At 65.7% G+C, this 55,801-nt stretch carries 57 protein-coding genes (2 of these 57 running past the window's edge); 26 read left to right on the forward strand and 31 right to left on the reverse strand.

Annotation, left to right across the window (positions count from 1 at the left end):
- The 5 genes from queA to secF form a co-directional block, all read left to right on the forward strand.
- On the forward strand, positions 1–785 hold the 3' portion of the coding sequence (gene queA, locus OTERR_RS10770; RefSeq protein WP_149425747.1) for a tRNA preQ1(34) S-adenosylmethionine ribosyltransferase-isomerase QueA. 286 nt of this gene lie to the left of the window's left edge; 785 of the gene's 1,071 nt are visible here — the last part of the coding sequence; its start codon lies beyond the left edge, outside the window; it ends in the stop codon at positions 783–785.
- A 61-nt stretch (positions 786–846) separates the two neighbouring features.
- Positions 847–1,968, forward strand: a complete 1,122-nt coding sequence (gene tgt, locus OTERR_RS10775; RefSeq protein WP_149425748.1) for a tRNA guanosine(34) transglycosylase Tgt — start codon at positions 847–849, stop codon at positions 1,966–1,968.
- Positions 1,969–2,143: 175 nt separating this feature from the next.
- Complete coding sequence (gene yajC / locus OTERR_RS10780) at positions 2,144–2,482, forward strand: preprotein translocase subunit YajC (RefSeq protein WP_054620358.1); 339 nt, start codon at positions 2,144–2,146, stop codon at positions 2,480–2,482.
- Positions 2,483–2,608: 126 nt separating this feature from the next.
- The gene (secD, locus tag OTERR_RS10785; protein ID WP_054620357.1) at positions 2,609–4,483 is read left to right on the forward strand and encodes a protein translocase subunit SecD; all 1,875 of its coding nucleotides are present in this window, start codon (positions 2,609–2,611) and stop codon (positions 4,481–4,483) included.
- 18 nt (positions 4,484–4,501) lie between these two features.
- Positions 4,502–5,449 (forward strand): protein translocase subunit SecF, encoded by a 948-nt coding sequence (gene secF, locus OTERR_RS10790; RefSeq protein WP_149425749.1) that lies wholly within the window; start codon positions 4,502–4,504, stop codon positions 5,447–5,449.
- 248 nt (positions 5,450–5,697) lie between these two features.
- On the opposite strand, the gene OTERR_RS10795 is transcribed toward secF, so the two are convergent.
- Positions 5,698–8,031 (reverse strand): tetratricopeptide repeat protein, encoded by a 2,334-nt coding sequence (locus tag OTERR_RS10795; RefSeq protein WP_187775222.1) that lies wholly within the window; start codon positions 8,029–8,031, stop codon positions 5,698–5,700.
- A gap of 169 nt (positions 8,032–8,200) precedes the next feature.
- Positions 8,201–8,593 carry a COG4315 family predicted lipoprotein gene (locus OTERR_RS10800; protein WP_149425751.1) on the reverse strand — a complete coding sequence of 131 codons (393 nt, stop codon included), beginning with the start codon at positions 8,591–8,593 and terminating at the stop codon, positions 8,201–8,203.
- A 197-nt stretch (positions 8,594–8,790) separates the two neighbouring features.
- On the opposite strand from OTERR_RS10800, the gene OTERR_RS10805 reads away from it, so the two are divergent.
- On the forward strand, positions 8,791–9,501 hold the full coding sequence (locus tag OTERR_RS10805; protein ID WP_054620353.1) for a cytochrome b/b6 domain-containing protein: 711 nt from the start codon (positions 8,791–8,793) through the stop codon (positions 9,499–9,501).
- A gap of 138 nt (positions 9,502–9,639) precedes the next feature.
- On the opposite strand, the gene OTERR_RS10810 is transcribed toward OTERR_RS10805, so the two are convergent.
- From OTERR_RS10810 to purB, 4 genes are all read right to left on the reverse strand, one after another.
- Positions 9,640–10,098, reverse strand: coding sequence for a c-type cytochrome (locus OTERR_RS10810; protein ID WP_054620352.1), 459 nt, complete (start codon positions 10,096–10,098; stop codon positions 9,640–9,642).
- Between the two features lie 235 nt (positions 10,099–10,333).
- Positions 10,334–10,648: a DUF2322 family protein gene (locus OTERR_RS10815; protein ID WP_054620351.1), complete on the reverse strand. Its 315-nt coding sequence runs from the start codon at positions 10,646–10,648 to the stop codon at positions 10,334–10,336.
- A 33-nt stretch (positions 10,649–10,681) separates the two neighbouring features.
- Positions 10,682–10,951, reverse strand: coding sequence for a zinc ribbon domain-containing protein (locus OTERR_RS10820; protein ID WP_149425752.1), 270 nt, complete (start codon positions 10,949–10,951; stop codon positions 10,682–10,684).
- Between the two features lie 33 nt (positions 10,952–10,984).
- Positions 10,985–12,361, reverse strand: a complete 1,377-nt coding sequence (purB, locus tag OTERR_RS10825; RefSeq protein ID WP_223115934.1) for an adenylosuccinate lyase — start codon at positions 12,359–12,361, stop codon at positions 10,985–10,987.
- A 240-nt stretch (positions 12,362–12,601) separates the two neighbouring features.
- Between purB and OTERR_RS10830 the strand changes: the two genes are divergently transcribed.
- Entirely contained in the window at positions 12,602–13,213 is a 612-nt protein-coding gene (locus OTERR_RS10830; protein WP_149425754.1) for a glutathione S-transferase family protein, read from the forward strand.
- 183 nt (positions 13,214–13,396) lie between these two features.
- Here the strand turns inward: OTERR_RS10830 and OTERR_RS10835 are convergent, their stop codons facing one another.
- From OTERR_RS10835 to OTERR_RS10865, 7 genes are all read right to left on the reverse strand, one after another.
- On the reverse strand, positions 13,397–13,891 hold the full coding sequence (locus OTERR_RS10835; RefSeq protein ID WP_054622112.1) for a YajQ family cyclic di-GMP-binding protein: 495 nt from the start codon (positions 13,889–13,891) through the stop codon (positions 13,397–13,399).
- Positions 13,892–13,903: 12 nt separating this feature from the next.
- Positions 13,904–14,224 (reverse strand): pyrimidine/purine nucleoside phosphorylase, encoded by a 321-nt coding sequence (gene ppnP, locus OTERR_RS10840; RefSeq protein ID WP_054622111.1) that lies wholly within the window; start codon positions 14,222–14,224, stop codon positions 13,904–13,906.
- Positions 14,225–14,227: 3 nt separating this feature from the next.
- Positions 14,228–14,449, reverse strand: coding sequence for a DUF2788 domain-containing protein (locus tag OTERR_RS10845; protein WP_223115935.1), 222 nt, complete (start codon positions 14,447–14,449; stop codon positions 14,228–14,230).
- Between the two features lie 22 nt (positions 14,450–14,471).
- Positions 14,472–15,701 carry an argininosuccinate synthase gene (locus OTERR_RS10850; RefSeq protein WP_054622110.1) on the reverse strand — a complete coding sequence of 410 codons (1,230 nt, stop codon included), beginning with the start codon at positions 15,699–15,701 and terminating at the stop codon, positions 14,472–14,474.
- 63 nt (positions 15,702–15,764) lie between these two features.
- Positions 15,765–16,688: an ornithine carbamoyltransferase gene (argF, locus tag OTERR_RS10855; RefSeq protein ID WP_054622109.1), complete on the reverse strand. Its 924-nt coding sequence runs from the start codon at positions 16,686–16,688 to the stop codon at positions 15,765–15,767.
- Positions 16,689–16,733: 45 nt separating this feature from the next.
- The gene (locus tag OTERR_RS10860) at positions 16,734–17,906 is read right to left on the reverse strand and encodes an aspartate aminotransferase family protein (RefSeq protein WP_149425755.1); all 1,173 of its coding nucleotides are present in this window, start codon (positions 17,904–17,906) and stop codon (positions 16,734–16,736) included.
- A 580-nt stretch (positions 17,907–18,486) separates the two neighbouring features.
- Positions 18,487–18,729 carry a hypothetical protein gene (locus OTERR_RS10865; protein WP_149425756.1) on the reverse strand — a complete coding sequence of 81 codons (243 nt, stop codon included), beginning with the start codon at positions 18,727–18,729 and terminating at the stop codon, positions 18,487–18,489.
- A 237-nt stretch (positions 18,730–18,966) separates the two neighbouring features.
- On the opposite strand from OTERR_RS10865, the gene OTERR_RS10870 reads away from it, so the two are divergent.
- Positions 18,967–19,272: a DUF3579 domain-containing protein gene (locus tag OTERR_RS10870; protein ID WP_054622107.1), complete on the forward strand. Its 306-nt coding sequence runs from the start codon at positions 18,967–18,969 to the stop codon at positions 19,270–19,272.
- Between the two features lie 143 nt (positions 19,273–19,415).
- On the opposite strand, the gene rpsT is transcribed toward OTERR_RS10870, so the two are convergent.
- Both rpsT and OTERR_RS10880 read right to left on the reverse strand, forming a co-directional pair.
- Positions 19,416–19,682 carry a 30S ribosomal protein S20 gene (gene rpsT, locus OTERR_RS10875; RefSeq protein ID WP_054622106.1) on the reverse strand — a complete coding sequence of 89 codons (267 nt, stop codon included), beginning with the start codon at positions 19,680–19,682 and terminating at the stop codon, positions 19,416–19,418.
- 128 nt (positions 19,683–19,810) lie between these two features.
- The gene (locus tag OTERR_RS10880; RefSeq protein WP_054622105.1) at positions 19,811–20,494 is read right to left on the reverse strand and encodes a GntR family transcriptional regulator; all 684 of its coding nucleotides are present in this window, start codon (positions 20,492–20,494) and stop codon (positions 19,811–19,813) included.
- A gap of 372 nt (positions 20,495–20,866) precedes the next feature.
- On the opposite strand from OTERR_RS10880, the gene OTERR_RS10885 reads away from it, so the two are divergent.
- From OTERR_RS10885 to OTERR_RS10920, 8 genes are all read left to right on the forward strand, one after another.
- Positions 20,867–22,015 (forward strand): carboxyl transferase domain-containing protein, encoded by a 1,149-nt coding sequence (locus OTERR_RS10885; RefSeq protein WP_187775223.1) that lies wholly within the window; start codon positions 20,867–20,869, stop codon positions 22,013–22,015.
- Between the two features lie 13 nt (positions 22,016–22,028).
- Positions 22,029–23,546 carry a malonate--CoA ligase gene (locus tag OTERR_RS10890; RefSeq protein WP_149425758.1) on the forward strand — a complete coding sequence of 506 codons (1,518 nt, stop codon included), beginning with the start codon at positions 22,029–22,031 and terminating at the stop codon, positions 23,544–23,546.
- Between the two features lie 61 nt (positions 23,547–23,607).
- Positions 23,608–24,654 carry a TRAP transporter substrate-binding protein DctP gene (gene dctP / locus OTERR_RS10895; protein ID WP_149425759.1) on the forward strand — a complete coding sequence of 349 codons (1,047 nt, stop codon included), beginning with the start codon at positions 23,608–23,610 and terminating at the stop codon, positions 24,652–24,654.
- Entirely contained in the window at positions 24,651–25,208 is a 558-nt protein-coding gene (locus OTERR_RS10900; protein WP_054622101.1) for a TRAP transporter small permease, read from the forward strand. The genes dctP and OTERR_RS10900 overlap by 4 nt, the downstream gene beginning before the upstream one ends.
- Entirely contained in the window at positions 25,205–26,575 is a 1,371-nt protein-coding gene (locus tag OTERR_RS10905) for a TRAP transporter large permease (RefSeq protein WP_149425760.1), read from the forward strand. The genes OTERR_RS10900 and OTERR_RS10905 overlap by 4 nt, the downstream gene beginning before the upstream one ends.
- A gap of 86 nt (positions 26,576–26,661) precedes the next feature.
- The gene (locus OTERR_RS10910) at positions 26,662–27,540 is read left to right on the forward strand and encodes an ATP-binding protein (protein WP_223115936.1); all 879 of its coding nucleotides are present in this window, start codon (positions 26,662–26,664) and stop codon (positions 27,538–27,540) included.
- A gap of 163 nt (positions 27,541–27,703) precedes the next feature.
- Positions 27,704–29,254, forward strand: coding sequence for a murein biosynthesis integral membrane protein MurJ (gene murJ, locus OTERR_RS10915; RefSeq protein WP_054622099.1), 1,551 nt, complete (start codon positions 27,704–27,706; stop codon positions 29,252–29,254).
- A 41-nt stretch (positions 29,255–29,295) separates the two neighbouring features.
- Positions 29,296–29,925: a YbhB/YbcL family Raf kinase inhibitor-like protein gene (locus tag OTERR_RS10920; protein ID WP_149425761.1), complete on the forward strand. Its 630-nt coding sequence runs from the start codon at positions 29,296–29,298 to the stop codon at positions 29,923–29,925.
- An 80-nt stretch (positions 29,926–30,005) separates the two neighbouring features.
- Here OTERR_RS10920 and OTERR_RS10925 read toward each other — a convergent pair whose 3' ends face one another.
- The 7 genes from OTERR_RS10925 to OTERR_RS10955 form a co-directional block, all read right to left on the reverse strand.
- Positions 30,006–31,292, reverse strand: a complete 1,287-nt coding sequence (locus OTERR_RS10925) for a 6-phosphofructokinase (protein ID WP_187775224.1) — start codon at positions 31,290–31,292, stop codon at positions 30,006–30,008.
- Positions 31,293–31,322: 30 nt separating this feature from the next.
- The gene (gene adk / locus OTERR_RS10930; RefSeq protein ID WP_054622096.1) at positions 31,323–31,976 is read right to left on the reverse strand and encodes an adenylate kinase; all 654 of its coding nucleotides are present in this window, start codon (positions 31,974–31,976) and stop codon (positions 31,323–31,325) included.
- A 200-nt stretch (positions 31,977–32,176) separates the two neighbouring features.
- Positions 32,177–32,944 carry a 3-deoxy-manno-octulosonate cytidylyltransferase gene (gene kdsB, locus OTERR_RS10935; protein ID WP_149425763.1) on the reverse strand — a complete coding sequence of 256 codons (768 nt, stop codon included), beginning with the start codon at positions 32,942–32,944 and terminating at the stop codon, positions 32,177–32,179.
- Between the two features lie 107 nt (positions 32,945–33,051).
- On the reverse strand, positions 33,052–33,228 hold the full coding sequence (locus OTERR_RS10940) for a Trm112 family protein (protein WP_149425764.1): 177 nt from the start codon (positions 33,226–33,228) through the stop codon (positions 33,052–33,054).
- Positions 33,158–34,303 (reverse strand): tetraacyldisaccharide 4'-kinase, encoded by a 1,146-nt coding sequence (gene lpxK / locus OTERR_RS10945; RefSeq protein ID WP_246154135.1) that lies wholly within the window; start codon positions 34,301–34,303, stop codon positions 33,158–33,160. Before lpxK ends, OTERR_RS10940 begins: the two co-directional genes overlap by 71 nt.
- A 78-nt stretch (positions 34,304–34,381) precedes the next feature.
- Complete coding sequence (locus tag OTERR_RS10950; RefSeq protein WP_149425765.1) at positions 34,382–34,801, reverse strand: ExbD/TolR family protein; 420 nt, start codon at positions 34,799–34,801, stop codon at positions 34,382–34,384.
- Between the two features lie 10 nt (positions 34,802–34,811).
- Positions 34,812–35,417, reverse strand: coding sequence for a MotA/TolQ/ExbB proton channel family protein (locus tag OTERR_RS10955; RefSeq protein ID WP_054622092.1), 606 nt, complete (start codon positions 35,415–35,417; stop codon positions 34,812–34,814).
- 401 nt (positions 35,418–35,818) lie between these two features.
- Here OTERR_RS10955 and xseA point away from each other — a divergent pair, with 401 nt between their 5' ends.
- The 4 genes from xseA (at position 35,819) to OTERR_RS10975 (ending at position 39,105) form a co-directional block, all read left to right on the forward strand.
- Positions 35,819–37,207, forward strand: a complete 1,389-nt coding sequence (xseA, locus tag OTERR_RS10960) for an exodeoxyribonuclease VII large subunit (protein WP_149425766.1) — start codon at positions 35,819–35,821, stop codon at positions 37,205–37,207.
- A gap of 122 nt (positions 37,208–37,329) precedes the next feature.
- Complete coding sequence (locus tag OTERR_RS10965; protein ID WP_149425767.1) at positions 37,330–37,917, forward strand: superoxide dismutase; 588 nt, start codon at positions 37,330–37,332, stop codon at positions 37,915–37,917.
- A gap of 278 nt (positions 37,918–38,195) precedes the next feature.
- The gene (locus OTERR_RS10970; RefSeq protein WP_149425768.1) at positions 38,196–38,804 is read left to right on the forward strand and encodes a cytochrome c oxidase subunit 3 family protein; all 609 of its coding nucleotides are present in this window, start codon (positions 38,196–38,198) and stop codon (positions 38,802–38,804) included.
- A 10-nt stretch (positions 38,805–38,814) separates the two neighbouring features.
- A complete protein-coding gene (locus OTERR_RS10975) occupies positions 38,815–39,105 on the forward strand; it encodes a cytochrome C oxidase subunit IV family protein (RefSeq protein WP_149425769.1) in 291 nt (96 codons plus the stop codon).
- A 37-nt stretch (positions 39,106–39,142) separates the two neighbouring features.
- Here OTERR_RS10975 and OTERR_RS10980 read toward each other — a convergent pair whose 3' ends face one another.
- The 5 genes from OTERR_RS10980 to OTERR_RS11000 all read right to left on the reverse strand — a co-directional run bounded on the left by OTERR_RS10980 (position 39,143) and on the right by OTERR_RS11000 (position 44,208).
- Positions 39,143–39,931, reverse strand: a complete 789-nt coding sequence (locus OTERR_RS10980; protein WP_149425770.1) for a glycosyltransferase family 2 protein — start codon at positions 39,929–39,931, stop codon at positions 39,143–39,145.
- Positions 39,932–39,969: 38 nt separating this feature from the next.
- Positions 39,970–40,794 (reverse strand): lysophospholipid acyltransferase family protein, encoded by an 825-nt coding sequence (locus OTERR_RS10985; protein ID WP_246154136.1) that lies wholly within the window; start codon positions 40,792–40,794, stop codon positions 39,970–39,972.
- A 116-nt stretch (positions 40,795–40,910) separates the two neighbouring features.
- Positions 40,911–41,714 carry a MipA/OmpV family protein gene (locus tag OTERR_RS10990; RefSeq protein ID WP_246154137.1) on the reverse strand — a complete coding sequence of 268 codons (804 nt, stop codon included), beginning with the start codon at positions 41,712–41,714 and terminating at the stop codon, positions 40,911–40,913.
- A gap of 59 nt (positions 41,715–41,773) precedes the next feature.
- Entirely contained in the window at positions 41,774–42,721 is a 948-nt protein-coding gene (locus OTERR_RS10995) for a chorismate transformation FkbO/Hyg5 family protein (protein WP_149425772.1), read from the reverse strand.
- A gap of 131 nt (positions 42,722–42,852) precedes the next feature.
- Positions 42,853–44,208, reverse strand: coding sequence for an NAD(P)/FAD-dependent oxidoreductase (locus OTERR_RS11000; RefSeq protein WP_149425773.1), 1,356 nt, complete (start codon positions 44,206–44,208; stop codon positions 42,853–42,855).
- 360 nt (positions 44,209–44,568) lie between these two features.
- Here OTERR_RS11000 and OTERR_RS11005 point away from each other — a divergent pair, with 360 nt between their 5' ends.
- A complete protein-coding gene (locus OTERR_RS11005) occupies positions 44,569–46,197 on the forward strand; it encodes a methyl-accepting chemotaxis protein (protein WP_149425774.1) in 1,629 nt (542 codons plus the stop codon).
- Between the two features lie 127 nt (positions 46,198–46,324).
- Here OTERR_RS11005 and bamC read toward each other — a convergent pair whose 3' ends face one another.
- The 3 genes from bamC to OTERR_RS11020 all read right to left on the reverse strand — a co-directional run bounded on the left by bamC (position 46,325) and on the right by OTERR_RS11020 (position 49,471).
- Positions 46,325–47,425, reverse strand: coding sequence for an outer membrane protein assembly factor BamC (gene bamC / locus OTERR_RS11010; protein ID WP_246154138.1), 1,101 nt, complete (start codon positions 47,423–47,425; stop codon positions 46,325–46,327).
- Positions 47,426–47,551: 126 nt separating this feature from the next.
- Entirely contained in the window at positions 47,552–48,430 is an 879-nt protein-coding gene (gene dapA / locus OTERR_RS11015; RefSeq protein ID WP_054622083.1) for a 4-hydroxy-tetrahydrodipicolinate synthase, read from the reverse strand.
- A gap of 114 nt (positions 48,431–48,544) precedes the next feature.
- Positions 48,545–49,471 (reverse strand): histone deacetylase family protein, encoded by a 927-nt coding sequence (locus OTERR_RS11020; RefSeq protein WP_054622082.1) that lies wholly within the window; start codon positions 49,469–49,471, stop codon positions 48,545–48,547.
- On the opposite strand from OTERR_RS11020, the gene OTERR_RS16045 reads away from it, so the two are divergent.
- The 5 genes from OTERR_RS16045 to mltB all read left to right on the forward strand — a co-directional run bounded on the left by OTERR_RS16045 (position 49,427) and on the right by mltB (position 55,239).
- Entirely contained in the window at positions 49,427–49,798 is a 372-nt protein-coding gene (locus tag OTERR_RS16045; RefSeq protein WP_187775362.1) for a hypothetical protein, read from the forward strand. The two genes, OTERR_RS11020 and OTERR_RS16045, sit on opposite strands and share 45 nt — an antisense overlap.
- 77 nt (positions 49,799–49,875) lie before the next feature.
- Positions 49,876–50,811 (forward strand): AAA family ATPase, encoded by a 936-nt coding sequence (locus OTERR_RS11025; RefSeq protein WP_149425775.1) that lies wholly within the window; start codon positions 49,876–49,878, stop codon positions 50,809–50,811.
- Positions 50,808–51,938, forward strand: a complete 1,131-nt coding sequence (locus OTERR_RS11030) for a DUF58 domain-containing protein (protein ID WP_149425776.1) — start codon at positions 50,808–50,810, stop codon at positions 51,936–51,938. The genes OTERR_RS11025 and OTERR_RS11030 overlap by 4 nt, the downstream gene beginning before the upstream one ends.
- A complete protein-coding gene (locus tag OTERR_RS11035) occupies positions 51,935–54,034 on the forward strand; it encodes a transglutaminase TgpA family protein (RefSeq protein WP_149425777.1) in 2,100 nt (699 codons plus the stop codon). The genes OTERR_RS11030 and OTERR_RS11035 overlap by 4 nt, the downstream gene beginning before the upstream one ends.
- Positions 54,031–55,239, forward strand: a complete 1,209-nt coding sequence (mltB, locus tag OTERR_RS11040) for a lytic murein transglycosylase B (protein WP_246154139.1) — start codon at positions 54,031–54,033, stop codon at positions 55,237–55,239. The genes OTERR_RS11035 and mltB overlap by 4 nt, the downstream gene beginning before the upstream one ends.
- Here the strand turns inward: mltB and rpoS are convergent.
- Positions 55,199–55,801, reverse strand: the 3' portion of a protein-coding gene (gene rpoS / locus OTERR_RS11045; RefSeq protein ID WP_054622078.1) for an RNA polymerase sigma factor RpoS. Its footprint extends 384 nt past the window's final position; the window shows 603 of its 987 coding nt (coding positions 385–987); its start codon lies beyond the right edge, outside the window; its stop codon occupies positions 55,199–55,201. The two genes, mltB and rpoS, sit on opposite strands and share 41 nt — an antisense overlap.

A 55,801-nucleotide genomic window follows, 5' to 3' on the forward strand; every position in this document is an offset into this window, starting at 1 on the left:
GCGCCTCCAAGTCGCCCAAGCCAGGCACCCGGCTGTTGCTGGAAAACAGTTTCGGCGTCACCGTCACCGGCCGGGAAGGGGAGTTCTTCGTTCTTGAACTGCCCGGCGCTGCCAGCGGCAGCGGCCCGGATTTCTGGCAGCTGACTGAAGCCCACGGCCGCCTGCCCCTGCCCCCCTACATCAGCCACGGCGCCGAGGCCGAGGATGAATCGCGCTACCAGACGGTCTATGCCCGCGCCCCGGGCGCAGTGGCCGCGCCCACCGCCGGTTTGCACTTCGATGAGCCGCTACTGGAACGCCTCAAGGAAATGGGCGTGGAACAGGCTTTCCTCACCCTGCACGTGGGGGCCGGCACCTTCCAGCCGGTGCGGGTGACCAACATCGCCGACCACCACATGCACAGCGAACGCTTCGAGATCCCCGAGGCGACTGCCGCGGCCATCGCCGCGACCCGGGCCCGGGGCGGCCGGGTGGTGGCGGTGGGCACCACCAGCCTGCGCGCCCTGGAATCCGCGGCCCTGCAAGGCGGCCGGGAGGACGGCACGGTGCCGGCCGGGGGCGCCGAAACCGACATCTTCATCACCCCGGGCTACCAGTTCCGGGTAGTGGACCGACTGGTCACCAACTTCCACCTGCCCAAGTCCACCCTGCTGATGCTGGTGGCGGCCCTGGCCGGGTTCGATACCATCCGCGCCGCCTACGCCCACGCCGTGGAACAACGCTACCGCTTCTTCAGCTACGGCGACGCCATGCTGCTGGAGCGGGCTGCGCCGCCCCAGGCGTAAGCCGCCCTCGCCCGCGCAGACCGCGCCTTCGCCCGACACTTTTCCCCGTCTTTCCGCTCCCATGTCCGACAAGAAATTCGAACTCCTCGCCACCGACGGCCGCGCCCGCCGGGGCCGCCTGACCCTGCCCCACGGGGTGGTGGAAACCCCGGTATTCATGCCGGTGGGCACCTACGGCACGGTCAAGGCCATGACGCCCCAGGCCCTGCGCGACATCGAAGCCCAGATCTGCCTGGGCAACACCTTTCACCTGTGGCTGCGCCCGGGGCTGGACGTGATCCGCGCCCACGGCGGCCTGCACGGCTTCATGGGCTGGGAGAAGCCGATCCTGACGGACTCCGGCGGCTTCCAGGTGTTTTCCCTAGGCGCCCTGCGCAAGATCACCGAGGAGGGGGTGAAGTTCGCCTCGCCCATCGACGGGGCCAAGTTGTTCCTCACCCCGGAGGAGTCGATGCGCATCCAGACAGTGCTCAACTCCGACGTCGTCATGATCTTCGACGAATGCACGCCCTACCCGGCCAGCCACGACGAGGCGGCCAAATCGATGCGCCTGTCGCTGCGCTGGGCCAAGCGTTCCCGGGAAGAATTCGACCGCCAGGAGAACCCCAATACCCTGTTCGCCATCGTCCAGGGCGGCATGTACGAGGATCTGCGCGACGAATCCCTGGCGGCCCTGGAAGAGATCGGCTTCTTCGGCTTCGCCATCGGCGGCCTGTCGGTGGGCGAACCCAAGGAGGACATGGAGCGCATCCTGGCTCACACGGCACCCAAGTTGCCGGCGGACAAGCCCCACTACCTGATGGGCGTGGGCACTCCCGAGGACATCGTCAATGCGGTGGCCCAGGGCATCGACATGTTCGATTGCGTGATGCCCACCCGCAACGCCCGCAACGGCCACCTGTTTACCCGCTACGGCGACGTCAAGATCAAGAACGCCCGCTACCGGGAGGACACCCGGCCCCTGGACGAGTCCTGCGACTGCTACGCCTGCCGCAACTTCTCCCGGGCCTACCTGCACCACCTGTTCCGCACCGGCGAGATCCTCGGCAGCATGCTCAACACCATTCACAACCTGCGCTATTACCAGGTGCTGACCGGGGAAATCCGCGCCGCCATCGCCGCCGGCGAGTACGAGGACTTCCGCCGCCGCTTCGCCGCCGAACGCGGTCGCGGTCCGGCCTGACCGATTGAACGCGGCGGCCCCTTGCAATCCGGCCCGCCGCCCCCAATTACACTTGGTTAATCAAGGCCTGGCGCTGCCAGTGATACACTCCCCGACTTAGGTTTTTGACGGCCTGTGCCCGGTTTTCATGGCGCGGCCCTACTTTTCACCCAATTATTAGAACCGGAGAAACCCTGTGCTGATTTCCCTCGCCCATGCCCAGACCGCCGCCCCGGCCGGTCCCGCCGACAGCTTCATGCAACTGCTGCCGATCATTCTCATGTTCGTGGTGTTGTGGTTCCTGATGATCCGCCCGCAGATGAAGCGCGCCAAGGAACAGAAGGCCATGGTCGAAGCCCTGCAAAAGGGCGACGAAGTGGTGACCCAGGGCGGCATCGTCGGCCGCATCGCCAAGGTGGGCGACAACTACATCCATCTGGAAGTGGCCGAAGGCAAGGACGGTACTGTGGAAATGGTGGTGCAAAAAGCCGCCGTGCAGGTACTGCTGCCCAAGGGCACGCTGAAGTCCCTGTAAGCGGGACGGAACCGGGGGCGCCGCAAGCGCCCCTTTCGCTTTTTTACCGCCCCCGTCTCCGCTCCCCCGCGTGGCGCCTCGGCGTCTCGGCGTTTATCTGCCGGCTCTCTGTCTCGCATTGAAACCATGAACCGCTACCCGCTCTGGAAATACATCACGGTGGCTGTGGCCCTGCTGCTGGGCCTCATTTACACCCTGCCCAACTTCTTCGGTGAATCCCCCGCCGTGCAGGTGTCCTCCGCCAAGGCCACCATCAAGGCCGATGCGCGCCTGCAGGCCCAGGTCGAAGACATCCTCAAGACCGGCGGCTTCAACGCCACCGGTGTTCAGCTCGACGCCAACAGCATCAAGGTGCGCCTGGCCGACACCGACACCCAGCTGAAGGTCAAGGACGCCATCGAGAAGGCGCTCAACACCGACCCCCAGGACCCCCAGTACGTGGTGGCCCTGAACCTGCTGTCGGCCTCGCCCCAATGGCTCACCAGCCTGCACGCCCTGCCCATGTACCTGGGCCTGGACCTGCGCGGCGGCGTGCACTTCCTGCTCCAGGTGGACATGAAGGGCGCCGTGACCAAGCGCCAGGATTCCCTGGCCGCCGATCTGCGCACCCAGCTGCGCGACAAGAACGTGCGCCACGCCGGCATCAACCGGGAAGGCGAACGGGTGGTGATCAAGTTCCGCGACGAGGAAACCCGCAACGCCGGCCGCCGCGCCATCGAGGACGCCCAGCAGGATCTGTCCCTGAGCGACGGCACCAGCGGTTCCGACCTGACCCTCTCCGCCACCCTCAAGCCCGAGGCGGTCAAGCGCCTGCAGGAATTCGCCCTGAAGCAGAACATCACCACCCTGCACAACCGGATCAACGAGCTGGGCGTGGCCGAGCCGGTGATCCAGCAGCAGGGTGTGGACCGCATCGTCGTGCAACTGCCCGGCGTGCAGGACACGGCCAAGGCCAAGGACATCCTGGGCCGCACCGCCACCCTGGAAATCCGCATGGTGGACGACACCCCGGGCGCCCTGGACGCCGCCATGGCCGGCCAGGTGCCCTTCGGCACCGAGCTGTACAAGGAACGTGGCGGCCTGCCGCTGCTGGTGAAGAAGCAGGTGGTACTCACCGGTGACCGTCTCACCGACGCCCAGCCGGGCTTCGACGGTCAGACCCACGAACCCGCCGTACACCTCACCCTGGACGCTGCCGGCGCCCGCATCTTCCGCGACATCACCCGGGAGAGCGTGGGCAAGCGCATGGCCATCCTGCTCATCGAGAAGGGCAAGGGCGAGGTCATCACCGCTCCGGTGATCCGCACCGAAATCGGCGGCGGCCGGGTGCAGATTTCCGGCCGCATGAGCACCGAGGAAGCCAACGACACCGCCCTGCTGCTGCGCGCCGGCTCCCTGGCGGCGCCGATGGACATCATCGAGGAACGGACCATCGGCCCGTCCCTGGGCGCCGAGAACATCAGCAAGGGCTTCCACTCCACCCTGTGGGGATTCGCCGCCATCGCCCTGTTCATGATCGTGTACTACCAGGTGTTCGGCCTGATCTCGGTGACCGCCCTGGCCTCCAACCTGCTACTGCTGGTGGCCCTGTTGTCGCTGCTGCAAGCCACCCTGACCCTGCCCGGCATCGCCGCCATCGCCCTGACCCTGGGTATGGCCATCGACGCCAACGTGCTGATCAACGAGCGCATCCGCGAGGAACTGCGCGCCGGGCTGCCGCCCCAGTCGGCCATCGCCGCCGGCTACGAGCGCGCCTGGGCGACCATTCTCGACTCCAACGTCACCACCCTGATCGCCGGCGGCGCCCTGCTCGCCTTCGGTTCCGGCCCGGTGCGCGGTTTCGCCGTGGTGCACTGCCTGGGCATCCTCACCTCCATCTTCAGTTCCGTGGTCGTCTCCCGCGCCATCACCAACCTGGTGTACGGCCGTCAGAAGAAGCTGGAGAAGGTGCATATCGGCCAGGTGTGGAAGCCGGGTACCTCCACCGCCGTCGCCAAGTAAGCCCGGGAGACTGATCTCATGGAATTTTTCCGCATCAAGAAAGACATTCCCTTCATGCGCCATGCGCTGGTGTTCAACGTCATTTCGTTGCTCACCTTCGTCCTGGCCGTGTTCTTCCTCCTCCACCGCGGGCTGCACCTGTCGGTGGAATTCACCGGCGGCACCCTGGTGGAGGTGAAGTACGAGCAATCCGCCGACCTGGAAGGCATCCGCGGCGCCCTGAGCAAGGCCGGCTATTCGGACGTGGCCGTGCAGAACTTCGGTTCCAGCCAGGACGTGCTGATCCGCCTGCCGCTCAAATCCGACCAGCAGAGCGCCCAGATCGGCCAGCAGGTGATGGACGTGCTCAACGCCGGCGTGCCCGGCGCCAGCCTGTCCCGGGTCGAATTCGTCGGTCCCCAGGTGGGCCGCGAACTGGCCGAGAACGGCGCCCTGGCCCTCTTGGTGGTGATCGTCGGCATCGTCGTGTACCTGGCCTTCCGCTTCGAATGGCGCTTCGCCGTCTCGGCGATCATCGCCAACCTGCACGACGTGGTGATCATCCTGGGCTTCTTCGCCTTCTTCCAGTGGGAATTCTCCCTCTCGGTGCTGGCGGCGGTACTGGCGGTGCTGGGTTACTCGGTGAACGAATCGGTGGTGGTGTTCGACCGGGTGCGCGAAACCTTCAAGAAGGTGCGCGGCCTGAGCACCCCGCAGGTGCTCGACCACGCCATCACCAGCACCATCTCGCGGACCATCATCACCCACGGTTCGACCCAGATGATGGTGCTGTCGATGCTGGTGTTCGGCGGCGAGACCCTGCACTACTTCGCCATGGCCCTGACCATCGGCATCTGCTTCGGCATCTATTCCTCGGTGCTGGTGGCCAGCCCCCTGGTGATGTGGCTGGGCGTGTCCCGGGAGCAGTTCATCAAGGCCCCCAAGGCCAAAGACCCCAACGTGTCCGAGGACGGCGCCTGCGTCTGACCCCTCCCCTGGGCCACAAAAAAGAGCCGCGGCATCGCCAGATGCCGCGGCTTTTTTCTTGGCCGGCCGGAAAGTTCGTTTTGCCGCCCCTTGGAAAGGCACGCCAGTAGCCGATCTTCACGGTATACCCTTGGAACACCGCGCCAATAAAGGCGATCCAGCCCTACCCTCTGGAGATCGGCCAGGGACGCGGGGTTCCAAGGCCCCTACGTTGACTGACGCAAGCGGAGCGCCCGCATAGGATAGGTTCAGACCGCCAGATGGGCGGGCGGCAGCCCCTGCCGGTAGCGCTCCCAGGCCAGTTCCAGCCCCCGGGCCAGGTCGGCGGCGAAGGCGGCGCTGTCGAACAGGGGGCAGACGAGGCGCTGCTGCGCCAGGCGCTGACGCAGGTCGGCCAGCCGTGCCCGGTCCCGGGCCAGATCGAGCACCAGGGCTTCGTAGCCGGCCGCGCTGTCCGCCACCAGTTCGCCCAGCCCGGCGGCGCGCACGACGCTGGCCGAGACCCGGGCGACGAAGGTATCGCCGCACCAGGCCACCTGGGGCACCCCGGCCCACAGGGCGTCGCTGGCGGTGGTGTGGGCATTGACCGGGAAGGTATCCAGGGCCAGATCGGCGCAGGCCAGGCGCCCCAGGTGCTCGGCCACCGGGACGTGGGGCGCCCACACCAGGCGGGACGCTTCCACTCCGGCCTCTTCGGCCGCCTGGCAGAAGTGGGCCATGGCCGTGGCATCGCCTTCGAGCAGCCACAGCAGTGCATCGGGAACCTGGCGCAGCACCCGCATCCACAGCATGAAGGTGGGCCGGGTGATCTTGTAGGGCTGGTGAAAGGCCGCCAGCACCCAGGCGGATTCCGGCAGGCCCAGGGCGGCGCGGTCGGGGCGGGGAGCGACGGCACGGCGGCGGTCGTTGGGCTGGTAGCACTGGGGCAGGCGCAACACCTGCTCGCTGTAACCGGCCTCGGCGCCGGGCGGGATCACCACCGGATCGGCGATGATGTAATCGATCCAGGGCGCCCCCATGGTGCCGGGAAATCCCAGCCACTGCATTTGCAGCGGGGCGGGACGGTGGGCCAGGATGCCGCCGCGGAAGCCCTGGGTCCAGCCCTTGAGGTCGATGGCGATGTCGATGCGGTCGGCCCGCATGCGTTCCGCCGCCTGGCGGTCGGAAAGCTCCCGGACATCCACCCAGGTCGGAATCGCACCGCGCAGCCGTTGCCGGTAGGCGTCGTCGCGAACCGGACCGTAATCGTAGGCGACCAGGTGGAAGCGCTGGCGATCCAGGAACTCCAGCGCCCCGGCGAGCAGATGGGCGGTGGCATGGTCGCGGAAATCCGCCGACAACAGGCCGATGCGCAGCGGCGCTCCAGGGAGTGGTGCCATGCCCGCATCCCGGGGGGGCAGCGGTGCGTAGGCGGAAAAGCGGGCGGCAAAGTGACGGGCCACGCGCAACTGCTCGGCGGCGGTGGTGCCCGGGGTGGTGAGGTAGGCGAACGGGGCTACCTGATGGGCCCGCTGGACTTCCAAGCCGGCGGGATCGGCCAGTTGCTCCTGGAGGGCGGCTTCGAGCAGTTCCGCTCCGTCCCAATCCCCCACCTGGCGGCAGGCATGGGCGCCGGAGAGCAGCCAGTCGGCCCGGGGCGTGCGCTGCACCGCTTCGATGAAGGCGCCCCGGGCCATAGCCTGGTCCCCCAGGTCGGCGCAGGCGCAGCCCAGGTTGTAGTAGGCCTGGGCATAGTCGGGATCGACCTCCAGGGCGCGCAGAAAGGAGGCCTTGGCCTCCGCCAGGGCGCCGGCGTCGCGCAGGGCGGTGCCCAGGTTGTTGTGGGCGAGGGCCCAGTCTGGCGCCAGCTCGGCGGCCCGCCGGCCGGCGGCCACCGCCTCACCCAAGGCCGCCCGGTTTTGCAGGGCGACGCACAGGTTGGACCAGGCCACCGGGCTACCGGGAGCAACCGCAACCGCCTGCTGCAACCAGGCCTCGGCTTCGCCGCTTTCACCCGCTTCGAGCAACAACCCGCCGAGCATCGCCAACGCCGCCGCATCGTCGGGCAGGAGGCGCACGTTCGCGCGACAGAAGGCCAGTTGCAGGGCCGGATCGCCCAGTTCCACCAAGACCTCGCGGCACAGCTGGGCCAGCGCCCGATCCTGGGGCGAGCGTTCGAACGCCTGCCAGAACTGCTCCAGGGCTTCGGCTTTGCGCTGCTGGGCCAGGTAGGCGCAGCCCAGGTTGTAGCGCGGCGTGGCGGCCTCGGGCTGCAAGCGGATGGCGCCCTGATGGGCTGCCACCGCTTCGTCGAGGCGTCCGGCGCCGGCCAGGGCGTTGCCCAGGTTGCTGAGGGTCTGCGCATCCCCGGGGAGCAGGCGGGCCGCGGTCTGCAAGGGGGCCACCGCCGCTTCCGATTGCCCCAGGGCATGCAAGGCGCTACCCAGCAGCTTGTGGGCCAAGCCGTCGTTGGGCGCACGGTGGGTCAACGCCCGGGCCCCAGTCACCACCTCATCGTAGCGGCCGGCGGCGAAGGTCTGGGCCAGATGGGCGATCACGTCGGTGTTGGCAGGCGAAGCGGGACGGGGAGGATGGGCGGACATGGCCGGCATGGGGAAGCGGAAAGGTTGGGGGTGAAATCCTGACAAGCCGTGCAGTCTAGCAGGGCCCTGGGCGGTGCCCTCTCCTGCCCCGTGAAAACACAGCATCCCTGCGGCACAACGCAACGCGCCGCGCGGTTGCGCGGCGCATTGCGGACTACAGAAGAAGGGCTCAGCGGGCGACGTGCCAGACGCTGTTGAAGCCATCGCCGTTGGCATCGCCGGGCTTTTGATCCTTGCTCCAGAAATACAGGGGTTTGCCTTTGTAGGCCCACTGCTGCCGACCGTCGTCCCGGGTGACGATGGACCAGTCACCCATCGGCTTGTCCCCCGCCATGGCGTAGAGCGGCGGCCAATTGGCGGCGCAGGGGCCATTGCAGGTGCTCTTCATGCCCCCCGCAGGGTCCCGGTCGGAGGTGTACAGGGTCATGCCGTTGGCCCCGACCAGCATGCCACCTTGCATGCGGGCCGGGGCCATGGCCTGGCCGGACGAGGTAGCGCAGGCGGTCACTAGCAATAGCCCGGCCAGGGCCAGGGACGGGGTGCGCAAAAAAAACAGGTTCATGGTCGTTCTCCTCGTTGTTGTAAACGCTGCGCTCAGCGCCGGCATCGGGCACGCTCGCAAACCCGGCAAGGCGAAAGCCGTGCAGGTTTGGCATCGGACGGAGTCGGGCGTTCCGCAGCCCACCCAATGGGGGAACCATGTTGTTCGCGTTAAAATCGGCGATTGCCCTGCCCTCCCCTTGCCCAAGGAGCCTGACCGTGGCCACCCAACGCATTTACCTGTGGGATCTGCCCACCCGCTTGTTTCACTGGCTGCTGCTGGCAGCCTTCGTCGCCGCCTTCATCACCGGCCAGGTCGGTGGCAACCTGATCGTCTGGCACGGGCGTCTCGGCGTGCTGATCCTGGCCCTGGTGGTATTTCGCCTGGTGTGGGGGCTGATCGGCTCCACCTACGCCCGCTTCAGCCAGTTCGTCGCCGGTCCCGGTGCCATCGCCCGCTACCTGCGCGGGCAATGGCAGGGAATCGGCCACAATCCCCTGGGCGCCCTGTCGGTCATGGCCCTGCTCGCCCTGATCGCTACCCAGGTCGGCACTGGCCTGTTCGCCAACGATGACATTGCCTTTACCGGTCCGCTTTACGCCCTGGTGGATGCGGAGCTGTCGAACCGGCTGACCGGGGTGCACAAGTTCCTCTCCGACGTTCTCCTCGGCCTGGTGGGGCTGCACGTGCTGGCCGTGGCCTACTACCGGCGGATCAAGAAGCACGATCTGCTGACGCCGATGGTCACCGGCTGGAAGAACGACGCACCGGCCCACAGCCGCTCGGCCCAGGGTGGCGGCATCGTCGCCTTCGCCACCGCCGCCCTGGTTGCCGGTGCCGTGGCCTGGGCGGTAGGCAGCGGCTGGCTTGGCCATACCTTCGCCCCCCCGCCGCCCCCCCCGGCGGCAACCGAGACACCTAGCTGGTAAGGCTCACGCCGCCCCGCTCGGCTGGAGCGCGACGGAGCCATCACCCTAGCCCCTCCCCCCAGCACGCTCTGCCAAGAAAAAAGCCGCCGGGCAACCCCGGCGGCTTTTTTCTTGGCAATACAGCTGGGCAGGCCGCGCTTAGTCCTTGCGGAACTTGTCGTGGCAGCTCTTGCAGGTTTCGCCGGTCTTGCCGAACTGGGCCTTGATGGCGGCCACGTCGCCGGTGGCGGCCACCTTGTCGAGTTCGTTGGCAGCGGCGCCAAAGGCGCGGGCCAGCTTGCCAGCCTCTTCCTGCTGGGCGAAGAACTCCGACTTGAGGCGGGTTTCCTTCCAGCCGGCACCCTTGTCGGTACCCGGCAGGTACAGCGCCCCCATGCCGGAGTTGGCCACGGCAGCAATGGCGTGGGCGGCGTTGGCCACCTGTTCCTTGTTGAAATTGCCATCCAGGTTGGCCTTGATCTTGCCCATGTTCCAGGCCAGGAAGCCGTAGGCGGACTGACGGAACTTGATCGCGTCCTCATGCTTCATCTGGGCGTGGGCAACGGCGGTGCAGGACAGGCAGACGGCAACGCAGGCGATACGGGAGAGCAGCTTCATTGTTCTATGACTCCTGTTGTGCCCCGAAAGGGGTCGATGGACACGCCGCTCACCCGGCCCTCGGGGCCCGGGCGGCAGCCTGCCGATTATTCCATGATCCTAGCGGCTGGCATGTAACCGAGGTTACACAAGGTACGTGGAGCGGGCACGTCGAGCACTCGGGACGGTCGATCCCAGGGCACGGGTGGCCAAGCCAGGCCCGACGCCACGGGCGCGCCGGCCCGAGGCCAGCGCCTTACTCGGCGAAGACGTGCTTGATGCGCAGGGTGATGCCGGTTTCGATGATCTGCAGCAGCCGGTCGATATTGGGGTGCTTGCCAGGATGGGCGCGGGCATCGTCGGTGTGCTCGGCGTAGATCTCCAGGCCCTTTTGCGCGGCCTGGGGGGTGATGGCGCCGTAGGTCTGGGCCAGGTGGTTGTACACCGCCACCGAACCGGCGCTGCCCGGCTTGTTTTCGAGGAGGGCCACGGCGTTGCCGTCGGCGTCGAGCAGGTTGATGGCGGCCAGGTGGGAAATGCCCGGGAGTTTCTTCAGGTTGTCGGCGAACATGGGAGCAAAGCGGAATAAGGCAAAAAACGAGGATTAACGGCTGCGGGCGAGGCCCAGGACTAGCCCGGTGGCCACGCCGGCAAAAACGAGGGACAGGGCGATACCGGGTACGCCGCGCTGGGGGCCCATCAGCCACCACACCAGGGCGCCGCCGAAGGCTCCCAGGACGCCACCGAACACGCCGCCGCGCAGCCCCGCCGCCCGCAGGCGGCGGGTGCGCTCCGCCGGCGCCTCGTCGCCCACGCAATGCGGGCAGTAGAGGGCATCGGCCGGAACGTCGTTACCGCACTTGGGACAGCGCATGACGTAGAACGATGGACAGCGGCGGTCAGGCGCTCAGATGCGCTTGGCCAGCTCGGCCGCCTTGCCGGTGTAGTCCCAGGGGGTGAGCTTGAGCAGCTCGGCCTTGGCGGTCTCCGGGATATCCAGGGTGGCGACGAAGGCTTGCATGCCTTCGCGGGAGACGCGGGTGCCCCGGGTCAGCTCCTTGAGCTTCTCGTAAGGGTTGGCAATGCCGTAGCGACGCATCACGGTCTGGATCGGCTCGGCGAGCAGTTCCCAGTTGGCGTTGAGGTCGTCGTGCATGGCCTGGGCGTTGGCTTCCAGCTTGTTCAGGCCGCGCAGCAGGGAATCGTAGCCGAGCAGGGCGTAGCCGAGGCCGACGCCCATGTTGCGCAGCACGGTGGAGTCGGTCAGGTCGCGCTGCCAGCGGGAGATGGGCAGCTTCTCGGAGAGGTGCTTGAGCACGGCGTTGGCCAGGCCCAGGTTGCCCTCGGAGTTCTCGAAGTCGATCGGGTTGACCTTATGCGGCATGGTGGAGGAGCCCACTTCGCCGGCCTTGACCTTCTGCTTGAAGAAGCCCAGGGAGATGTAGCCCCACACGTCCCGGTCCAGGTCGATCAGGATGGTGTTGGCCCGGGCGAAGGCGTCGAACAGCTCGGCCATGGCGTCGTGGGGCTCGATCTGGATGGTGTAGGGGTTGAATTCCAGCCCCAGGCTCTCGACGAAGCGCTTGGCAAAACCTTCCCAATCGTAGCCGGGATAGGCAGCCAGGTGGGCGTTGTAATTGCCCACGGCGCCGTTGATCTTGCCGAGCAGGCCGACCTGCTCGATCCGGCTGCGGGCACGGGTCAGGCGGTACACCGTGTTGGCCAGTTCCTTGCCCATGGTGGACGGCGTAGCCGGCTGACCGTGGGTGCGGCTCATCATCGGCACGTCGGCCAGTTGGTGGGCCAGTTCGCGCAAGCGGGCGATGACCTTGTCCAGGGACGGCAGCAGGGCCTCTTCCCGGGCCAGCTTGAGCATCAGGGCGTGGGACAGGTTGTTGATGTCTTCCGAGGTGCAGGCGAAGTGGATGAACTCGCTGACCTTGGTGACTTCGGCGTTGGCCTTGGTCTTGTCCTTGATCCAGTACTCCAGGGCCTTCACGTCGTGGTTGGTGGTGGCTTCGATGTCCTTCACCGCCTGGGCGTCGGCTTCGGAGAAGTTGTTCACCAGGGCGTCCAGCTCGGCCACGGTGGCGGCGGAGAAGGCCGGGATCTCGGCGAAGTGGGGTTCGGCCGCCAGGGCCTTGAGCCACTCGATCTCGACCCTGAGACGGTGACGGATCAGGCCGTATTCGGAGAAGGCGGAGCGCAGAGCGTCAACCTTGGCGGCATAGCGACCATCGAGGGGCGAGAGGGCCGTGAGGAAACTGGCGGGCATAACGGACATCCAAGAAGTCAGGAGGATCGTGACGACAATCGACGGCATTCAGCCACAAGTCAGGTAAGCTAGCACCAATTTGGTGCATGACACCGATCATCAGAGCCGGGCATTTTATCACGCGCCCTCCGCAATCCCCTTGCCCTCAGGCGCGCCCCGCCGATTCGGTCGGGGGCCGATGCTATACTTTGCCCCGACTTCGCCCATCCGGCGTTACTTCTCTCCCGAGAAAGCGACAAGAAAAGAACCATGAAGCTGTTCGGTACCCATACCAGCCCCTACGCCCGTAAAGTGCGTATCGTCCTGGCCGAAAAAAAGATCGATTACGACCTGGTGATCGACGCCCCCCGCTCCCCCGACAGCGCTGTGCCCCTGCACAACCCGCTCGGCCGCATTCCCGTGCTGGTGCTCGATGACCAGACCCCGGTATTCGATTCGCCGGTGATCGTCGAATATCTGGACAATGTCACCCCCAACAACAAGCTGATGCCGCAACCCAACCGGGAGCGCATGGAGGTCAAACGTTGGGAGGCCCTGGCCGACGGCCTGCTCGATTCCGCCGTGGCGATCCGCAACGAATCCCTGCGCAAGGCCAAGGAACAGAACGCCGAGTGGATCGCCCTGCACCGCAGCGCCATCGACCGCACCCTGGCCTTCATGGCCGAGGAGTTGGGCGAGAAGGCGTATTGCATGGGCACCCACTTCGGCCTGGCCGACATCGCCGTGGGCTGTGCCCTGGGCTACCTGGATTTCCGCTTCGCCGAACTCGACTGGCGCCAGACCCACCCGAACCTGGCCCGGCTCTACGAAAAGCTCGAACAACGCCCCTCCTTCCAGGAGACCATGCCCCGGGACGCTTGATCTGGCGGTCATTTCCAGAGCCCCTGCCCGGAGCGCCTTTATCCACGCGGTGTTCCAGGCATACCCTCTGAAGATCCGCACCCTGCTTGGCCTCACGGCCAGGCCCATGAAAAAAGCCCGTCGCAATGACGGGCTTTTTTCATGGGCGAAGAGAAAGGGCGGCGCCGTAGCGCCCCCCCCGACTCAGTCGCGGAAGTTGCCGTACTTGATGGGGAAGTCCTCGATGGACTTCTTCACCAGAGCAATGGTCTCCTGCAGCACATCGCGCTTGGCACCGGTGACGCGCACGGTGTCGCCCTGGATGGCGGCCTGGACCTTGAGCTTGGAGTCCTTGATCAGCTTGACGATCTTCTTGGCCAGCTCGCTTTCGATGCCGATCTTGATCTTCAGCTCCTGCTTGACCTTGTCGCCGGACACCTTCTGCACGCTCTGGGCATCCAGGCGCTTGGTGCAATCCGGCTCCTTCTTCTCCATTTCGGGGAAGAGGATGACCTTGATCTGGTCGAGCTGGAAGTCGGAATCGGCAAAGATGGTGACGAGCTTGTCCTTCTCGTTCAGCTCAACCTTGGCACTGGTGCCCTTGAAGTCGTGGCGCCCGACGATCTTCTTGCCGGTCGAATCGATGGCGTTCTTCAACGCCACCATATCCACTTCTGAGGAAAAATCGAAAGACGGCATGCGATCCTCCGCTCAGCCGAAGTAGCAGACGTAGTGGTAGGGCTCGGTCACTTCGATGTCGAAGCTGGAGTCGCCCGGCACGTTGAAGGCCTGGCCCGGACCGGAGGTCTTCCATTCGGTCTCGCCCTTGAGGCGGTAGCGGCAGGAGCCGGCCACGGTTTCCATGACTTCCGGAGCACCGGTGTTGAAGGTCAGGGCGGCAGGCAGGATCACGCCCACGGTCTTCTTCGAGCCGTCGGCGAACAGCACGGTGTGGGAGACGCACTTGCCGTCGAAGTAGACGTTGGCCTGCTTGACGACGGAAACGTTATCGAATTGGGTCGCTTGGGACATGGGTCAAATTCCCCAGATTTTCTGAATGATGGTTTTGGCGATGAAGCCGAGCATGCCGAAGGCCAGGACGAAGAAGAGCACGAAGGTGCCCGTCTTGCCGGCCTTCGACTTCCAGGCGATCTCGGCGATGATGAAGAGCATGAAGAGGATGAACAGCCCGATCCCGAAGGTCGAGCCGAAATCCGAAATCTGCTCTTCGGAAAAGCCGAACAGGGTTCCTTCCACCGGGCTACCTCAGCTCTGACCGTTAGCCGCGCTTGGCCCGGGCGTTGGCGGCGATGCGCAGACGCAGGGCGTTGAGGCGGATGAAGCCGTGGGCGTCCTTCTGGTCGTAGGCGCCGGCATCGTCCTCGAAGGTGGCGATGGTCGGGTCGAACAGGGAATCGGTCTTGGAATCCCGGCTGACGACGATCACGTTGCCCTTGTACAGCTTGACGCGCACCCAGCCGTTCACCGTTTCCTGGGTGGTGTCGATCAGGGCCTGCAGGGCGCGGCGCTCCGGGCTCCACCAGTAGCCGGTGTACACCAGGCTGGCGTAGCGCGGCATCAGGTCGTCCTTGAGGTGGGCGACTTCCCGGTCCAGGGTGATGGATTCGATGGCGCGGTGGGCCTTGAGCAGGATGGTGCCCCCCGGGGTTTCATAGCAGCCGCGGGACTTCATGCCGACGTAGCGGTTTTCCACCAGGTCGAGGCGGCCGATGCCGTGCTTGCCGCCCAGCTCGTTGAGCTTGGCGAGCAGTTCGTGGGCCTTCATGCGGGTACCGTTGATGGCCACCAGGTCACCCTTCTCGAACTCCAGGTCCACGTACTCAGCGGCATCCGGGGCCTTCTCCGGGGAAACGGTCCAGCGCCACATGTCTTCCTCGGCCTCGGCGGCAGGGTTTTCCAGGTGGCGGCCTTCGAAGGAGATGTGCAGCAGGTTGGCGTCCATGGAGTACGGCGAACCGCCCTGCTTGTGCTTCATCTCGATGGGGATGCCGGCCTTCTCGGCGTAGGCGAGCAGCTTCTCGCGGGAGAGCAGGTCCCACTCGCGCCACGGAGCGATCACCTTCACGTTCGGCATCAGGGCGTAGTAGCCGAGCTCGAAGCGCACCTGGTCGTTACCCTTGCCGGTGGCGCCGTGGGAGACGGCATCGGCGCCGGTCTGGCGGGCGATCTCGATCTGGCGCTTGGCGATGAGCGGACGGGCGATGGAGGTGCCGAGCAGGTACTCGCCCTCATACAGCGCGTTGGCGCGGAACATGGGGAAGACGAAGTCGCGCACGAACTCTTCGCGCAGGTCGTCGATGAAGATGTTCTCGGGCTTGATGCCGAACTTGAGCGCCTTCTGGCGGGCCGGCTCCAGCTCTTCGCCCTGGCCCAGGTCGGCGGTGAAGGTCACCACTTCGCACTGGTAGGTGTCTTGCAGCCATTTCAGGATGACCGAGGTGTCCAGGCCGCCGGAGTAGGCGAGGACCGCTTTTTTCACGTCGCTCATGATGTGTGCCTTACAACAGAAAATTGAAAACGGGGAATTCGGAAATGCGTGATGTCAGCCGCTTCAGCTGGCGTCCACACGGCCCAGCAACAGGTATTCCATGAGGGCCTTCTGGGCGTGCAGGCGGTTTTCCGCCTCGTCCCAGACCACCGACTGGGGCCCGTCGATGACCTCGGCGGAAACTTCCTCGCCGCGGTGGGCGGGCAGGCAGTGCATGAACACGGCGGAGGGATCGGCCACCCGCATCATGTCGCCGTCGACCTGGAAGTCGGCAAAATCCTTGAGACGCTCTTCGTTCTCGGCCTCGAAGCCCATGGAGGTCCACACATCGGTGGTCACCAGGTGGGCGCCGCGGGCAGCATCCATCGGGTCGGCAAAGGCCTCGAAGTGGGTACCGGCGACACCGGCCCGCTCCGGCTCGACCTCATAGCCTTCCGGAGTGGAGACGTTGACCTTGAAGTCGAAAATTTCGGCAGCCTGCAGCCAGGTGTTGCAGACGTTGTTGGAATCGCCGATCCAGGCCACGGTCTTGCCCTTGATATCGCCGCGGTGCTCGATCCAGGTAAAGATGTCGGCCAGGATCTGGCAGGGGTGGTATTCGTTGGTCAGACCGTTGATCACCGGCACCCGGGAATTGGCGGCAAAGCGTTCGATGATGTCCTGCTCGAAGGTGCGGATCATCACCAGGTCGCTCATGCGCGAGATCACCTGGGCTGCGTCTTCCACCGGCTCGCCCCGGCCCAGCTGGGAATCCCGTGTGTTCAGGTAGATGGCGGAACCGCCCAGTTGGTGCATGCCGGCCTCGAAGGAGAGGCGGGTACGGGTGGAGGCCTTCTCGAAGATCATCACCAGGGTACGGTCGGCCAAGGGCCAGTAGCGCTCGTACCCCTTGAACTTGCGCTTGATCCAGGCGGCACGCTCGAAAATGTAGGCGTACTCCTCCTGGGTGAAATCCTTGAACTGGAGATAATGCTTGAGTGACGACATGGGTCTCCCTCCTTATCGTTATGGGTAGCGCGGCTCAGACGCGAATCAGGCGCCGAGGAAGGTCCGGATCAGCGGTGCGAGGCGGGCCACCAGTTCCCGGGCATCGGCCTCGGAGAACACCAGGGCCGGCAGCAGGCGCACCACCTTTTCGGCGGTAACGTTGATCAGCAGCCCCGCTTCCAGGCCCCGGGCCACCAGTTCGCCGCAGGGGCGATCCAGCTCGATGCCGATCATCAGGCCACGGCCACGAATCTCGACCACGCCCGCAACACCGGCCAGGGCCTCGGCCAGGCCACTGCGAATCTGCTCGCCTACCTTGACCGCGTTGTCGCGCAGACCGTCCCGCTCGATACACTCCAGGGTAGTCAGGGCTGCGGCGCAGGCCAGGGGATTGCCGCCAAAGGTGGAACCGTGGTTGCCCGGCCCGAACAGGCCGGCGGCCTTGCCCGAGGCCAGGCAGGCGCCGATCGGCACACCGGAGCCCAGGCCCTTGGCCAGGGTGGCCACGTCGGGCAGTACGCCCGATTGCTGGTAGCCGAACCAGGTGCCGGTCCGGCCGACGCCGCACTGCACCTCGTCGCAGATCAACAGCCAGCCCTTTTCGTCGCACAGGGCGCGCAACTGGCGCTGGAACTCCAGATCGGCGATGTGGATACCGCCTTCGCCCTGGACCATCTCCAGCATCACCGCCACCACGTTCTGGTTGTGCCCGGCAATGCCGCGGATCGCTTCCAGGTCGTTGTAGGGAACCCGCACGAAGCCCGACACCAGGGGTTCGAAGCCCGCTTGGGCCTTGCGGTTGCCAGTAGCCGAGAGGGTCGCCAGGGTGCGGCCGTGGAAGGCCTTTTCCATGACGATGATGGCTGGATTGTCCACCCCACGCTGGTGGCCGTAGAAGCGGGCCAACTTGATGGCCGCTTCGTTGGCCTCGCAGCCGGAGTTGCAGAAGAACACCTCGTCCATGCCCGATACGGCGGCCAGGCGGTCGGAGAGCTCCTCCTGCAGAGGAATGCGGTACAGGTTGGAGGTGTGCAGCACCCGGGCCGCCTGGGTGGCGATGGTGGCCACCAGGTCCGGGTGATTGTGTCCGAGGGTGGAAACGGCAATGCCGGAAAGAGCATCCAGGTACCGCTTGCCGTCGGTATCGACGAGCCAGGAACCTTCACCGTGGGAAAACGCCACGGGGAGCCGGGCGTAGGTATTCATGACGTGCGACATAAGCAATCCCGCTACCGACCGCCGGCCTGCCCGGTGGCTCTGGTACTGCGAAACGTTGAGCACATCCGGCGGGGCGGAAAAAAGGATAAGCGGCGGGGTCACCGGACCGCCCGGGGAAAACCCACCCAGCCAGTCTGAATCCCGCCGCTCAGCTTGTAAGACCCTAGAGTTTAAGCGAAATCACCGTCCCGGCACAAACCGCCGGGGGCAAAAACAACCCCGGCTGCACCTTTGCCCGACAATCACCACCTCTTCCGTTGGCCCAACCCGGCGCCATGCAGCACCCAGGCACCAAAACGGTGCAAAACCTGCACAACAGAGAGCTGCTCGCCTCCCTGAAAGCGAGTTGCGGACAATCACCCGCCTAGCGCGCCATATGCGTACATATGCGTACCGATCCCACTCCAGCATTCGAACGGAGCGATTGCTTACTCGGCCAGACGGGAGTGCGGAAAAGCGCAAAGGGAGAGGGAAAAATCGCGGCAGGAGACCAAGCAATAAGGACAAGCAAGCAGGAAACCAGCCCTGCCAATAGCAAGCCACCTTGCCAAACCACCAACCCGCCAACGCGTGGCGCAGGTCAAACCGGTGCCGAAACGATTCCGACTCTGCCTTCCACGGGCAAGGCATCGAAACTGGCTGCCGCATGGCGGCCGCCCCCCACTTGGCGGCGTGTCTCGAGCACTTCGCAATCGTGATAAATCTGGCGGAGCTTGGTGACGGCCTCGTGCTCGTCACGACCGTAGATCAGCAGATTGTCCACTACCCCACCATGACGGGTGCGAATACGAAAACCGTATTTGGTCACAAGCAAGGGTTGCACGGGAGACCTTCGCGAGCACATCGAGATGGGCAAAGTATATGCAGCGCATTTGAAATGCACAATGCATGCGAGCGGCCAAGCAAGGAATGGGCAGCGACCAACAGCGCCTCCCCGGACGCCCGGGATTCTGCTAAGATTCGCCTCGAAAAAAAGCGCTCTTTCACCTTCTCCCCAGCCGCCAGGCCCACGGAGAAGAGGCTTCGGAGACAGCCCCAAGCGCGCCACCAAGTGAGCACCATGACGGATCACACCGCGGACACAACCGCACGCAACTTCATCATCGTCGGCCTCACCCACGAGGGTCGGCGCTTCCGCCCCAGTGACTGGGCCGAACGGCTTTGTGGCGTCATGTCCGCCTTCGGTGCCGAAAAGCGGATGAAATACTCTCCCTACGTCGGCCCCTGCTCCAGCTCTGGCGAAAAGGCGGTTTTTGTCGATGGCCGGCTCTACGACATCGAACCCCTCGCCTACCGCTTCCTGCGCAATTTCGCCGCCGACAACGAACTGCAACTCGTCGAAGGCTGCTGCCGCCCTGCCAATTAAGCCTTACGGCACGAATCCGGATCAATACTGCAAGACACACCATTCGCCCACAATGGGCAAAACAAAAAACGGCACCCAAAGGTGCCGTTTTTTGTGGCCACGCTATAAAGCGTAGCGGGCGGGGGCCTGAAGTCGGTTAGGACTTAGGCGGCCAGCGCCTTGATCTGAGCGGACAGGCGGCTCTTGTGACGAGAAACTTTGTTCTTGTGCACGATCCGCTTGTCGGCGATGCTGTCGATCACAGATACGGACTGTTGATACACCGCTTGAGCAGCTGCCTTGTCACCCGCTTCGATCGCCTTGCGCACTTTCTTGATCGCAGTACGCAGCGTCGAGCGCAGGCTGGCGTTGTGGGCGCGTTGCTTTTCGGCTTGACGCGCGCGTTTGCGAGCTTGTGCGCTATTGGCCATGGAATTCGTTCCTGAAAAAAGAATGGGGGGATTGCTAAAGAGGCCGGAATATACCGTTTTTCCCGCTGGGCATCAAGCCCCTTTTCAGCCTCGTCTGCCGACAAACCGTCCGGCACCGCCGGCACACCTCATGCCAAGGCGCTTTCCACCGAGCGGGACAGAATGAAGACATAGTCGGAAAACTCGGGACGGTGAATATCCAGGTGCTGGAACATCAGGTCGGCAGCCACCTCACCCTTGCCATCGCGAATGGCCTCGGCAATTGCCACGTGCTCCTGGGCAGTTGACATGCGCCGGCCGGCAACCCGGTGGATATGCCCCCGGTAAGGTGCGGCGCGCCGACGCAGCTGCTTGACCGATTCTTCCAGCAGGCGATTGCAGCTGCCGGCGTAGATCAATTCATGGAAGCGGGTATTGGCGGCGGTATATACGGCCGCCTCGTCGGCCGCCGCGGCCTGCAGGGTTTCCTCCGCCACGGCCAGCAGCCGGGTCACGTCGTCCGGCTTCATCCGCCGCGCAGCCAACCGGGCCGATGCGGACTCCATCACCGCCAGCATCTCGAAAAGCTCGAACACGCTGGCCAAAGAGATGCGCGCAACGAAAACCCCCTGGCGCGCCCGATGCTCGGCAAGGCCATCGGAAACCAGGCGATTCAGGGCTTCGCGGACCGGGGTGCGCGAGACGCCGAAGCGCGCCGCGAGCTGGCGCTCGTCCAGCCGGTCGCCCGGCGGATAAGTGGCATTCAGGATGTCGGCTTCGATGGCTCGACTGATCCGCTCCGCTTGGGAGACGTTGTCGTCATCTTGTGGCATTGCATCAAATCCCCAGAAATAACCTGCAAATCATACAGTTTTTCGTACTTGGCACCATGTGCATTGCAGCATGAAAAACTAAAATTTATTTTTGGTATACCAAAAAAAAGTATTGGTATATATTAAACCCGAGTCACCTGCCACAACACTGACAAAAAGCTGTGCAAAGCAGTCCGCACAAGTCATGCGCCCCCCCCCCCCTGCCCGGGGCGTAGAGCAGTGAGGTTCGTGCAGGCTATTAAGCATTATCGAGAGAGTTAAATGCTTAACCCGACCCAACCTGGCTCGATGAAAAATTCTGGCATACCAGAAAAAACAGATCTAGCACCAAGCGGTTGCCAAAAGGTTACCGCTCCCAAAGGAGGAACTGGCTTGTCCCACACTGGTTTTACAGGGGCCACCGTAGACACCCGCCTGACGGCCCTCTTCGCGCCCGGCGTCGGCACGCCCCTGGCCTCGTCCTCGGCTCTGCGGCTGATGACCGGCTCGATCGCCGGACACCACGTCCTGGTCGCCGCCACCGACCCCCATGCCGACAAGGGCGTGCTCGGCATTGCCGAATGCGCCGACCTCCGCCGCACGGTACAAATGGCCCGGGAAAGCCGCACGCCCCTGGTGCTGTTGATCGATTCGGCGGGGGCTCGCCTAGACGACGGCCTGCCCATTCAAGGGGCCTTGCGCGGACTGATGCGGGAACTGCTCGACGCCAGCCTGGACGGTCTGCCCAGCATCGCCCTGCTCGGCCGCAACGTTTTTGGCGGCGCCAGCATGCTGGCGTTCGCCACCAGCCAGCGCTGCTATGCCCCGACCACCCTGCTCGCCATGTCCGGCCCCCGGGTTTTGCAGGCCGGCGGCGGCGATGAACGGGCCATCGTGATCGAGGCGATCGACGGCATGGCCCGGAGCCGCCACGGTGATACCGAGCGACTGCTCGACGACAGCCTGACGGCCTATGCCGACGCCCTGCGCGACTGGCTCGTCGCACATTCCCTCGACGCTCCAGCCGCCAGCATCGCGGCGGAACGGCGTCACCTGGCACAGCGCTTGAGCACGGCGCCCCAGCCGGTGACCGCCGCCATTGAGTTCGAACCCGCCCAAGGCCCCCTGTCGTGCCGGGGGCAAGCCTTCGTCGGTACCACCGACGTGCTCAAGCTCGCCACCCTGGCCGAGGCGGCCAGCGGGCCCCTGACGCTCCACCTGGATTGCGCCGGGCACAGCGTGCGCCTGGGTGACGAACGCCTGATCCTGAGCCAATACCTGGTGCACCTGGCCAAGACCCTGCGCCAGCGGGTGCGGGCCGGCCAGCCGGTGAATCTCACGATCGCCGGTGAGATTTCCGGCGGTATCTACATTGCCGCAGCCGGGGCCGCCTCCACAGTACGCATTGCCCCGGGCGGCAGCGTCCGCACCCTGCCCCAGTCGTCCCTGGACAACATCCTCAACCGCCCTGCGGCTGCCAGCGCCGACTTCGCCCATTACGTCGAATTCGGCGTCGCCGACACCGTTTCCCCCCAGCCCTGACCCCACATCCACCATGAATGCCAACATCTTCGCCACCTTCGAAGCCATCGCCCGGGAAGCCGGCGAGGCGCCTTTCCTCGAAACCGACGACGGCCAGGTCCTCAGTTACGCCCAGATGCTCGGCCTCACCGCCCGTTACGCCAACGCCCTGACCCGCCTCGGCGTCACCCCGGGGGACCGGGTGGCGGTCCAGGTCGATAAATCGGCGCAGAATTTCTGCCTCTACCTGGCCACCCTGCGCCTCGGTGCAATCTACCTGCCCCTCAACACCGCTTACCAGTTGGGCGAACTGCAATACTTCCTCGAAGACGCGGAACCCCGCGTGTTTGTTTGCGCTCCGGCCGATTACCCGACCAAGAGCGAGCTCGCCGCCCGTCACGGCGTAGCCCATACCCTGACCCTGTCCGACGACGGCAGCGGTACGCTGCGCGCCCTGGCCGCCGGCGAGAGCGACAGTTTCACCACCGCCCAGGCCCAACCCGACGATGTGGCGATCATCATCTACACCTCGGGCACCACCGGCCGGCCCAAGGGGGCCATGCTCACCCACGCCAACCTGCTCAGCAACGGTCGCGCCCTGACCAAGCTGTGGGGCTTCACCGACAAGGACGTGCTGCTCCATGCCCTGCCCCTGTTCCACGCCCACGGCCTGTTCATCTCCAGCCACTGCGCCCTGCTGTCGAAGAGCCGCATCCTGTTCCTGAAGAAGTTCAACGCCGAGCAAGTGCTGGCCCTGCTGCCCCGGGCCACGGTGATGGTGGGGGTGCCCACCTTCTACACCCGGCTGCTCGACCAGCCCGGCTTCACCGCCGCCAGCGCCGCCACCATGCGCGTCTTCATCTCCGGCTCGGCCCCCCTTCTGGCGGAAACCAACCGGGAATTCGAGCAGCGCACCGGCCAGATCGTGCTGGAACGCTACGGCATGACCGAGTCGGCCATCATCGCCTCCAACCCCTTCGCCGGCGAACGGCGCATCGGCTCGGTGGGCCTGCCCATCGACGGAGTCGAGGTGCGCATCGCCGATGGCGACGACCGGCCCCTGGCCGCCGACCAGGTGGGCGGCATCCAGATTCGCGGCAGCGGCGTGATGAAGGGCTACTGGCGCAAGCCGGAGAAGACCGCCGAGGAATTCACCGCCGACGGCTGGTTCCGCACCGGCGACCTGGGCACCCTGAGCGCCGACGGCTACCTGACCATCGTCGGCCGGGCCAAGGACCTGGTCATCTCCGGCGGCTACAACGTCTATCCCAAGGAAGTAGAGATGGCCATCGACGCCCTGCCTGGCGTGGTCGAATCCGCCGTGATCGGCGTGCCCGACCGAGACTTCGGCGAAGCCGTCACCGCCGTGGTGGTGCGCAAGGACGAGAGCCTGGTCGGCGATGGCATCATCACGCCCCTCAAGAGCCAGCTGGCCAACTACAAGGTGCCCAAGCACGTCCACTTCGTCACCGAACTGCCGCGCAACGCCATGGGCAAGGTGCTCAAGAACGTGTTGCGCGACACCTACGGAAAAACCGGCACGGCTGCTTAACAGCCGGCCACCCCACCCCGACCCCAACCGACCCATCACATCCATCCCAATGGAGGAGACCATGACTCAAGCCTTCAACCCCACCCGCCGGCTGGTCTGCGGCACCCTGGCCAGCCTGCCCCTTGTGGGCCTGTCCGGGTTCGCCAGCAACGCCTTCGCCCAGAATTCCACGGCCCTCAAGATCTCCCACCAGTTCCCCGGCTCCACCGGCAATGACGGTGACTTCCGCGACCGCATCTGCCGCATCTTCGCCGCCGAGGTGGAAAAGCGCTCCGGCGGGGCGCTCAAGTTCAACGTCTATCCGGGCTCGTCCCTGATGAAGACCAACGCCCAGTTCAGCGCCCTGCGCCGCGGCGCCCTGGACATGAGCTTCTTCCCCGTTTCCTACGCCGGCGGCGAGGTACCCGAGCTGAACATTGCCCTGATGCCGGGCCTGGTCACCTCCTACGAGCAGGGCTTCGCCTGGAAGAACGGCGAGATCGGCAAGGCCCTCAACGACCTGCTGTTCGACAAGGGTGCCGTACCCATCACCTGGGTGTGGGAAGCGGGCAGCATCGCCAGCAAGACCAAGCCGGTGATCTCCCCGGACGACGTGAAGGGCATGAAGATCCGCGGTGGCAGCCGGGAAGTGGATCTGATGCTCAAGGCTGCCGGCTCCGCCGTGGTCACCCTGCCTTCCAACGAGCTGTACGCCGCCATGCAGACTGGCGCTGTGGATTCGGTCATTACCTCCTCCACCAGCCTGCTGTCGTTCCGCCTCGAAGAAGTCTCCAAGCACCTCACCACCGGCCGCAGCAAGTCGTTCTGGTTCATGGCCGTGCCGCTGCTGATGTCTCGGGCCGTGTTCGAGAAGCTGCCCAAGGACCAGCAGACCCTGATCCTCCAGGTCGGCGCCGAGATCGAGAAGTACGGTCTGGACGCGGTCAAGACCGACGACCGCAACGTGGCCACGGTGTACCAGAAGGCTGGAGCCAAGACCTACGACCTGGATGCGGCGACCGTCGAGAAGTGGCGCGCCATCGCCCGGGACAGCGCCTGGAAGGACTACGCGGCCAAATCCCCCAACTGTGCACGCTTCCTGCAACTGGCCGAAAAGGTGACCGGATGAGCCACGGTTTCGAACTCGAAGGTTCGAGGCCACTGGTGGCGCCGCCGGCAGGCGGCGTCCTCGGCCTGGCGCTACGCGCCATGGCCGGGCTCAACCGGGCCATCCTCGGCCTGTCCATGCTGGCTCTCCTGGCCGCCGCCCTCGTCCTCACCGGCAGCGTCTTCCTGCGCTACTACCTGCACGTCCCCACCGACTGGCAGGACGAGGCCGCCGTCTTCCTCCTGGTCGGCGCCACCTTCCTCTGCGGCGCCTACGTCCAGGAGCAGCGCAGCCACGTCGGCATCGAGTCCCTGGCCAGCCTGCTGCCCCCCTGGGCCGACCGGCTGCGCCGCCTGTTCTGCGATGCCGCCTCCTGCCTCTTCTGCACCTTCTTCGCCTGGAAGTCCTGGACCCTCTTCCACGAAGCCTTCGTCGAGGGCCAGACCACCTCGTCAGCCTGGGCGCCGCCCCTGTGGATTCCCTACGGCCTGATGGCCACCGGCATGACCTTGCTCGCCCTGCAGTTGCTGCTGCAGACCGCCCTTCACTTTTCGTCTGCCAAGGAGGCCGCATGAGCGAAAGCATCGTCGGAACCCTCTACGGCCTGGGAACCCTGCTGCTGATGTTCTCGGGCATGCCCATCGCTTTCGCCCTGGGCCTGATCGCCGTCGTCTTCATGTTCTTCTTCATGCCCGGTTCCGCCCTGGATACGGTCACCCAGAACGTCTATGAGGAGATGGCCAGCATCACTCTGCTGTCGATCCCCCTGTTCATCCTGAAAGGGGCGGCCATCGGCAAGTCCCGCGCCGGCGCCGACCTGTATTCGGCGATCCACGCCTGGATGCACAAGATCCCCGGTGGCCTGGGCATCGCCAACGTGTTCGCCTGCGCCCTGTTCGCCGCCATGGCCGGCTCCAGCCCGGCCACCTGTTCGGCCATCGGCAGCGCCGGCATTCCCGAGATGCGCGCCCGGGGCTATTCGCCGGGCTTTGCCGCCGGGATCATCGCCGCCGGCGGCACCCTGGGCATCCTGCTGCCGCCGTCGATCACCATGATCCTGTTCGCGGTGGCGGCCGAGCAGTCCCTGGGACGCCTGTTCCTCGCCGGGGTGGGCCCTGGCCTGCTGCTGGTGGGCCTGTTCGCCGGCTACGCGGCCTGGCGCTACAAGAAGGAATACAACCAGGCCCTGGACGTCTACCGGGCAGGGGGGCCGAAGTCGGCCTACCTGGACGAGTTGAACATGACCCTGGCCGACAAGACCCGCATGCTGCCCCGGGTGCTGCCCTTCGTGGTGCTCCTGATCGGCGTGATGGTGGCCCTCTACGGCGGCTACGCCACGCCGTCGGAGACCGCCGGCCTGGGCGGGGTGCTGGCCCTGGCCTTGATCGCCCTGGTCTATGGCATCTGGCGGCCCCGCCAGCTGACCCCGATCCTGTCGAGCACCCTCAAGGAATCGACCATGCTGATGTTCATCATCGGCATGTCCTTGCTCTATTCCTACGTGATGAGCTACCTGCACATCAGCCAGTCCACCGCCGAATGGATCGTCGGGCTGCAGCTGTCGAAGTGGGTGCTGCTGGCCACCATCCTGTCGATGGTGATCGTGCTCGGCTTCTTCCTGCCGCCGGTGTCGATCATCCTGATGACCGCCCCGATCATCCTGCCGCCCCTCAAGGCCGCTGGCTTCGACCTGATCTGGTTCGGCGTGGTGATGACCGTGGTCATGGAGATGGGCCTGATCCACCCGCCGGTGGGCCTCAACATCTTCGTCATCAAGAACGTGGCCCCGGACATTCCCCTCAAGGACGTCATCTGGGGCGTCATGCCCTTCGTCGGCCTCATGTTCGTCGCCGTGGCCCTGCTCTGCCTTTTCCCCTCCATCGCCACCTGGTTCCCCGACCTGATCATGGGCCCGGCGATCCTGCCCGGTAGCGGCGGCTGACGATCCCCCTAAACTACCCCCCTTCCCCCGCTCCGGCGGGGGTTTTTTCTTCTTCCCACGCAACGACGGAGCACAACGTGGAGCGCATGGCAAACGACACCCTGCTGCGCCTGGACCGCATCCTGGACCTGGCGGAAACCTTCCTCACCGGCCGCCCCCAGCCCCCGGACTGGAGCGCCTCCTGCGCCTTCGCCTGGCGCCGGCGGCGCAGCCTGGGCAGCCTGGAGACCCTGCGCGACGACGCTCTGGACGCCGCACCGAAACTGATCGGCCTGACCCGCGAACAGCAGCTGGTGGAACGCAACACCGCCCAGTTCGTCGCCGGGCTGCCGGCCAACCACGTGCTGCTGGCCGGCGCCCGGGGCACCGGCAAGTCGTCCCTGGTCAAGGCCATGGTCGCCCGCCACCGCCACCAGGGCCTGCGCCTGGTGGAGATCGACCGCCAGCACCTGGACGACCTGCCGGACGTGATCGACCTGCTGCGCGACCGGCCGGAGCGCTTCATCCTCTTTCTCGACGACCTGTCCTTCGACGCCGGCGACACTGGCTACAAGTCCCTCAAGGTGGCCCTGGACGGCTCCCTGGGCGCCCCGGGCGACAACGTGCTGATCTACGCCACCTCCAACCGGCGACACTTGGTGGCAGAGCAGGCCAGCGACAACCTGGGCTACCACGGCGCCGACAATGGCAGTGGCGAGCTGCACCCCGGCGATGCGGTGGAAGAAAAAATTTCCCTGGCCGAGCGCTTCGGCCTGCGCCTGGTGTTCTACCCCCTCTCGGAGGACGAGTACCTGGCCATCGCCCTGCACTGGATCGAACACCTGGGCAACCGCCCCAAGGGCGCCAAGGCCGCCGCCGCCCGACGCGAGGCCCTGGCCTGGAGCGCCGAGCGGGGCGCCCGCAGCGGCCGGGTGGCCTACCAGTTCGCCCGGGATTACGTGGGCCGCCAGGGGCTGGCGGACTGAGCGGCGGGTGGCGGAACGGGCCGGCCGTCAGGGCACGGAACGCCCCGGGCTGCTAAGATGCGCTGCCCGGGGCCGCCCGGCGCGCCCGCTGCCGGGCGGCCCCGGCCACAAAGGCCGTTTTCATTCCGGCCGCGAACCACTACCCGCTCCCCCGCCCCATCCCATGAATCTGCTGCGAGCGCTGGCCACGGTCAGCGGCATGACCCTGCTTTCCCGCGTCCTCGGCTTCGCCCGGGACTTCGCCATCGCCCGGGCCTTCGGCGCCGGGCTGGCCACCGACGCCTTCTTCGTCGCCTTCAAGCTGCCCAACCTGCTGCGCCGCCTGTTCGCCGAAGGCGCCTTCTCCCAGGCCTTCGTCCCGCTCCTGGGCGAATACCGCAACCGCCGCGGCCACGAGGCCACCAAGACCCTGGTGGAACGGGTCGCCAGCGCCCTGGCCCTGGTAGTGCTGCTGGTCACTCTGGCGGGCATGGGTGGCGCTTTCTTTGTCGTCTGGGTGTCCGCCCCGGGCTTTGCCGACGACGCGCAGAAGATGCAACTGACGGTGACCCTGACCCGGATCGCCTTCCCCTACATTTTCTTCATGTCCCTGACGGCCCTGGCCGCCGGCATTCTCAACACCTGGAGCCGCTTCGCCCTGCCGGCCTTCACCCCGGTGATGCTGAACGTGTCGTTCATCGTCATGGCCCTGTTCGCCGCGCCCCACTTCGATCCGCCAGTGCTGGCCCTGGCCTGGGCGGTGTTCATCGGCGGCTTCCTGCAACTGGCGATCCAGGTGCCGGCCCTGAAGAAGCTGGATCTGCTGCCCCGGCTGTGGATCAACCCCCTGGTGTGCTTCCGCGACGAGGGCGTGCGCCGCCTGCTCAAGCTGATGGCCCCGGCGGTGGTGGGGGTGTCGGTGTCCCAAGTCAGCCTGCTCATCAACACCATCTTCGCCTCGTTCCTGGAGAACGGCTCGGTGTCCTGGCTGTACTACGCCGACCGGCTGATGGAATTCCCCTCCGGCATGCTCGGCGTGGCCCTGGGTACCATCCTGCTGCCCTCCCTGTCCCGTTACCACGCCGACGGCAACCACGACGAATACAGCCGCCTGCTCGACTGGGGCCTGCGCCTGTGCCTCTTGCTCACCCTGCCCGCCGCCGTGGGCCTGGCGGTGCTGGGCGTACCCCTCGTCTCGACCCTGTTCCAGCACGGCGCCTTCGGCGCCCATGATGTGCTGGCCACCCGCGCCGCCCTGGTAGCCTACAGCGTCGGCCTGACCGGCCTTATCCTGGTCAAGGTGCTGGCCCCGGGCTTCTACGCCCGGCAGAACGTCAAGACTCCGGTGAAGATCGCCCTGGTGTCCCTGACCGCGACCCAATTAATGAACCTGGCCTTCATCTGGCATCTCAAACATGCCGGGCTGGCCCTGTCCATCGGCCTGGCCGCCTGCTTCAACGCCCTCCTGCTCTACCGCGGCCTGCGCCGTCACGACATCTTCAGCCCTCAGGCCGGGTGGCGCGCCTTTACCGCCAAGCTGACGGTGGCCCTGGCCGTGCTCGCTGCGGTGCTGTGGTTCGGCAGCGGCAGCGACACGGCCTGGCTGACCATGCCCTTCGGCGAGCGCCTGGTCCGCTTGGGCATGCTGGTCTGCGGCGGGGCCCTGGCTTACTTTGCCACCTTGTTCGCCCTCGGTTTTAGAATGAAGGACTTTCGCCGCCGCGGTGCGGAGTAGGGAGGATCGCAGATCCCCCCGTCTATCGGAGGATATCCGGCATGCAACTGACTACCAGCAGCTTCGCCGACGGCCACCCCATCCCGGGCGATTTCGCCTTCTGTCTGCCTGACCCGGCACACCATGTCTGCCTCGGCCGCAATCGCAACCCACAACTGGCCTGGCGCGACGTGCCGACGGGCACCCAGTCCCTGGCCCTGATCTGCCACGACCCGGACGTACCCTCCCGGGGTGACGACGTCAACCAGACCGGACGCACCGTTCCCGCCAGCCTTCCCCGGGTCGATTTCTTTCACTGGGTGCTGGTGGATCTCCCCCCCAGCCTCACCCAGATCGGCGAGGGCGAGTTCAGCCACCAGATCACGCCCCGAGGCAAGGCCGGCCCGGCCACCCTGCACGGCGCCCGTCACGGTCTCAACGACTACACCGGCTGGTTTGCCGGCGACGCCGACATGAACGGCGACTACTTCGGCTACGACGGCCCCTGCCCGCCGTGGAACGATGAGTTGCCGCACCGTTACGTCTTTACCCTGTTTGCCCTGGACGTGCCGACCCTGGCGGTGAGCGGCCACTTCACCGGCCAGCAGGCCCGAGACGCCATGGTCGGCCACATCCTGGCCCAGGCCAGCCTCAGCGGTCGCTATACCCTGAACCCGGCGGTGACGCTATAACCCCCCGGGTCGTGCAAAAACGACCGGGTGTGAAAAAGGCCTCCACACGGAGGCCTTTTTGTTGTGCTGTATCACGTTGTTCAGAGGGAATATGGCGACAGGCGCGGCGCCAGGTTGGACGGACATTGCCAGCGGTAATCCGGCAAACCGTCGTCGCCGTAAGGCGGGTAGGCCTCGCCTGCAATCAGGGGGGCCAGGTAGGCGCGGGCAAGGGGGCTGGCGTGGAGGCCGTCGGCGCTGAGGAAATCCGGCGGCACCTTGCGTTCCCGGTCGGCCAGGCCGTCGAGGGCGGCCGGCACCAGGTCCCAACGGTAGGGTGCATCGGCCAGACGACGGATCGCCACCATGACCCCGCTCCGGCCGGCCAGGCTCCATTCGACCCCCGTCGCTCCCACTGCCCAGGCCTGCTCCAGATCGACCCGGGAGGCCAGGTGGCGTGCCGAGCGCTGCAGGTAGTCGGCCACGGCGCAGTGGCACTTCACCCCCAGCCGGGTCTGCACCCGGTCCGCCAGCCAGGGGCCGACGCCGCCCAGCTGCTCGTGACCGTAGGTGGCAGCATCCCGCTCCACCGCCAGGGGCTTGCCGTCGGGGCCGGCGAGGCCCTCGGCGACGGTGATGGCGCAGTAGCCAACCCGGGCGATGGTGGCGGAGACAGCGGCTACCACTCGCTCCTCATCGAACGGGACTTCGGGGCACAGAATCAGATGCGGCGCTGCATCCGGGCCGTCCTGGGCCAGGGCGGTGGACAGGGCCATCCAGCCGGCGTGACGGCCCATCACTTCGAGGATGAAGACCTTGGTGGCCCGGGCGCCACCGCTCATGGCCGCCAGGTCCAGGCTGGCCTCGCGCATCGAGGTGGCCAAGTACTTGGCCGCCGAGCCGAAGCCGGGCGAGACGTCGGTGTCGAGCAGGTCGTTGTCCACCGTCTTGGGCAGGCCGACGGCGGTGATGTCCAGGCCGTAGCGCTGGCCCAGCTCGACGAACAGGCGGGCGGTTTCCATGGAGCCGTTACCGCCATTGACCAGCACGTGGCCGATGTCGTGGGCGCGCAGCACCGCCGCTACCCGTTCCCACTGGTCGGGACACTCGTCGTAGGGCGGCAGCAGCCGCCGGCTGGCGCCGAAAGCGCCCCCCGGCAGCTGGCGTAAACGGAGCACGGCCTCGTCGGACAACGAGGCCGTGTCGATCAACTCTTCCTTGAGAACCCCGGACAGTCCGTTACGTGCCGCCAGCACGGTGCCGATCGGCGCCCCGGCCTGCGCCAGACTGCGGGCGGCGTCGATGACGCCCCCCGCCGTGGCATTGATGACCGCCGTCACGCCGCCGGACTGGAAGTACAGAACGTTCCTGGGGCGTGCAGCGGTCAACGGGTAGATCCGGAAGAGACGTGCTGCGACTTACTTGAGGGCGGCGAAAGCGCGGGCAGTGATCTCGTCCACGCCACCCACGCCGGCGATCTTGCGCACCTTGGGAGCCTTGGCGTCGCCGGTGGCGGCCCACTCAGCGTAGTAGGCCACCAGGGGCTCGGTCTGGGCATGGTAGACGTCGAGGCGCTTCTTGACGGTCTCTTCCTTGTCGTCGTCGCGTTGCACCAGGTCTTCGCCGGTCACGTCGTCCTTGCCTTCCACCTTGGGCGGGTTGTACTTGACGTGGTAGGTGCGGCCCGAGGGCAGGTGGGCGCGGCGGCCGGCCATGCGCTCGATGATGTCGGCGTCGGGCACGTCGATCTCGAGAACGAAGTCGATCGCCACGCCGGCCTCTTTCATGGCCTCGGCTTGGGGAATGGTGCGGGGGAAACCGTCGAACAGATAGCCGTTCTTGCAGTCGTCCTGGGTCAGGCGCTCTTTCACCATGCCGATGATCACTTCATCGGGCACCAGGCCGCCGGCATCCATGAATTTCTTGGCTTCCAGGCCCAGGGCAGTGCCGGCCTTGACGTGGGCGCGCAGCATGTCGCCGGTGGAAATCTGGGGAATGCCGAACTTCTCGCGGATGAATTGAGCCTGGGTGCCTTTGCCGGCGCCCGGGGCGCCCAGAAGAATCAGTCGCATGGTGTGGTCCTCGGAAATATGGATGTCGACGAAACGGTTTCTTGAAAACGTCTATTTTGGGGGCTGCTCGTGAACCTTGCCCGGTGGTTCCGGGCCTCTGTTTTATGCGGGATCGCCGGCGGCGCGAACCTTACCCGCAATGGGCCGGGTTGGTCAAACCGGCGGCATGGGCCGGGGGCTCGCGACCGGGGCGAATCGCCTTAGCGGCCGGCCGCGAACACTGCTCGCACCCGTTCGGCATCTTCCGGGGTATCGACCCCGGCGGCCGGCGGATGGTCCACCGTGGCCACGGCAATACGGTAACCGTGCCACAGGGCACGCAGCTGCTCCAAGGCTTCGAACTGTTCCAGCGGCGAAGCTGCCAGACCGGCATATGCCTGCAGGAACGATGCCCGGTAGGCGTACAGGCCGACGTGGCGCAGGGCTGGCAGGCCGGCGGGCAGGGCGCCCCGGCTGGCGGCGAAGGCATCCCGGGCGTAGGGAATCGGCGCCCGGGAAAAATACAGGGCGTCGCCATCGGTGCGGCACACCACCTTGACCACGTTCGGATTGAAGAAATCCTCGGCACTGGTGATCGGATGGGCCACGGTGGCAATGTCGGCACCGCTCTCGGCCAGCCGGGCAGCGGTGAGGGCCACCAGGGCCGGATCGATCAAGGGCTCGTCGCCCTGGACGTTCACCACCAGGGTGTCGCCGCTCCAGCCTTGCTGCTCGGCCACCTCGGCCAGCCGGTCGGTACCACTGGGATGGTCGGGCCGGGTCAGGGCCACGGCAAAGCCGTGGGCGCGCACCGCGGCGGCCACCCCGTCGTGGTCGGTGGCCACCAGCACGGATTGAGCGCCGGAGCGGGCTGCGGCCTCCGCCACGCGCACCACCATGGGCTTGCCGGCTAGATCGAGGAGCGGTTTGCCGGGCAGGCGGGTGGAAGCGAAACGGGCCGGGATGACGACGTGAAAAGGAGCGGTCATGGACGGGTTCGGTAAAACATCGGGACGGACAGGGCCGATTCAAGCCGGCCCCGGCGGCGAAACGGGATCAGGCCCTGGCAGGGCACGAATCGACGCGACGAGCCAACTCAGGCTTCGTCGGCGCTGAGAACCCGGGCTTCTTCCTCGAGCATCACCGGGATATCGTCGCGGATCGGGTAAGCCAGCTTACAGGGCTTGCACACCAGCTCCTGCTTAGTCTTTTGGTACTCCAGGTTGCCCTTGCACACCGGGCAGACCAGGATGTCGAGCAGGCGAGCATCCATCGATTTTCTCCAGAACGTAGGCCGTCAGGTCGGGGGCGAGGCGGGCCGTCACGGGCAATACCCAGACGCCTTGCACTCGGCCGCTGAGCGGCAGGGAGCGGCATTTTACCCCATCCTTTTCGGTCATCAGGACCGTGGCATCGGCAAGACCGGCGAAATCGTCCGGGGTATAGGCGTGGTGGTCGGGAAAGGCCCGGGGTTCGAAGGCCAAGCCCAGGGCGGCAAGGGTGGTGAAGAAGCGGGCCGGATCGCCGATGCCGGCGAAGGCCACTACCCGGCGGCCGGCCAGCTGGGCCGCCAGGTCCGCCGGCGCAAGAGCCATGGCCGGGTCGCCCAGGGCGTGGAAATCCCCGGCAGCCAGGGTCATATCGAATCCGGGCACCTCGTGGAGATGCCCGTCCAGCGTGGCTTTCAGCCCGACACGTCCGCCATTGACCACCACTGCGCCACCTCCAGCCAGGTGCCTCAGGCGGGACAGCGGATCGCGCAGGGGGCCGGCGGGCAGGCGCCAGCCGTTACCCGCGCCGCGTTGGTCGAACACGGCAATTTCCAGGTCGCGCCCCAGGCGCAGGTGCTGCAGGCCATCGTCGCAGAGGATCAGGTCGGTGTCGGGATGGGCGGCGAGCAGGGCCCGGGCGGCGGCGGCCCGATCACGCCCGACCCAGACCGGCACGCCAGTGGCGGCAAGCAGCAGCGGTTCGTCGCCGACCTGGGCCGGATCGGCGTCCGGGGCCACCGGACGGGGGGCTGCCTGGGCGCTGCCGCCGTAGCCCCGGCTGACGATGCCGGGACGGCGCCCCCGGGCACGCAGTTCCCGGGCCAGGGCCTGGGTCAGAGGCGTTTTGCCGGCGCCACCGACGATTAGGTTGCCCACCACCACCACCGGCACCGGCAGCCGCTCGACCCGGGACCAGCCACGGGCGTAGGCGTAGCGACGCACGCCGCTGACGGCGGCGAACAAGGCCGAGAGGGGCGTCAGAAGGAGCAGGGCGCCCGCCAGACGGGGACGGAACCAGGCCCGGGTCAGGCGCTGGGCCAGACCGTCGCGGGGTGACGGAGCAGAAGGGAGAGACAAGAGAGAATGGCCGGAAGAAAAGCTAACGACCGCAACACCCCGGACAGGCTTCAGCCTTGCCCGGGCGTCAAACCGTGATCAGTGGGCGGCCTGCTGGGTGGCAAAGGAAATGTGCGGATAACCGGCCGCCTGGGCGGCCTGCATCACATCCACCACCGACTGATGGGTGGCCTTGGCGTCGGCGCTGATGACGATCAACGGATCCGGCCGCGTGCCGGCAGCCCGCTTCAGTCCCTCGGCAATGGTGCCGACCTCGCCGTTGGCCAGGGTCTGCTTATCGACCACCACCTGGCCGGCGGCGGTGACCGCCACGTTGATCTCGTTGGGCAGTTCCTGCTTCTGCTCGGCATCGGCCTGGGGCAGGTTGATTTCCAGCCCGGAAAAACGGGCGTAGGTAGTGGTGAGCATGAGGAAGATGATGATGACGAGCAGCACGTCGATCATCGGGATCAGGTTGATCTCCGGCTCTTCCCGGCCGCGGCCGCGACGAAAGTCCATGACCGGCTCCTCAGGTACGGTCGCCGTGGACCACTTCCACCAGCTTCACCGCCTGCTGCTCCATATCGATCACCAGGGCATCGACCTTGGCGCGGAAGTGGCGCCAGAAGATCATGCTCGGGATGGCGATGATCAGGCCGAACCCGGTGTTGTACAGGGCGATCGAGATGCCGTGGGCGAGTTGCTGCGGGTTGCCGCCGGAGGGCCCCTGGGAGCCGAAGATCTCGATCATGCCGACGATGGTGCCGAACAGGCCCATCAGGGGGGAGATCGAGGCAATGGTGCCCAAGGTCGTCAGGTAGCGCTCCAGTTCGTGGGTCACGGCCCGGCCGGCCTCCTCGATGGCTTCCTTCATCACTTCCCGGGAGGCGCGCACGTTGCGCAGCCCTGCCGCCAGCACCCGCCCCAGGGGCGAACCGGCTTCCAGCCCGGCCACCAGTTGGTCATTGACGCCCCCCTGGCGATATTGCTGCACCACTTGCTGCAACAGCCCCGTGGGTACGACCTTGGCGCCGCGCAGCGCCTGGAGGCGCTCAATGATGAGAGCCAGGGCGATGATCGAGGCGAGCAACAGAAACCAGATGGGCCAGCCGGCGGCTTGAATGATGGCGAACACGGAAACTCTCCGAAGAACGTATGGCGGCAACCGTCGTAGGTGGCAAGACGGCGCTCATGATGTACTGCCCGATACCGTGAAAAGCGTCACGGCGCGAAAGCCGAGACTTTAGCTGTCGCCCCGCCACCGGGCAAGGGCACTATGCCGAACGGATTTATCCACAAACTCTGTGGATAACTCTGTGAATAGGATGTCGGCAAGTGACGAAAAAGCCCTTGGCAGCGAGCCCTCCCTTACCTTGCTTATTTTTTATGCAATGATTTTTATCATTAAAAATCAATATGTTAGAATTAAACATCGGTATAACCGGGGATAGCGGGTGAGCAAGCACTCTCCGCCCTTGACAAGCCTGCGGCCTGTGGATCAATCGCCCCGCCGCCCCCCTCCGTTACAATGGCGGCATGGCTGATTTTTCTGCATCTCCACCTCCTGCCCCGCCCTTCCGCGAAGAAAAACCCCTGCCCATTTCGGCACTCAATCGTCAGGTGCGCCAGATCCTGGAAAGCAACTTCCCCCTCTGCTGGGTCAGCGGCGAAATTTCCAACCTAACCCTGGCCGCCTCGGGCCACGCTTATTTCTCCTTGAAGGACGACCAGGCCCAGGCCCGCTGCGTGATGTTCCGCAGCCGGGTGCAGACCCTGGGTTTCCGTCCCGAGAACGGCCAGAAGGTGGAAGCCCGGGTGCTGGTGTCACTCTACGAGCCCCGGGGCGACTTCCAGCTCAACGTCGAAGCCCTGCGTCCCGCCGGTCTGGGCAACCTTTACGAGCAGTTCGTGCGACTCAAGGCCCGGCTCGACGCCGAAGGCCTGTTCGCCGCGGAGAACCGCCTGCCGATCCCGGCTCACCCGCGCCGTATCGGCATCGTCACCAGCCCCCAGGCCGCCGCCCTGCGCGACGTGCTCACCACCCTGGCGCGGCGCGCGCCCCACGTCCCGGTGATCCTCTATCCCTCGCTGGTCCAGGGTGACGAGGCCCCGCCGCGCATCGTCGCCGCCCTGGAGGCGGCCTACGCCCGGGCCGAGGTGGACGTGCTGCTGGTAGTGCGCGGCGGCGGCAGCATTGAGGATCTGTGGGCCTTCAACGATGAGCGGGTGGTGCGCGCCGTGGCCGCCGCCCCCCTGCCGGTGATAAGCGGCATCGGTCACGAGACCGATTTCACCCTCACCGACTTCGCCGCCGACCTGCGCGCCCCCACCCCCACCGGAGCCGCCGAACTGGCCAGCCCGGACCGGGAGGCCCTGCTCGACCGGCTCGACGAGCTGCATCGCCGCCTGGCGCGCCGCGCCGGCCGGCTGATCGACGACCACGGCCAGCGCCTCGACTACCTGGCGCGGCGCCTGATCCACCCGGCCCAGCGCATCGCCCGGCACCGGGAAACGCTGCAAGCGCTGGCCCAGCGCCTGGCCCAGGCCGGCCGGCGCCGGCTGGCCGAGCAGCACACCGCCCTCTCCCGCCTGGACGGCCGGCTGCGCGCCCGTCGCCCCACCGTGGTGCCCCAGCAGGCCCGGCTGGTCGAACTCGAGCACCGCCTGCACACCGCCAGTCAGCACCGGCTCGAAGCCACCCGCCATCGCCTCGAACAGCTCGGCGCGGCCCTGGCCCATCTGTCGCCGGAAGGGGTGCTGGCCCGGGGCTATGCCCTGGCCTTCGATGCCGATGGCCAGATCGTGCGCCACGCGGCCGCACTGCGTCCGGGGGACGGCCTTGCATTACGTCTGCATCAAGGCTCGGCAGCGGTGCGGGTCGAGTCCACCAGCCTGGTCCCCGCCGCCGTGCCCAAGCGCAGCTGACCGGCAAAGTTGTGCTACCCCCGCCCCCCGCATAAAATCGAAGAGTTTCGAGTCGTCACCCCCGGCATCTGCTGCACCGCCGGAGCGCGCCTCCAACATCCCCCACTGCAACGGAGAACAATATGGAACATCAACTGCCGCAACTGCCCTACGCCAAGAACGCCCTGGCCCCGCACATCTCCGAAGAAACCTTCGAGTACCACTACGGCAAGCACCACCAGGCCTACGTGACCAACCTGAACAACCTGATCAAGGGCACCGAGTACGAGAACCTGGGTCTGGAAGAGATCTTCAAGAAGGCTCCGGCCGGCAGCATCTACAACAACGCCGCCCAGGTGTGGAACCACACCTTCTTCTGGAACTCCATGAAGCCCAACGGCGGTGGCGCTCCCGCCGGCGCCCTGGCCGACGCCATCAACAAGAAGTGGGGCTCCTTCGACGAGTTCAAGAAGGCCTTCACGGCCTCCGCCGTGGGTAACTTCGGCTCCGGCTGGACCTGGCTGGTGAAGAAGGACGACGGCTCCGTGGACATCGCCAACACCGGCGCCGCCGGCAACCCGCTCAAGACCGGCGAGGGCAAGCCCCTGCTGACCATCGATGTGTGGGAGCACGCCTACTACATTGATTACCGCAACGCCCGTCCCAAGTTCGTCGAGACCTTCCTCGAGAAGCTCGCCAACTGGGACTTCGCCGCTCAAAACTTTGCCTAAGCGCATCGTTCTGACGGCCTAAACGCGACCGCCCCTCTGGGGCCACGCATAGCGGGGCGGGAGCCGATACGGCTTCCGCCCCGTTTTCATTAGTACCCCCATCAATGGCCTGCAACCGGTGCCAATCGGACGACGGCCTCCTTCACGGTGCCTCCGCTGTGTCGGCAAATATCTGTCATGGCCGTTTTTTGACTTTTCTGTACCTAGCCTCTGGGGAAGGCCGGCGCACAATGCGCTTACTCCACTCCGGAGCGCCAATTTGCGCCTGACGTGCCGCCATGAACGCCACCCTGACCCTGCCCCATCCGCCCTCGCCACCCACCGCCCCTCCCGTTGCCCGCATTCCCGGCAACAAGGGCATCTGGGTGGGCATCTTCTGCGAACTCACCGAGTTCGCTCTGATGTTCCTGGTCTATTTCATCGCCCGGGCCCATCATCCGGAAGCCTTCAGTGCCGGCGCGACCCGCCTGTCCCTGGCAGCCGGCACGGCCAACACGGTGTTCATGCTGAGCAGCAGCTACGCCATCGCCCGGGCGCTGGCCGCCATCCGTCGCGACCAGCAACGCGCCTGCCTGCGCTGGCTGGGGGCCGCCCTGGTGCTGGGGTTGGGCTATCCGGTGGTGAAATTCTTCGAGGTGCAGTGGAACATCGCCCAGGGCATCGACGGCAGCGCCGGCATCTTCTTCACCACCTACTACTACCTGACCTTCAACCACCTGGTCCACGTCAGCTGGGGAATCCTCGGCCTGCTCTGGGTGATGGCCCGCACCCGCATGGGCGCCTACTCGGCGGCGGACTACCAGGGGCTGGAGGCCCTGGGCTGCTACTGGCACGCCACGGACCTGATCTGGCTGGCGATTTTCCCCCTCTTCTACGTGCTGCACTGAGGAGCGCGTCATGACCCCCGACAAGCGCCTTACACGTACCTGGCTGGTCCTCCTCGCCCTCACTCTGGGCGGGGGCTTTCTCGGCGAGAGCCACTACGGCGGCATCGTCCTGGCGGTGGCCGCCGCCCTGCTGGTGGCGGTAAAGAGCCGGCTGGTGATCGTCCACTTCCTGGAACTGAACCAAGCCCACCCGCGCATCCGCCGAGTGGTGGGCGCCTATTTCGCCGCCATGCCCGCCCTGATGGTGCTGACCGCCCTGGCCGGCCCCCAGATCGTGCGTTGGACGTCCCTGGGCGGCTGATCCAACCGTCCCTGGGCCTGCCCCCTTCGCCAGTTGTTCAGCGGCCGCCCAGGCGCCGCGCCGCCAAGAGCGGCAGGCGCAGCACGAAGCCGATGAACAGCCGGGTGTGCATCCAGGTGAGCAGGGTGTTGTCGCGCAGGTAGTTGAAGTGGGAGACGCCCCCTTCCTCGGGGCGCAGGTACTTCACCGGGGCCGGCAGGTTCACCGGCCGCACGCCGCGCCAGGCCAGGCGCACCACTGCCTCCGGATCGAAGTCGAAGCGGCGCATCCAGCGCTGGCCGCGCATCACCGCCCGCAAGGGGTCGATGGGATAGACGCGAAAGCCGTACAGCGAATCGCCGATGCCCATCCACAGGGTTTCCAGGTTGGCCCACCAGTTGGACACCTTGCGCCCCTTGACGCGCAGCGCCGGGGCGCTGGCGTCGAACACCGGCACGCCCAGCACCATGGCCCCCGGCGTTTCCCGGGAGCGGGCCATGAAGGTGGGGATCAGGTCGGCCGGGTGCTGGCCGTCCGAATCCATGGTCAAGGCGTGGGTGAAGCCGGCCGCCGCGGCCAAATCCAGGCCGTGCAGCACCGCTGCCCCCTTGCCCCGGTTCTCCGGCAGCACCTCCACCCGCAGCCCCGGATCATCGGCGGCCATGGCCAGGAGCCCTTCGGCAGTACCGTCCCGGCTGCCGTCCACCACCACCCACACCGGGTTCCACTGGGCCCGGGCGGCCCGCACCGTGGCGTAGACCTGCTCCCCCGGGTTGTAGCTGGGAATGAGTACCAGATGGGTAGTCGAAGGGACTGAAGCGGGAGAAACAGGCACGGCTGGGGTCATGGGCGATGGGCAGGAAAAGTGGGGACAAGCCGCCCCCCTCAGGAGGGGTGAGACGTCGTTGCTACCGGGATATCGGCGGTGCAACGGCAGGGGGCCGCGCTCCCCTCGCCCGCCTCCCGGGCCCGGCTCAGTTCGGTGCGGAAATAGGCTTCCAGCTCCCCGGTAAAGACATGGGGGTCCTGGGGCGGGTCGAAACGGCGGCCGAGACGGATGCGATAGGTGATCGGCAAGTCGGGGCGGCGCAGCACGGGCCAGCCCTTGCCCAGGTAAGGCGAATCGGTCTCGATGAAGACGGTCTGAATCGGTACCTGGGCCCGGTGGGCCACCAGGGCGACACTGCCCTTGAACGGTCCCACCGGGCCGCCGCTGGTGCGGGTGCCCTCAGGAAAGACCAGCAGGTGGTTGCCTTCACGCAGGTCCGACACCGCCAACAGGATCATGCCGAACAGGGAATCGTTGCGAATGTAGCGGGCCAACCGGGCCCCGGCACCAAGGAACAGGTTGTCCATCAACTCGCCCTTCATGATGCAGGCCACGTCGGGCAGACGCGACAGGACCATCACCGCGTCGAGCAGACAGGGGTGGTTGGGGGCGATGATCAGGGGGCCAGAATCGCGCAGTTGATCGAGGGCCTTGAGGTCGAAGCGGCAGGCCCCCAGGGCGGACAGCCCGGCCAGATAGAGGCGGAAGCCGCCCATGATGCCCAAGCGCCCGAAGCGCAGACCGGCGCGGCGCGGCAGGAGCGGATAGACGAGCACCGCCAGCAGCGACCAGCCGAGGCAGAGCACACCCAGCAGCACCCAGCCCAGGGTAACGGCCAGGGTGGCATGAAGGCGGCGCAAAGGGAGCGGCAGGTGGCGCACGAGTCCGTGCGGCAGAAAAAACGGCATCAGGAAATCACATACGGTGGATAGACATCGAGTCGCTGCCGGTGAACCCGGCCTCGCCGGCGGCAGCCTACAGCGGACCTACGCGCGCCTCAATAATCCCACTCCACCTTCTGCGCCGATTCGCCCAGCACCCAGGCGATCGCGACTCCGGCCGCTACGTACTGGTCGCGTTTGACCAGGGGGCTGTCTTCGAAGGCGGCGCCCTTGAGGCTGTCCCAGCGCACATAGGCACCGACCCAGGTGCTCTTGAAACGCTTGGACAGGGACGACAGCACCTGGGTGCCGGCATAGCCGCCATTAGCCTGGTAAGTGGGCCGGGACGCGGTAGCGTACTGGGGTGCCACCGAGTAGAAGTATTCGTTGAATTTGCGCGTCTGATAGATTGGACCGGCCAGCAGGCCCAGGTTCCAGCCGTTGAAGCCGGCCACATCCTCCACGTCCAGATTGAGGCGCGGCGAAAAGACCCAGCCCACCGCCTTGGGGTTCGACTCTACAGTCAGGGCGGCCCGCATCGGCAGGCGCAGATCGAGCTTAGTGCGGCGGTCGCCAGTACGCCACAGGTTGATATCCAGGGACGGTCCAACCTCGACGATGGGCTTGAGATCGCTCATGCCGGTGCGGGCGTCGTTCTTGTCGCTGTTGACCGGCAGGGAGGCGGACACGCTGATGTTGAGCTCGACCCGATCGGTATCCAGCAGGGCGCCGCGCACCCCGTTGCGGTCGGCGCGCAGAAAGTCGCCGCGGTACATGAAATAAGGCACTGGCAGCGCGTAACCACGCGTTTGATTGGAACCGCGATAGTCCGGCAAGACCAGGGCGCCGACGCCGATACCGGCCTCCCACAGGGGCTTCTGGTCGGCGCTGGCGGGCAGGGCCAGAACAGCGGCAGCCAACGCACCAACGGTCAGACAGCGGCCCAGGAGGCGGCGATTCAGGGGCGGGCGGCAAGGCATCACGGGCAAAACTCCAGGGGATGGCCGGCGCTGGCTTCGATCTCGACCAGGAGATCGCTGCGGCACACATCGGCCTGCAAATAAAGGATGGGGGCGCCGGGCAGAACCCGGTCGATTTCGGCGCGAATGACCGCCAGGTCGGCGGGGTGGCGCACATAAACCTTGTACAGGCAATCGGCGAGACGGTAGCCGGCACCGGGAACGATCTGGTTGGCCTGGTCGATCACCGCGGCAATGTTGGCCAGGGTTTCCCGGGTCTGTGCCGCCACATCGCCCACGTGCAGGGTGCGGTGACCGACGATGCTGGCGGTGCCGGAAATGAACAGCACATCGCGTCTCTCGCCATCGCCCCCCAGGCGCACCACAGCGGCGCGGGAAAAGGTCGGGCTGCGCGGGCCGTATTCCCGGGGATAGTGGTAGGCGCTCACCTGGCGCGGGTTTTCCACCGGGATGGGGGCCGCACGGCCGGCGAGGAAGAACACCACCAGGTCACCACCGATGGTGCCCAGGGCGCAGGCTGCCGGCACGTTCTGGGTGATCGGGCGGCCGCTGGCGAGGAAGGCGTCCTGGCGGCCGATGTTGAACTGGCGGTAGCGCTCCAGGCCGAAGCTCTCGCCGTTGATGTCGTCCAGGTAGTTCCATACCCGCAGCAGGTAGGGCATACCTTCGGCGGCGAGCAGGGCGAAGATGGCCTGGTAGGCCGCTTCCGCCGCCTGCTGCAGGGGTGTGGCGCCGTCGCGCGGGACGAAGTCCGCCTCGTTCAGGGTGATAGCACCGAACAGCACGTCCGCGCTGGCCCGCCAGGTCAACGGCCCCTGCCGGCCGCTGCGGAGCGGCTCGGCGGTACGCCAGATTTCCGCCCAGGCCTGCGGACCGTCGAGCACCGGGGTGGAGACGAAGGACTGAGGCGCCTCTCCAGGCGGGGCTAGCGGAGAAGCAGCAAACACGGCGCATCCCAGGGCACTCCCCTGAAGATCAAGCACTGGCGCGGGGTTTGGGGCAGTCCCTTGCTCGGTATCAGGCCAGGGCAGGCAGGCCACTGACAGGGGAACGGCGGCCAGGTGGTGCTCTACGACGTTCATTGGTTTCCGAGACCGGACTCCGGCATTTCCACATAGCGGATGTTCATGCGCCGCTTGCGCCACGCCATCAGGGAGCGACGCAGGTAGCGCAGCGACATCAGGTAATAGATCGCCTTGAAGGCGAGCAGGGAGCGCCAGATCGGCGTCTTGCCGAAAATGTCGCCGGCCAGCACCGAGAGCAGGGCCTCTTCCATACGCAGCTTGTTGCTCGGCGCCATAAACAGGTCGCGCATGGTGGGGTTGGTGACGCGGTAGATGAACCAGGAGAATTCCTTCGGCCCGTGCTTCATCACCTTGTCGAAGGCGGCCATGGCCTGAGCCGTGCGCGCCGGCTGGGTAAGCGCGGTATCCACGGCCTCGGCGCCGGCAAAGGCGCTATTCATGGCCAGCATGACACCGGAGGAGAACACCGGGTCGATGAAGGCGTAGGCGTCGCCGAGCAGCAGGTAGCCCGGCCCGTGGGTACGGTCGGTAACGTAGGAGAAGTTGCCGGTGGCCTCCACTTCGGCCATCAGCTCGGCGCCCTGGAGGCGCTCGGCCAGGGCCGGACAAAGCTGGATGGTATCGAGGAAGAACTCTTTCAAGGGCTTCTGCCGGGTCTTCATGTAGTACGGCCAGACCGTGGCGCCGACGCTGGTGGCGCCGTCGGACAGGGGGATGAACCAGAACCAGCCGTGGTCGAACCAGAAGATGGTGATGTGCCCCTCGGCCTGCCCCTCGTGACGGCGGGCATTGCGGAAGTGGCCGTACATGGCCGAGCTGTTGTGCTTGGGATTGCGCTGCTTGGCCTGGAAGCGGTTGGCCAGGAAGGTGTCGCGCCCCGAGGCATCCAGCACGAAGCGGGCGTTGAAGCGCGCGGCTGTGCCATCCTCATGCTGGGCGCGCACCAGGGCGCCGCTGCCGTCGGGCCGGAAATCCACCGCCCGCACCTTGCAGCCCTCGATCACCGTGGCCCCCTTGGCGCCGGCGTTATCGATCAGGATCTTGTCGAAGTCGGAACGGCGCACCTGATAGGCGTGGGGCATGGATTTGTCCCAGGCCCGGGCGAAGAAAAAGGTCTGGCGGGTATCGTGCCAAGGCGAGACGAACTCGGCCCCCCACTTTTCCATGCCGATGGCGCGCACCTGCTCGGCGACCCCAAGGCGTTCGAACAGCGGCATATTGGCCGGCAGCAGCGACTCGCCAATGTGGAAGCGGGGATGCCGGTCCTTGTCCAGCAGGGTCACCCGATGGCCCTTTTCCGCCAGCAGGGCCGCTGCGGTGGACCCCGCCGGACCACCGCCGATGACGAGCACATCACAATCGCTGGCCGCCACGGAATCGGCCGCCACGGTGGAGGTTTCAAGGTTCATAGCATCCCTTCCGGCATCAGCCACGGAGACGATGGAGCAGCAAAATCCCGGGACACGAACTGTTCGCCTGTCGCGGCCAAACACCCCAGGTTGTTGTTTTTTCGGACATAGCCAGCGCAAAACTTCTTTTCGCTGCTTTTCCCCAGCCTTTTCTATCCGCCACTATGACAAATGCCAGGGCGAACCGACGGATTTTACTACAACCGGAAACTACGCTGCCGCGGCTTCCTGCCTTGCTGGAACACCCCAAGTCGTCTAGCGTCTACCTTCGTAAGACGGGCCTGAATCACGGTTCTTCCCCCGCCCGGGGGTAACTCACCGGATTCCGGCCTTTTCAAAAAAATAGCAAGGGGATGAAACATGCAGTGGTTCGACAATTTGAGCCTGCGGGCCAAGCTCTTACTCAATTTCGCCGTATCGGGCGGCGTACTCATCCTCGCCATCCTGTTCTGCCTGATGCAGATCCGTCTCGTCGGCAACACCAGCAACGAAATCATCACCAATTGGCTTCCGTCGATCCAGGTTACCGGCAAGATCAGCCAGGAGCGGCTGCGTTACCGGGTGCGCAGCCTGGAATACATGCTGGGCACCTCCGCCGAGGAGCGAACCAAGATTGAAAGTTCCCTGAACAAGCTCGACGGCGACCTACAGGCGGTCATCAAGGACTATCAGCCCCTGGTCACAGGCCCTGAAGAACAGCAGATCGTTGACCGGATCAAGCAAGGGGTGGCGGACTACCGCAAGGTAGTGGAAGAAAGCGTCGCCCTGATGAAGGACGGCAAGGACGCAGAAGCCCAACGCCTGCGCCAGGGCCTTTGGGTGGAAAAGGCCAACCAGTTGCGCGATGCCACCGATGCGCTGACCAAGTTCAACCAGGAAGGGGCCGGCAAGGCCGCCAGCGAAGGTTCCCGGCTGATCGCCAACGCCATGGTCGGCGGCATCATCGCCCTGATCGTTGGCTTGGCGGTTGCCGTACTGGCCTCGCTGCTGCTCGCCAACCGCATGTCGCGGCGCCTGGGTATTGCCGTCGAGGCCGCCCGGCGCATCGCCGCTGGCGACCTGCAGGCCCATCTTCCCGATGCAGGCCAGGATGAAGTGGGCAAGCTGATCGCCGCCATGGGGGACATGCAACGCTCGCTACGCACCACCCTGACCCAGACCCGGGACAACGCCGACCAGATTTCCAGCGCCGCCCAACAACTCAACAACGGCGCCACCCAGCTCGAACTCAGCGCCAACGCCCAAAGTTCCGCCGCGTCTGCCATTGCCGCCAACATCGAGCAATTGACCGTATCGATCAACCACGTGTCGGACAGCACCACCGATTCCAGCCGTCTGGCCTCCGAATCGGACGCCCAGGCCCGTGCTGGGCGGGACACTTTGCTGCGCATGGTCGATGAGATCACCCGGGTGTCCACGGTGGTGAACACCGCCGCAACCCAGGTCGCAGCCCTGGAAGGCCAATCGGCGCAGATTTCCCACATCGTCAGCGTGATTCGTGACATCGCCGATCAGACCAACCTGCTGGCCTTGAACGCCGCCATCGAGGCGGCACGGGCCGGCGAGCATGGCCGAGGCTTCGCCGTGGTCGCCGACGAAGTGCGCAAACTGTCGGAGCGGACCGCCCAGTCCACCAGCGAGATCACCCAAATGGTCAGCGCCATCCAGGAATCCACCCAGCAAGTTGTGGCGGGCATCCAGGAGGGCGTCGCCTCGGTGGACAACAGCGTCACCCTGGCCCGGGAAGCCGGCGACACGGTCAGCCACCTTCAGGAGATGGCGCAACGGGTCGCGCAATTGGTGGCCGACGTAGCCGAGGCCCTGCGTGAGCAATCCTCCGCCTCCACCGACGTGGCCCGGCGCGTAGAGGAAATCGCCACTCACGCCGAGGAGAATAGCGCCACCACCGCCGAAACCGCCTCCGCCGCACGCACCCTCGACAGCGTGGCCCACAGCATGCAACAGGTCGTCGGCCGCTTCCGGCTCTGAGCCTGGCGCTGCCGGCGGGGTTGGGGGCGAGGAATGGAGCTGCCCCCGCCCTCCGCACAACCTCCCTACACAAGTAAAAAGCCCCGCCAAATTGGCGGGGCTTTTTACTTGCTGCAACTGGAGCCGCTCAACGCAGTTGATCGTAGAGCAGCGCCAAAATGCGCTTGGCGGTATCGGAGGTATCGCTCCCCCCTTCCCGGGTCAGCACCTGGACCTGAGTCGCATCGCCGCCATCGCGGACGAAGATGCGGTACTGAGTGTTGTTTTCAGGCTTGGGCGTGCTCTTCCAGAAGGCCAGCTTGGACAACAGTCCCGGATCCTTGTTGGCGGCATCGGCCTCAGGGTCCACGTAGCGGACGAAGAACAGCCCCTTGGAGCGGTCCCGATCCTCGACGGTAAAGCCGACCCGGTCAAGCGCCAGACCGACACGGCGCCAGGCCCGGTCAAAGCGCTCATCGACCATCACCTGGGCGGTTCCGTCACTATTCTTGACCACCCGAGCCTTTTCCACCGGCTTGCCGCTGGCGGCAATCTGAGCTTCGGCCCGTTTCTCCTCGACACCGAAACGCAGCATCAAGCGACGCAGCATTTCTGCTTCGAGCTCTGGATCGGCGGCACGGGGCTGCCAACGCGTCTGGTCTTTTTCGGTAGTGATATAGACCTCTTCCATGCCGCGATGGCTGATGAAGATATCCGTCGTTCCCGGCTGCGCCCCCGGTTCCAGGCGAGTACGGAACTTGTCCCGCTCCCCGGTGGAATAGAGGGAGTCGAGCAGTTTCCCCAGGGTGTTGCGCAGAAAGTCTTCACCGATCTTGGCCCGGTTTTCTGCCCAATCGGTTTCCATCACGCCGGCATCGGGTTGCTCAGTCTTGATGATGAAACCGGTTTCCTGCCAGAACTCCTTGACCGTGTCCCAGACTTTATCCGGTGTCTGGTCGACCACCAGCCAGCGCTGACTCCCGGAACGTTCGATATGAGTCTTTTCCACCTGGGGCAATACGGTGCTGTTCTGCACCTGGGCCTTCGGATCCCGCTCAGCAGAATAAGCCGAGAAGGTGGCCGAGCCTTTGCCGCCGATGTCCGGAACGGAAAAACGGTCATCCTTGGAGGGTGCCGTCAGGTCAGGGGGAATTTCCAGAGAAGGAACTTGACTCTTGCCCGCAGACTTGTAGTCGATCTTTTTCGATTCGGGCAGCACGCTGCAACCGGAAGCAGCGGCAACCGCCACAGCGACGCTCGCGGCCAAGGCCAGACGAACGGAATGAATGTCAGGGTGCTTCAAAATCGTCGGCTCTCGCTTCAGTGTTGGCGAAATGGAAAAAGGAAGCGGCGGACACGCCGCCGCTTTCAGGCTTTAGGCGAGCACGCCAGCCTGGCGCATGGCGCCACGCACCCGCTCATGGTACTCGGGGGACAGGGTCGTCAGCGGCAGACGGATGCCACCGGGAATAAGACCGAGCTGCTGCACCGCCCACTTGACCGGAATCGGGTTGGCTTCGCAGAACAGGTGCTTGTGCAGCCCCAGCAGCTTGGCATTGATCTCGCGGGCGGTCTTCACATCGCCGGCACGGGCCGCCACCACCATCTCGTGCATCAGGCGCGGCGCCACGTTGTTGGTTACCGAAATCACGCCATGGGCGCCGAGGAACAACAGGGCGCACCCGGAGGCGTCGTCGCCGCTGTACACGGCAAAACCTTCAGGGGCACGGAGGATCAGGTCGGTGCCGCGCTCGATGTTGCCGGTGGCGTCCTTGATGCCGACGATGTTGTCGATCTCGGCCAGACGCAGAGCGGTGTCGTTGCTCATATCGGCCACGGTGCGGCCGGGCACGTTGTAGAGGATGACCGGCACGTCCACCGCTTCCGCAATGGCGCGGAAGTGCTGGTACAGGCCTTCCTGAGTCGGCTTGTTGTAGTAGGGCACCACGGACAGGACGGCATCGACGCCCACGTCCTTGGCGAAACGGGTCAGCTCAATGGCTTCGGCGGTGGAGTTGGCACCGGTACCGGCGATCACCGGAACGCGGCCGGCAGAATGCTCGACCGTGGTCTTGATCAGCGCACAATGCTCCTCCACGCCTACGGTCGGGGATTCCCCGGTGGTGCCGACGATGACGATGCCGTCGGTGCCTTCGGCAACATGAAAGTCGATCAGCCGGCGCAAGGCGGCGAGATCGAGGCTGCCATCCTCCTGCATGGGAGTAACGATGGCGACGAGGGATCCGGTAATCATGGCGGGGTCGGGTATGAAATGCTGAAAGCGTTCGATTCTACCCGAACCCCGATTGCCGGGAATACCTTGGGTGGGACATTCATCGGCACGGGGCGGAATCGCCCCGGTTCGAGCTTACAGGTCGGCCAGCACGCGCAGATGCGCCGCCACGCTGCGCGCCAGAGACGACAGCACGTAGCCGCCTTCCAGCATCGAAACGATACGCCCCTGGCAGGCTTGGTCCGCGTAGCGCTTGATTTCTCGCGTCACGTAGGCGTAATCCGACTCCACCAACTTCATGCTGCCCATGTCGTCCTCGTAATGGGCATCGAAACCGGCGGAGATGAAGACCATTTCCGGCTGGAACTCACGCAGGCGGGGCAGCCAGATATCGGAAACCACCATGCGGAACTCTTCGCCGGAGGTTCCCGCCGGCAACGGCACATTGCACATGTTTTCAGCGGTGCAATCAGCACCGCTGTAGGGGAAGAACGGATGCTGGAACATGCTGACCATCAACACCCGAGGATCATCCTTGAAGATATCCTCGGTACCGTTGCCGTGGTGCACGTCGAAATCGACGATGGCCACCCGGGACAGGCCGTGGTGTTCGAGTGCGTGGCGGGCGGCTACGGCGACGTTGTTGATGAAGCAAAACCCCAGGGCGGTTTCCCGTTCGGCGTGGTGGCCGGGGGGACGAATCGCGCAAAAGGCATTGGCCACCTCTCGCTTCATCACCATATCCACCGCCATGATGCCCGCCCCGGCGGAACGTAACGCAGCCTGCCACGTGTAGGGGTTCATCGCCGTATCGGGATCGAGGTGCACGATGCCGTTTTCCGGGGCGCTACGCTTGAGCTTTTCCAGGTAGCCGACCGGATGGACACGGCGCAACTCTTCGAGGGTAGCCAGGGGCGCGTCGAAGTGACTGAAATAAGCATCGATCCCCTGAGCGATCAGATGATCCGAGATGGCGGTCAAACGACTGGGGGATTCTGGGTGAAACGACCCCATGTCATGAAGAAAGCAATCCTTGTGACTGATGAAAGCGGTGGTGGTCACAACTTCTACCCTGCGTTGAATTGGTCTGGAGCGGGTCGATCGGCACGAACAACCACCGGCCCCGCCGACATGTTGCGGGTACCAATGCACTGCCTTCGACTCGACGATTCCTGCGCCATGGCTCCGTTTGGGGATCGGGCCGGCTGCTGTTATGACTACCCGGCGCTTATCGCGCCGTTATTGTTGTTCCCTGGTTCTGCCAAGCTGGAACGCAGGGTTTTACCGTTCTCTTCATGCATTATCATCTCATTCACCAGGCATCACAACACGCATGCCTCGTGCCTCTTCTCCGCCAAAAACCTTCCCCAGCAAGGCTTTTCTGCTTGAGCCCTCAGCAAAGGCACTCGATCGGCAGCAAGCGGTCTTACCTTCGACGTTCCAACTATCCATCCACAAGCCTCCCCATGGACGCAGCCCTCCCCGCCGCCCGCCTCACTCCCGTTCTGGATGCCGCAAGCCAGATCATTCTCGGCAAGGCAGACGTGATCCGTCTGGCACTGGCCTGCCTGCTCGCCCGGGGGCACCTGCTTATCGAGGACGTGCCCGGCGTTGGCAAAACCACCCTGGCTCACACCCTGGCCCGGCTGTTGGGACTGCACTTTGCCCGCATCCAGTTCACCAGTGACCTGCTTCCGGCAGACGTGGTCGGGGTTTCCATCTACGAACGTAGCACCGACGGTTCCCGTTTCCGTTTCCTGCCTGGTCCGGTGTTTGCCCAGGTAGTGCTGGCCGACGAAATCAACCGGGCCAGCCCGAAGACTCAGAGCGCCCTCCTCGAAGCCATGGAAGAAGGCCAGGTCACGGTGGATGGGGAAACCCGGCTGCTGCCCGAACCGTTCTTCGTCATCGCCACCCAGAACCCATCGCACCAGGTCGGGACCTTCCCCCTGCCAGAATCGCAACTGGACCGCTTTCTGATGCGCCTGTCCCTAGGCTACCCGGACCCGGAGGCAGAACGTGCCCTGCTCTCCAGCGGCGGGCGGCGCGACCAGGTGGAACGGCTTGCCCCCCTGCTCGCTCCCGGCGACATGCCGGCATTGCAGCACGCGGCTGCCCAGGTACACGCCTCCCCCGCCTTGGTGGAGTACGTCTATGCCCTGACCGCGGCGACCCGTCAGAATGGCCGCTTCCGCCATGGCCTATCACCCCGGGCGGCCTTGGGTCTGCTCGCCGCGGCCCGGGCCTTGGCCTTCATCGCCGGTCGCGATCATGTCCTGCCCGAAGATGTCCAGGCGGTCTTCCCAGCCGTGGCTTGCCACCGCCTGGCCCCCATACATGGCGACGGCTCCCTCACCCTCGATGCCGCCCAGCACCTGATCGAGGCGGTCCCGCTACCGTGAATGGTCCCCGTACGCCGACACTGGCCCCTAACGCTCGACCTCATCGTATTGGACCGCTGCGGCGCTGGTACCAGCAGAAGCTGGAACGCTGGCTGTATGGGCGCGCACCTGACCTCCAGCCGCTCACGCTCACCCAGCGGCGCATTTACATCCTGCCGACGGTTGCTGGCCTGGGATTTGTCGCCACCTTGCTCACCATGTTGCTGGTGGCCATCAACTACGACCTGGCGCTCGGTTACGCCGTGGTCTTTCTCCTGGCCGGGGTGGGCACACTGGGAATGGGCCAGACATGCCGCAACCTCGCCGGCCTGACCCTGGTCCCCGGCCACGCCGACAACGCCCTGGCCGGAGAAACGCTATACGTGACTCTCTACGCCCGGCACAGCCGGAACGAGCCCCGGCCCGCGCTTCGTTTCAATGTGGCGGACGACGGCATGGCGTGCGCCCCCGTCGATATTTCCCTCCGAGCCGCTGGCGAGGTTACGGTCACGCTGCGTATCACGGGGCTACAGCGCGGCCCTTTTCGCCTTCCCCCGATACGGGTGGAAAGCCGTTTTCCCCTCGGGCTATTCCGGACCTGGACGATTTGGCGCCCCCCCATCGCTGCACTGATCTATCCGGCGCCTGCATACCCGGCCCCCGCATTGCCGCCGCTCGCTGCACGGGGTCAGATCCGGCGTACGACCCAGACCCGCCATCCCTGGACCGGCGAGGACGATTTCGCCGGGTTGCGCCAACGCACCCCGGCGGACCCGCTCCGCCATGTGGCCTGGAAAATCGCTGCCCGCCGCGATGGTATTGAAATAGCGACACCCGAATTGCTGCTGAAACACTTCCATGGCACCGAGGCGGGTGAACAATGGCTGTCCTGGGACGACGCTCGTCCCGAATGCGATGACCACGACGACCCCGCCGCAGGACAGGAAGCCCGCCTCTCCATCCTCTGCGCCTGGGTGCTGGCGGCGGAACGCCGCGGAGTGCCTTATGGGCTGCGATTGCCCGGCGAGGATATCCCGCCGGACCTCGGCCCTGCCCATCGGGAAGCCTGTCTCACCCGGCTTGCCTTGTTTGGCCTCGACACCTCTGCTTCCGCACCGTGGGATACGTCGGCGGGAGCTGCATCATGACGCTGCCAGAATGGCTCCAGCCGATCCGCCAGCGCAGCCGGCCTGGCTACGATCCTGAAATCGCCTGGTTGCTGGGCCTTGCCGTTCTCGTCGCGGCCCCCCTGACAACCACCCTGCCCCTTTGGGCCAGCCTGGCGGTTGTGGCCCTGTTTGGTGTGCGAGCAGCGTTATTGCTCTATGCCCCCCAGCCCACAGCGCCGCCCCGTTGGCTCGTCCTGCTCGGGGCCTTGGCGGTGATGGCGGCGGTGGGGCTGGAATTCCGCACCGTATTCGGCCGGGGGCCCGGCGTCACCTTGCTGGCGTTTTTTCTCGCCCTCAAGTTCTACGAGTTCCGTAAATCCGACGCACCGGACGCGTGTCAGCCCGGCCGGGATGCCTGGGTGGTCATACTGCTCGCCTGCTTTCTGCTGCTGGCCCAGTTCTTCGAATCTCAATCGATCCTCACCGGTCTCTGGGCCCTGGGATGCTGCATCGCTATCGTAGTCACGCTCCTCCGCCTGCACAGCGGTAGCCAGCCCCTCCCCATACCCTTCATCCTCCGCCGTAGTGGATTCCTGATCGCCCTCGCCCTGCCCTTCATGGCGGCGTTGTACCTGCTTTTCCCGCGCATCGACGGCCCCCTGTGGGGGCTCCCCCGGGATGCCTACAGCGCCCGCAGCGGTCTGTCCGACACCATGGCGCCGGGGTCGATCGCCAATCTCATCCAATCCACGGAAATCGCTTTCCGGGTCCGCTTTGACGGACCGCCACCAGCCAAGTCTCAACTCTACTTCCGTGGCCCGGTCCTGGAAGGTTTCGATGGCACCACCTGGAGCGCCCTCCCCTCCCCCCAACTAGCGCCAGCCCAGATCCGCCAGGACCCCAGCCAACCGGTCTTTGCCTACACCCTCACCCTGGAGCCCCACGGGGGGCGCTGGCTGCTGGCCCTGGACCATCCCCTTTCCTGGCCGAGCGGCACGCATCTGAGCGCCACCGGCGACGTTCAAGCCAGCAGCACGATCGTCAAGCGCCTGCGTTATTCCGCCCGCTCCCAACCGGCCGCACGCCTCGCCCAAGATGAAGCACCGCAAATCCTCGAACGCTCACGTCAGTTGCGCCCCGCCAGCAGCACTGGCGGGAACCCCCGTGCCCAGGCCCTGGGCGCGGCCCTGCGGGAAGAAATGGCCAGTGCCCGCGCCGAAGATCGGCCGCGCCTGATCGCTGCCCGTCTGCTCGAACGCTTTCGCCGCGAACCCTTCGTCTACACCCTGAACCCGCCGCTGCTCGGAGCCAATCCGGTCGATGAATTTCTCTTCGAGACCCGGGGCGGTTTCTGTGAACATTTCGCCTCGGCCTTTGTAGTGGTGATGCGGGCCGCAGGCGTGCCCGCCCGGGTGGTAACCGGTTATCAAGGTGGCGAATTGAATCCTTTGGATGGCTTTTGGGTGATCCGTCAGTCGGATGCTCATGCCTGGGCCGAAATCTGGTACCCGGCAAATGGGTGGGTCCGGGTCGATCCAACTGCGGCCGTATCTCCGGCCCGGGTCGAGTCCGGTCTTGCCGATGCTGCCGCAGCCGGCGATCCACTGCCTCCTCTGGTGCGCAGCGACTGGTCCTGGCTGCGCCAGACCCGCTACCGCTGGGAAGCGGCGCAGAACGCCTGGAACCAATGGGTGCTCGGGTACAATCCGCAGCGGCAACAGGATCTGCTAACCCGCTTGGGCTGGCCCGATGCCGACTGGCGTCGGCTGGTTGCGCTGCTCGTCGGCGCGGGAGGCATTCTGCTGGCCGTTGCCGGATTGCTGGCGTTCTGGCCGGGACGACGCCCCGCGCCCGGCGACGATCCCGCCGAACGGCTCTGGCGGCGCTTCTGCCGACACCTCGCCTGGCGCGGCATCGTGCGCGCGCCTCACGAAGGCCCCGCCGATTTCGCCCGGCGCGTTGCCATCCAATTTCCCGCCTGGACCCCCTTGGTGCAAGAAGCGACCGACTGCTACATCCAACTGCGTTATGCCGCTCCAGATGAGCAGCAGAAAGGCCTTCCCCAGGCTTCCCAGGCCTCAATCCGCCGCCTCCGGGCCCTCGCCCGCGCCGCCCTGTTTCGGAGATTCCGTTGAGCACTACCGCCCGCCGCCCTTCCCTGCCCTCTGCCCTTTATCTGGCCCTGGCCCTGCTAGGCGTGGGTACCCTGGCACACCACCCCGCCAGAGCCCAGGAGGGCAACCCGACGGTGGGAGTGATGCAACCTTTTCTCGGCGACCCTGACGTCGAGCGCTTCATCGACGAAATGGTGGCCAAGCATGGTTTCGATGCCGCCACACTGCACCGTGACTTCGCCCTGACCGCCCCCAACAAGGCCGTACTGAAGGCCATCGCCCCGCCGACCCGGGTGGAGCAACGCTCCTGGGTGCGCTATCGGGAACGCTTCGTCAACGTGCGCCGCGTTTCCAGCGGGTTGGCCTTCATGGCCGAGCACGCTCGAGAACTCGTGGAAGCCCAGGCCCAGTATGGCGTGCCCAAGGAAATCATCGCGGCGATCATCGGCGTGGAAACGGAGTACGGGCAGAATCCCGGACGCTTCAAGGTATTCGAAGCCCTCGCCACTCTGGCCTTCCGTTATCCGCCCCGCGCGCCATTCTTCCGCAGCGAACTGGAACAGTTTCTTTTGCTGGCCCGGGAAAACGGCATGGACGATCTGGCGGTGAAAGGCTCTTACGCGGGAGCAATCGGGATCCCCCAGTTCATGCCGAGCAGCCAACGCCGCTACGCCGTCGATTTCGATGGCAACGGCCAGATCGACCTGCGCGGCAGCAGCCGTGACGCCATCGGCAGTGTGGCGGCCTTTCTGGCAGCCCACGGCTGGCAACGGGATGAAGGTATTGCCATCCCCGTCCAGATTGCCGATGCTCAAGCCCAGGCATTGGTGGACGAAGGTATTCGTCCTCAGCGCACGCTTGCCGAACTTACCGAACGCGGGGTGATCCTGCCCTCGCCCCAGACGAACAGCGGCACAGTCTGGGACCGCAAAGCCGCGCTGGTGGACCTGGTATCCCCAGAAGCCCCCACCCAATACTGGCTGGGGTTCGACAACTTTTTCGTCATCACGCGCTACAACCGCTCGAGCTTTTATGCCATGTCGGTTTTCCAGTTGGCCGAAGCGCTACGCGAAGCGAAAGTAGACGGCGTGCCGGTAACGGCTCGCGTCGTCAGCGACGGCCGTAGCACCGGCACCCGGACCGTTCCGGCCGCAGCCAAGGCAACCGGGTGGCATCAGCCTGCGTCTAAATCAGACTCTCGCGGGAAACGCCACGCCGCCGGATAATGCGCCGCAGCTGCCCAAGCGCCTCAACCTGAATCTGGCGGACCCGCTCCCGGGTTAGGCTTAGGTCAGCGGCAATGGACTCCAGGGTGGCAACCTCCATGCCGTTGAGGCCATAGCGACGCTCGATCACCTGGCGCTGTCGGTCCGACAACTCCATCACCCAGTGATTGACCAAGCCGGACAGCTCGGAGGATTGGAGGAGCCCTACCGGATCGGCGCTGTTTTCGTCGGCGATGGCGTCGGATACCGTGTGGTTGGGGTCCACGTCGAGGGGAGCATCGAGCGATGCGGTGTGTTCGTTGAGCGCCAGGAGACGGCGCACGTCCTCGACAGGCTTTTCCGTCAGGGCGGCGATTTCCTCCACCCCGTACTCCTGAGCGTGATTGGCCTCCAGATGGCGGATGGCCCGCAGCACGCCGTTGATTTCCTTGACCACATGCACCGGCAAGCGAATCGTCCGGGACTGGTTCATGATGGCCCGTTCGATATTCTGCCGAATCCACCAGGTCGCGTAGGTGGAAAAGCGGAAACCACGGTCGGGCTCGAACTTCTCCAATGCGTG

The organism is Oryzomicrobium terrae, from assembly GCF_008274805.1.
Lineage (GTDB): Bacteria > Pseudomonadota > Gammaproteobacteria > Burkholderiales > Rhodocyclaceae > Oryzomicrobium > Oryzomicrobium terrae.

What these genes read in the sequence shown, in the direction of transcription:
- tgt (WP_149425748.1), top strand. Translation starts at nt 847, where the DNA reads ATGTCCGACAAGAAATTCGAACTCCTCGCCACCGACGGCCGCGCCCGC.
- secD (WP_054620357.1), top strand. Translation starts at nt 2,609, where the DNA reads ATGAACCGCTACCCGCTCTGGAAATACATCACGGTGGCTGTGGCCCTG.
- secF (WP_149425749.1), top strand. Translation starts at nt 4,502, where the DNA reads ATGGAATTTTTCCGCATCAAGAAAGACATTCCCTTCATGCGCCATGCG.
- OTERR_RS10795 (WP_187775222.1), bottom strand. Translation starts at nt 8,031, where the DNA reads ATGTCCGCCCATCCTCCCCGTCCCGCTTCGCCTGCCAACACCGACGTG.
- OTERR_RS10800 (WP_149425751.1), bottom strand. Translation starts at nt 8,593, where the DNA reads ATGAACCTGTTTTTTTTGCGCACCCCGTCCCTGGCCCTGGCCGGGCTA.
- OTERR_RS10810 (WP_054620352.1), bottom strand. Translation starts at nt 10,098, where the DNA reads ATGAAGCTGCTCTCCCGTATCGCCTGCGTTGCCGTCTGCCTGTCCTGC.
- OTERR_RS10815 (WP_054620351.1), bottom strand. Translation starts at nt 10,648, where the DNA reads ATGTTCGCCGACAACCTGAAGAAACTCCCGGGCATTTCCCACCTGGCC.
- OTERR_RS10820 (WP_149425752.1), bottom strand. Translation starts at nt 10,951, where the DNA reads ATGCGCTGTCCCAAGTGCGGTAACGACGTTCCGGCCGATGCCCTCTAC.
- purB (WP_223115934.1), bottom strand. Translation starts at nt 12,361, where the DNA reads ATGTCCGTTATGCCCGCCAGTTTCCTCACGGCCCTCTCGCCCCTCGAT.
- OTERR_RS10830 (WP_149425754.1), top strand. Translation starts at nt 12,602, where the DNA reads ATGAAGCTGTTCGGTACCCATACCAGCCCCTACGCCCGTAAAGTGCGT.
- OTERR_RS10835 (WP_054622112.1), bottom strand. Translation starts at nt 13,891, where the DNA reads ATGCCGTCTTTCGATTTTTCCTCAGAAGTGGATATGGTGGCGTTGAAG.
- ppnP (WP_054622111.1), bottom strand. Translation starts at nt 14,224, where the DNA reads ATGTCCCAAGCGACCCAATTCGATAACGTTTCCGTCGTCAAGCAGGCC.
- OTERR_RS10850 (WP_054622110.1), bottom strand. Translation starts at nt 15,701, where the DNA reads ATGAGCGACGTGAAAAAAGCGGTCCTCGCCTACTCCGGCGGCCTGGAC.
- argF (WP_054622109.1), bottom strand. Translation starts at nt 16,688, where the DNA reads ATGTCGTCACTCAAGCATTATCTCCAGTTCAAGGATTTCACCCAGGAG.
- OTERR_RS10860 (WP_149425755.1), bottom strand. Translation starts at nt 17,906, where the DNA reads ATGTCGCACGTCATGAATACCTACGCCCGGCTCCCCGTGGCGTTTTCC.
- OTERR_RS10870 (WP_054622107.1), top strand. Translation starts at nt 18,967, where the DNA reads ATGACGGATCACACCGCGGACACAACCGCACGCAACTTCATCATCGTC.
- rpsT (WP_054622106.1), bottom strand. Translation starts at nt 19,682, where the DNA reads ATGGCCAATAGCGCACAAGCTCGCAAACGCGCGCGTCAAGCCGAAAAG.
- OTERR_RS10880 (WP_054622105.1), bottom strand. Translation starts at nt 20,494, where the DNA reads ATGCCACAAGATGACGACAACGTCTCCCAAGCGGAGCGGATCAGTCGA.
- OTERR_RS10890 (WP_149425758.1), top strand. Translation starts at nt 22,029, where the DNA reads ATGAATGCCAACATCTTCGCCACCTTCGAAGCCATCGCCCGGGAAGCC.
- dctP (WP_149425759.1), top strand. Translation starts at nt 23,608, where the DNA reads ATGACTCAAGCCTTCAACCCCACCCGCCGGCTGGTCTGCGGCACCCTG.
- OTERR_RS10900 (WP_054622101.1), top strand. Translation starts at nt 24,651, where the DNA reads ATGAGCCACGGTTTCGAACTCGAAGGTTCGAGGCCACTGGTGGCGCCG.
- OTERR_RS10905 (WP_149425760.1), top strand. Translation starts at nt 25,205, where the DNA reads ATGAGCGAAAGCATCGTCGGAACCCTCTACGGCCTGGGAACCCTGCTG.
- OTERR_RS10910 (WP_223115936.1), top strand. Translation starts at nt 26,662, where the DNA reads ATGGCAAACGACACCCTGCTGCGCCTGGACCGCATCCTGGACCTGGCG.
- murJ (WP_054622099.1), top strand. Translation starts at nt 27,704, where the DNA reads ATGAATCTGCTGCGAGCGCTGGCCACGGTCAGCGGCATGACCCTGCTT.
- OTERR_RS10920 (WP_149425761.1), top strand. Translation starts at nt 29,296, where the DNA reads ATGCAACTGACTACCAGCAGCTTCGCCGACGGCCACCCCATCCCGGGC.
- adk (WP_054622096.1), bottom strand. Translation starts at nt 31,976, where the DNA reads ATGCGACTGATTCTTCTGGGCGCCCCGGGCGCCGGCAAAGGCACCCAG.
- kdsB (WP_149425763.1), bottom strand. Translation starts at nt 32,944, where the DNA reads ATGACCGCTCCTTTTCACGTCGTCATCCCGGCCCGTTTCGCTTCCACC.
- OTERR_RS10940 (WP_149425764.1), bottom strand. Translation starts at nt 33,228, where the DNA reads ATGGATGCTCGCCTGCTCGACATCCTGGTCTGCCCGGTGTGCAAGGGC.
- OTERR_RS10950 (WP_149425765.1), bottom strand. Translation starts at nt 34,801, where the DNA reads ATGGACTTTCGTCGCGGCCGCGGCCGGGAAGAGCCGGAGATCAACCTG.
- xseA (WP_149425766.1), top strand. Translation starts at nt 35,819, where the DNA reads ATGGCTGATTTTTCTGCATCTCCACCTCCTGCCCCGCCCTTCCGCGAA.
- OTERR_RS10965 (WP_149425767.1), top strand. Translation starts at nt 37,330, where the DNA reads ATGGAACATCAACTGCCGCAACTGCCCTACGCCAAGAACGCCCTGGCC.
- OTERR_RS10970 (WP_149425768.1), top strand. Translation starts at nt 38,196, where the DNA reads ATGAACGCCACCCTGACCCTGCCCCATCCGCCCTCGCCACCCACCGCC.
- OTERR_RS10975 (WP_149425769.1), top strand. Translation starts at nt 38,815, where the DNA reads ATGACCCCCGACAAGCGCCTTACACGTACCTGGCTGGTCCTCCTCGCC.
- OTERR_RS10980 (WP_149425770.1), bottom strand. Translation starts at nt 39,931, where the DNA reads ATGACCCCAGCCGTGCCTGTTTCTCCCGCTTCAGTCCCTTCGACTACC.
- OTERR_RS11000 (WP_149425773.1), bottom strand. Translation starts at nt 44,208, where the DNA reads ATGAACCTTGAAACCTCCACCGTGGCGGCCGATTCCGTGGCGGCCAGC.
- OTERR_RS11005 (WP_149425774.1), top strand. Translation starts at nt 44,569, where the DNA reads ATGCAGTGGTTCGACAATTTGAGCCTGCGGGCCAAGCTCTTACTCAAT.
- dapA (WP_054622083.1), bottom strand. Translation starts at nt 48,430, where the DNA reads ATGATTACCGGATCCCTCGTCGCCATCGTTACTCCCATGCAGGAGGAT.
- OTERR_RS16045 (WP_187775362.1), top strand. Translation starts at nt 49,427, where the DNA reads ATGAAGAAAGCAATCCTTGTGACTGATGAAAGCGGTGGTGGTCACAAC.
- OTERR_RS11025 (WP_149425775.1), top strand. Translation starts at nt 49,876, where the DNA reads ATGGACGCAGCCCTCCCCGCCGCCCGCCTCACTCCCGTTCTGGATGCC.
- OTERR_RS11035 (WP_149425777.1), top strand. Translation starts at nt 51,935, where the DNA reads ATGACGCTGCCAGAATGGCTCCAGCCGATCCGCCAGCGCAGCCGGCCT.